Source organism: Aquisphaera insulae (genome assembly GCF_011064615.1).
GTDB lineage: Bacteria > Planctomycetota > Planctomycetia > Isosphaerales > Isosphaeraceae > Aquisphaera > Aquisphaera insulae.
The window spans coordinates 1-56,520 of the sequence record NZ_JAALJH010000037.1; the positions used below are offsets into that span (position 1 = coordinate 1).

General features: G+C 68.3%; 49 protein-coding genes, 1 tRNA gene, 1 pseudogene and 1 riboswitch (1 of these 52 only partly in view). Of the genes and pseudogenes, 29 read left to right on the forward strand and 22 right to left on the reverse strand.

Annotated features, from left to right (window positions below; all coding sequences use genetic code 11):
- The first annotated feature begins 81 nt into the window (after positions 1-81).
- Entirely contained in the window at positions 82-987 is a 906-nt protein-coding gene (locus G6O54_RS19225; protein ID WP_250846982.1) for a DMT family transporter, read from the forward strand.
- Here G6O54_RS19225 and G6O54_RS19230 read toward each other — a convergent pair.
- Entirely contained in the window at positions 941-2,284 is a 1,344-nt protein-coding gene (locus G6O54_RS19230; RefSeq protein ID WP_165227286.1) for a plasmid pRiA4b ORF-3 family protein, read from the reverse strand. The two genes, G6O54_RS19225 and G6O54_RS19230, sit on opposite strands and share 47 nt — an antisense overlap.
- Positions 2,285-2,569: 285 nt before the next feature.
- On the opposite strand from G6O54_RS19230, the gene G6O54_RS19235 reads away from it, so the two are divergent.
- Positions 2,570-4,333: a GxGYxYP domain-containing protein gene (locus tag G6O54_RS19235; RefSeq protein WP_165227287.1), complete on the forward strand. Its 1,764-nt coding sequence runs from the start codon at positions 2,570-2,572 to the stop codon at positions 4,331-4,333.
- A 19-nt stretch (positions 4,334-4,352) separates the two neighbouring features.
- Here G6O54_RS19235 and G6O54_RS19240 read toward each other — a convergent pair whose 3' ends face one another.
- Positions 4,353-5,330 (reverse strand): DUF1559 domain-containing protein, encoded by a 978-nt coding sequence (locus G6O54_RS19240; protein WP_165227288.1) that lies wholly within the window; start codon positions 5,328-5,330, stop codon positions 4,353-4,355.
- A 124-nt stretch (positions 5,331-5,454) separates the two neighbouring features.
- Positions 5,455-5,657: riboswitch (cobalamin riboswitch) on the reverse strand.
- Positions 5,658-5,769: 112 nt separating this feature from the next.
- Between G6O54_RS19240 and G6O54_RS19245 the strand changes: the two genes are divergently transcribed.
- The 3 genes from G6O54_RS19245 (at position 5,770) to G6O54_RS19255 (ending at position 8,320) form a co-directional block, all read left to right on the forward strand.
- Positions 5,770-6,423 carry an SGNH/GDSL hydrolase family protein gene (locus G6O54_RS19245; protein WP_165227289.1) on the forward strand — a complete coding sequence of 218 codons (654 nt, stop codon included), beginning with the start codon at positions 5,770-5,772 and terminating at the stop codon, positions 6,421-6,423.
- A 231-nt stretch (positions 6,424-6,654) separates the two neighbouring features.
- Positions 6,655-7,431, forward strand: coding sequence for a 4'-phosphopantetheinyl transferase family protein (locus G6O54_RS19250; RefSeq protein WP_165227290.1), 777 nt, complete (start codon positions 6,655-6,657; stop codon positions 7,429-7,431).
- Positions 7,432-7,474: 43 nt separating this feature from the next.
- Positions 7,475-8,320, forward strand: a complete 846-nt coding sequence (locus G6O54_RS19255; protein ID WP_165227291.1) for an RING finger protein — start codon at positions 7,475-7,477, stop codon at positions 8,318-8,320.
- On the opposite strand, the gene G6O54_RS19260 is transcribed toward G6O54_RS19255, so the two are convergent.
- On the reverse strand, positions 8,269-9,822 hold the full coding sequence (locus G6O54_RS19260; protein ID WP_165227292.1) for a phytoene desaturase family protein: 1,554 nt from the start codon (positions 9,820-9,822) through the stop codon (positions 8,269-8,271). The two genes, G6O54_RS19255 and G6O54_RS19260, sit on opposite strands and share 52 nt — an antisense overlap.
- A gap of 174 nt (positions 9,823-9,996) precedes the next feature.
- On the opposite strand from G6O54_RS19260, the gene G6O54_RS19265 reads away from it, so the two are divergent.
- The 3 genes from G6O54_RS19265 (at position 9,997) to G6O54_RS19275 (ending at position 11,815) form a co-directional block, all read left to right on the forward strand.
- Entirely contained in the window at positions 9,997-10,305 is a 309-nt protein-coding gene (locus G6O54_RS19265) for a Rieske (2Fe-2S) protein (protein WP_165227293.1), read from the forward strand.
- Positions 10,306-10,365: 60 nt separating this feature from the next.
- Positions 10,366-11,361, forward strand: coding sequence for a GNAT family N-acetyltransferase (locus G6O54_RS19270; RefSeq protein ID WP_165227294.1), 996 nt, complete (start codon positions 10,366-10,368; stop codon positions 11,359-11,361).
- Positions 11,362-11,482: 121 nt separating this feature from the next.
- Entirely contained in the window at positions 11,483-11,815 is a 333-nt protein-coding gene (locus G6O54_RS19275) for a hypothetical protein (RefSeq protein ID WP_165227295.1), read from the forward strand.
- 12 nt (positions 11,816-11,827) lie between these two features.
- Here G6O54_RS19275 and G6O54_RS19280 read toward each other — a convergent pair whose 3' ends face one another.
- Positions 11,828-12,916 (reverse strand): DUF2961 domain-containing protein, encoded by a 1,089-nt coding sequence (locus tag G6O54_RS19280; RefSeq protein ID WP_165227296.1) that lies wholly within the window; start codon positions 12,914-12,916, stop codon positions 11,828-11,830.
- A 34-nt stretch (positions 12,917-12,950) separates the two neighbouring features.
- Between G6O54_RS19280 and G6O54_RS19285 the strand changes: the two genes are divergently transcribed.
- The 4 genes from G6O54_RS19285 (at position 12,951) to scpC (ending at position 18,337) form a co-directional block, all read left to right on the forward strand.
- Positions 12,951-13,703, forward strand: coding sequence for a class I SAM-dependent methyltransferase (locus tag G6O54_RS19285; RefSeq protein ID WP_165227297.1), 753 nt, complete (start codon positions 12,951-12,953; stop codon positions 13,701-13,703).
- 223 nt (positions 13,704-13,926) lie between these two features.
- A complete protein-coding gene (locus tag G6O54_RS19290) occupies positions 13,927-14,511 on the forward strand; it encodes a hypothetical protein (RefSeq protein WP_165227298.1) in 585 nt (194 codons plus the stop codon).
- 130 nt (positions 14,512-14,641) lie between these two features.
- Entirely contained in the window at positions 14,642-16,432 is a 1,791-nt protein-coding gene (gene ilvB, locus G6O54_RS19295) for a biosynthetic-type acetolactate synthase large subunit (protein WP_439650261.1), read from the forward strand.
- 390 nt (positions 16,433-16,822) lie between these two features.
- Positions 16,823-18,337, forward strand: coding sequence for a succinyl-CoA:acetate CoA-transferase ScpC (gene scpC / locus G6O54_RS19300; RefSeq protein WP_165227300.1), 1,515 nt, complete (start codon positions 16,823-16,825; stop codon positions 18,335-18,337).
- A gap of 81 nt (positions 18,338-18,418) precedes the next feature.
- Here scpC and G6O54_RS19305 read toward each other — a convergent pair whose 3' ends face one another.
- On the reverse strand, positions 18,419-20,068 hold the full coding sequence (locus G6O54_RS19305; protein ID WP_165227301.1) for a sigma-54-dependent transcriptional regulator: 1,650 nt from the start codon (positions 20,066-20,068) through the stop codon (positions 18,419-18,421).
- Between the two features lie 474 nt (positions 20,069-20,542).
- Entirely contained in the window at positions 20,543-21,427 is an 885-nt protein-coding gene (locus G6O54_RS19310; protein ID WP_165227302.1) for a tyrosine recombinase XerC, read from the reverse strand.
- Between the two features lie 299 nt (positions 21,428-21,726).
- On the opposite strand from G6O54_RS19310, the gene G6O54_RS19315 reads away from it, so the two are divergent.
- From G6O54_RS19315 to G6O54_RS19325, 3 genes are all read left to right on the forward strand, one after another.
- A tRNA-Met gene (locus G6O54_RS19315) sits at positions 21,727-21,799 on the forward strand.
- A gap of 198 nt (positions 21,800-21,997) precedes the next feature.
- Positions 21,998-22,462, forward strand: coding sequence for an acyl-CoA thioesterase (locus G6O54_RS19320; RefSeq protein WP_165227303.1), 465 nt, complete (start codon positions 21,998-22,000; stop codon positions 22,460-22,462).
- A gap of 187 nt (positions 22,463-22,649) precedes the next feature.
- Positions 22,650-24,602, forward strand: a complete 1,953-nt coding sequence (locus G6O54_RS19325) for an RNA polymerase sigma factor (protein WP_165227304.1) — start codon at positions 22,650-22,652, stop codon at positions 24,600-24,602.
- A gap of 24 nt (positions 24,603-24,626) precedes the next feature.
- Here G6O54_RS19325 and G6O54_RS19330 read toward each other — a convergent pair whose 3' ends face one another.
- The 3 genes from G6O54_RS19330 to G6O54_RS19340 all read right to left on the reverse strand — a co-directional run bounded on the left by G6O54_RS19330 (position 24,627) and on the right by G6O54_RS19340 (position 28,413).
- Positions 24,627-26,330, reverse strand: a complete 1,704-nt coding sequence (locus G6O54_RS19330; RefSeq protein ID WP_165227305.1) for an ATP-binding protein — start codon at positions 26,328-26,330, stop codon at positions 24,627-24,629.
- A 147-nt stretch (positions 26,331-26,477) separates the two neighbouring features.
- Complete coding sequence (locus tag G6O54_RS19335) at positions 26,478-26,795, reverse strand: hypothetical protein (RefSeq protein ID WP_165227306.1); 318 nt, start codon at positions 26,793-26,795, stop codon at positions 26,478-26,480.
- Between the two features lie 142 nt (positions 26,796-26,937).
- Positions 26,938-28,413: a S8 family peptidase gene (locus G6O54_RS19340; protein ID WP_165227307.1), complete on the reverse strand. Its 1,476-nt coding sequence runs from the start codon at positions 28,411-28,413 to the stop codon at positions 26,938-26,940.
- A 214-nt stretch (positions 28,414-28,627) separates the two neighbouring features.
- On the opposite strand from G6O54_RS19340, the gene G6O54_RS19345 reads away from it, so the two are divergent.
- Positions 28,628-28,798 carry a VOC family protein gene (locus tag G6O54_RS19345; protein ID WP_205678919.1) on the forward strand — a complete coding sequence of 57 codons (171 nt, stop codon included), beginning with the start codon at positions 28,628-28,630 and terminating at the stop codon, positions 28,796-28,798.
- Positions 28,799-28,838: 40 nt separating this feature from the next.
- On the opposite strand, the gene G6O54_RS19350 is transcribed toward G6O54_RS19345, so the two are convergent.
- Together G6O54_RS19350 and G6O54_RS19355 are read right to left on the reverse strand one after the other, a co-directional pair.
- Positions 28,839-29,954: an OmpA family protein gene (locus tag G6O54_RS19350; RefSeq protein ID WP_165227308.1), complete on the reverse strand. Its 1,116-nt coding sequence runs from the start codon at positions 29,952-29,954 to the stop codon at positions 28,839-28,841.
- Positions 29,955-30,071: 117 nt separating this feature from the next.
- Positions 30,072-30,857, reverse strand: coding sequence for an MlaE family ABC transporter permease (locus tag G6O54_RS19355; RefSeq protein WP_165227309.1), 786 nt, complete (start codon positions 30,855-30,857; stop codon positions 30,072-30,074).
- A gap of 442 nt (positions 30,858-31,299) precedes the next feature.
- Here G6O54_RS19355 and G6O54_RS19360 point away from each other — a divergent pair, with 442 nt between their 5' ends.
- Positions 31,300-32,646, forward strand: coding sequence for a PhoPQ-activated pathogenicity-related family protein (locus tag G6O54_RS19360; RefSeq protein ID WP_165227310.1), 1,347 nt, complete (start codon positions 31,300-31,302; stop codon positions 32,644-32,646).
- Between the two features lie 361 nt (positions 32,647-33,007).
- Positions 33,008-33,670 carry a hypothetical protein gene (locus G6O54_RS19365; RefSeq protein ID WP_165227311.1) on the forward strand — a complete coding sequence of 221 codons (663 nt, stop codon included), beginning with the start codon at positions 33,008-33,010 and terminating at the stop codon, positions 33,668-33,670.
- A gap of 564 nt (positions 33,671-34,234) precedes the next feature.
- Here G6O54_RS19365 and G6O54_RS19370 read toward each other — a convergent pair.
- Complete coding sequence (locus G6O54_RS19370; protein ID WP_165227312.1) at positions 34,235-35,137, reverse strand: macro domain-containing protein; 903 nt, start codon at positions 35,135-35,137, stop codon at positions 34,235-34,237.
- Between the two features lie 285 nt (positions 35,138-35,422).
- Between G6O54_RS19370 and G6O54_RS19375 the strand changes: the two genes are divergently transcribed.
- A complete protein-coding gene (locus G6O54_RS19375; protein ID WP_165227313.1) occupies positions 35,423-35,962 on the forward strand; it encodes a hypothetical protein in 540 nt (179 codons plus the stop codon).
- A gap of 178 nt (positions 35,963-36,140) precedes the next feature.
- On the forward strand, positions 36,141-36,965 hold the full coding sequence (locus tag G6O54_RS19380; RefSeq protein ID WP_165227314.1) for a rhomboid family intramembrane serine protease: 825 nt from the start codon (positions 36,141-36,143) through the stop codon (positions 36,963-36,965).
- Positions 36,966-37,009: 44 nt separating this feature from the next.
- Here G6O54_RS19380 and G6O54_RS19385 read toward each other — a convergent pair whose 3' ends face one another.
- Both G6O54_RS19385 and G6O54_RS19390 read right to left on the reverse strand, forming a co-directional pair.
- A complete protein-coding gene (locus G6O54_RS19385; RefSeq protein ID WP_165227315.1) occupies positions 37,010-38,008 on the reverse strand; it encodes a hypothetical protein in 999 nt (332 codons plus the stop codon).
- Between the two features lie 337 nt (positions 38,009-38,345).
- A complete protein-coding gene (locus G6O54_RS19390) occupies positions 38,346-38,585 on the reverse strand; it encodes a hypothetical protein (RefSeq protein WP_165227316.1) in 240 nt (79 codons plus the stop codon).
- A 230-nt stretch (positions 38,586-38,815) separates the two neighbouring features.
- On the opposite strand from G6O54_RS19390, the gene asnB reads away from it, so the two are divergent.
- Complete coding sequence (gene asnB, locus G6O54_RS19395) at positions 38,816-40,828, forward strand: asparagine synthase (glutamine-hydrolyzing) (protein ID WP_165227317.1); 2,013 nt, start codon at positions 38,816-38,818, stop codon at positions 40,826-40,828.
- A 70-nt stretch (positions 40,829-40,898) separates the two neighbouring features.
- On the opposite strand, the pseudogene G6O54_RS38890 reads toward asnB, so the two are convergent.
- Positions 40,899-41,112, reverse strand: a pseudogene (locus G6O54_RS38890) (type II toxin-antitoxin system HicA family toxin).
- A gap of 2 nt (positions 41,113-41,114) precedes the next feature.
- Positions 41,115-41,315 carry a type II toxin-antitoxin system HicB family antitoxin gene (locus G6O54_RS19405; RefSeq protein ID WP_165227318.1) on the reverse strand — a complete coding sequence of 67 codons (201 nt, stop codon included), beginning with the start codon at positions 41,313-41,315 and terminating at the stop codon, positions 41,115-41,117.
- Positions 41,316-41,519: 204 nt separating this feature from the next.
- Here G6O54_RS19405 and G6O54_RS19410 point away from each other — a divergent pair, with 204 nt between their 5' ends.
- The 3 genes from G6O54_RS19410 (at position 41,520) to G6O54_RS19420 (ending at position 44,689) form a co-directional block, all read left to right on the forward strand.
- Complete coding sequence (locus G6O54_RS19410) at positions 41,520-41,831, forward strand: hypothetical protein (protein ID WP_165227319.1); 312 nt, start codon at positions 41,520-41,522, stop codon at positions 41,829-41,831.
- A gap of 49 nt (positions 41,832-41,880) precedes the next feature.
- Complete coding sequence (locus tag G6O54_RS19415; protein ID WP_165227320.1) at positions 41,881-42,900, forward strand: hypothetical protein; 1,020 nt, start codon at positions 41,881-41,883, stop codon at positions 42,898-42,900.
- A 73-nt stretch (positions 42,901-42,973) separates the two neighbouring features.
- Entirely contained in the window at positions 42,974-44,689 is a 1,716-nt protein-coding gene (locus tag G6O54_RS19420; protein ID WP_165227321.1) for a serine/threonine-protein kinase, read from the forward strand.
- Between the two features lie 192 nt (positions 44,690-44,881).
- Here the strand turns inward: G6O54_RS19420 and G6O54_RS19425 are convergent, their stop codons facing one another.
- Positions 44,882-45,559: a hypothetical protein gene (locus G6O54_RS19425; RefSeq protein ID WP_165227322.1), complete on the reverse strand. Its 678-nt coding sequence runs from the start codon at positions 45,557-45,559 to the stop codon at positions 44,882-44,884.
- Between the two features lie 191 nt (positions 45,560-45,750).
- Here G6O54_RS19425 and G6O54_RS19430 point away from each other — a divergent pair, with 191 nt between their 5' ends.
- The 4 genes from G6O54_RS19430 to G6O54_RS19445 all read left to right on the forward strand — a co-directional run bounded on the left by G6O54_RS19430 (position 45,751) and on the right by G6O54_RS19445 (position 50,471).
- A complete protein-coding gene (locus tag G6O54_RS19430; protein ID WP_165227323.1) occupies positions 45,751-46,818 on the forward strand; it encodes a fatty acid desaturase family protein in 1,068 nt (355 codons plus the stop codon).
- A 98-nt stretch (positions 46,819-46,916) separates the two neighbouring features.
- Positions 46,917-47,918, forward strand: a complete 1,002-nt coding sequence (locus G6O54_RS19435; protein ID WP_165227324.1) for an aldo/keto reductase — start codon at positions 46,917-46,919, stop codon at positions 47,916-47,918.
- Between the two features lie 24 nt (positions 47,919-47,942).
- The gene (locus tag G6O54_RS19440; RefSeq protein WP_205678923.1) at positions 47,943-48,524 is read left to right on the forward strand and encodes a hypothetical protein; all 582 of its coding nucleotides are present in this window, start codon (positions 47,943-47,945) and stop codon (positions 48,522-48,524) included.
- A 141-nt stretch (positions 48,525-48,665) separates the two neighbouring features.
- On the forward strand, positions 48,666-50,471 hold the full coding sequence (locus G6O54_RS19445) for a hypothetical protein (protein ID WP_165227325.1): 1,806 nt from the start codon (positions 48,666-48,668) through the stop codon (positions 50,469-50,471).
- Positions 50,472-50,865: 394 nt separating this feature from the next.
- Here G6O54_RS19445 and G6O54_RS19450 read toward each other — a convergent pair whose 3' ends face one another.
- Genes G6O54_RS19450 through G6O54_RS19465 form a run of 4 tightly spaced genes read right to left on the reverse strand, consistent with a single transcriptional unit; the run spans position 50,866 to position 54,288 of the window.
- Positions 50,866-53,241 (reverse strand): ATP-binding cassette domain-containing protein, encoded by a 2,376-nt coding sequence (locus G6O54_RS19450; protein WP_165227326.1) that lies wholly within the window; start codon positions 53,239-53,241, stop codon positions 50,866-50,868.
- Between the two features lie 13 nt (positions 53,242-53,254).
- Positions 53,255-53,488 (reverse strand): hypothetical protein, encoded by a 234-nt coding sequence (locus tag G6O54_RS19455; RefSeq protein ID WP_165227327.1) that lies wholly within the window; start codon positions 53,486-53,488, stop codon positions 53,255-53,257.
- Between the two features lie 33 nt (positions 53,489-53,521).
- Positions 53,522-53,968, reverse strand: coding sequence for an SRPBCC family protein (locus G6O54_RS19460; RefSeq protein WP_165227328.1), 447 nt, complete (start codon positions 53,966-53,968; stop codon positions 53,522-53,524).
- Positions 53,968-54,288, reverse strand: a complete 321-nt coding sequence (locus G6O54_RS19465; protein ID WP_165227329.1) for an ArsR/SmtB family transcription factor — start codon at positions 54,286-54,288, stop codon at positions 53,968-53,970. Before G6O54_RS19465 ends, G6O54_RS19460 begins: the two co-directional genes overlap by 1 nt.
- Before the next feature lie 221 nt (positions 54,289-54,509).
- On the opposite strand from G6O54_RS19465, the gene G6O54_RS19470 reads away from it, so the two are divergent.
- On the forward strand, positions 54,510-55,943 hold the full coding sequence (locus G6O54_RS19470) for a glycoside hydrolase family 140 protein (protein WP_165227330.1): 1,434 nt from the start codon (positions 54,510-54,512) through the stop codon (positions 55,941-55,943).
- 83 nt (positions 55,944-56,026) lie between these two features.
- Here the strand turns inward: G6O54_RS19470 and G6O54_RS19475 are convergent, their stop codons facing one another.
- Positions 56,027-56,520 carry the 3' portion of an SMP-30/gluconolactonase/LRE family protein gene (locus G6O54_RS19475; RefSeq protein WP_165227331.1) on the reverse strand. The gene runs 412 nt beyond the window's last position, so 494 of the gene's 906 nt are visible here — the last part of the coding sequence; the start codon falls outside the window, past its right edge; its stop codon occupies positions 56,027-56,029.

Here is a 56,520-nt window from a genome sequence, read left to right on the forward strand (position 1 = left end):
CTGACAACGGGGAGGTGACGGACTACCCTGGATGGCCCTCGCCCGCGGCGGACGCGGGCGGATCTGGCAGGGGGGGCTGAGGTGACATCGACGATTCGGGGGCGGAGCCTTGTGCTGGCCGCGGGGATCCTCTGGAGCCTGGGCGGGCTCATGGCCAAGTCGCTGGACCTGGACGCGGTCGGCATCGCCCTGTATCGCAGCCTCTTCGCGGGACTCGCGCTGCTGCCGCTGGTCTCGCCGCGACGTTGGACCTTCCGGCCGGCGATGATCCCGCTGGGGATCGCCTTCGGGACCATGACCGGGTTCTACCTCGCGGCGATCAAGCTGACGACGGCGGCCAATGCGATCTACCTCCAGTACACGGCCACGTTCTGGGTCATCCCCCTGGGGATGCTCTTTCTCGGCGAGAGGCCATCCCGGCGAGCGGTCGCGGGCGTGGGCCTGGCCATGGTGGGGATCGCCATCATCGTGGCGAGGGGCTATGACGGCCGGCCCGACGAATGGAAAGGAGTGGCCCTGGGACTGGCCAGCGGCGTGAGCTTCGCCATCATCGCCACCGGCATGCGAGGGCTTCGAGAGCACGACCCGAGGTGGCTGAGCATCGTGTATAACATCCTCGGGGCCACCACCCTGGGCGTCTGGATGATCCTCTCCGGGCGGGGGATCCCCGTGCCCACGTTGGGACAGGCCGGCTTCCTCGCCGTCTTCGGCGTCGTTCAGATGGCCGTCCCCTACGTCCTCTTCGCCAGCGGCCTCCGGGACATCGGCGCGGCGGAGGCCGCCCTCATCGCACTGATCGAGCCGATCCTCACGCCGATCTGGGTCGCGCTGGTCCTCGGCGAGATCCCGGCGCCGGCCACGATGGTCGGCGGCCTCTTCCTCCTGCTGGGCATCCTCTGCCGGTACTCGCCGGGATGGAGGCGGGGCCGGGCCGATCCGACTAACGGCGGCCCGCCTGCATCCGTCGGGTCACGTCCGTCGCGCTGAACTCCGTCGGGTCGAAGTCGTCACCCAGCCATTCGCGAATCTCGGCGCGGCGTGAGCCCGTTGCTTCGACGATCTCATAGTATCCCCAGACCCCGCCGCAGTCCTCCGGCGGGCCGGCGAGGGCACCGGCGACGCATCGCGGATAGGCGGCGCCCGGCTCGGCCGCGACGCGGCCCTCGAAGACGATCTCGTGGCCCCACGAGTCGCCGAAGTCGTAGAGATACGAGAATCGCTGGCCCTTCTGCGTCAGGATGTCGCTGAGCTTCGCCTTCGAGGCATCGTCCGCCTCCTCGAGGACGTCCGGTTCGCCATAGTGACGGTCCCCAACACGAAACTCGTACAGATGCGAATTATCCCAGCCCATCGCGGCCTGGATCTGGTAATGGAGGTCCACAAGATTGGTGTTCTTGGTCTGGATCCGCCGCCAGATCGGCGGCTTCGTCCCCTTGAGCGTGATCTTGAGCTGGTAGACCTCCGCGGCACCGGCGGGCTCTCCCTTCGTCGGTCCCGCCGCCGCTCGGGCCTGGATCGCGGCCGGGATCCTGGATCGGCCGCGCTGGATTGAGATCCCCAGCGCTTGGCGAATTCGGGAGAGCAACGAGGCGCTGATCACGCCGGGATGCCCTGCCTTCACCCACCGGCGATTGATCTCCTCGAGATCGAGCTTCGCCTCCTGGGCCAGGAGATCGAGGAGGAATCTGGTTTTGGTCACGGGTTGGGCCGGCTGCTTCCGGGCCGGCTTCTTCTTCGCCGGCGGCGCGGTCCGCTTCGGCGAAAGAGCCGGTGAGACCGCAAGGGCCATGACGACGTCGGCGACGACCTGCGCGGCCATGTTCCGGGGGAGCTTGCGAGTCTTCTGGACGTGGCGGATGGCACCCTCGATTTCGCCGAGGCGGATCAGCGCGTAGAGCTGCATCTCCAGTTCGGATTCCAAACCTGGTTGCGCCGCCTGGAGCCATTCGACGCGGACCTTCCCTTCGGGGATACCGCAGGTGAGGATGCGCCGGCCGTCATCGGGGAAATGGGCCCGCTTGTACCGCACGAGTGCGTCCACCATCGCGGGAACATCCCGGGACCTGAACTCGTCCCAGAGGTTGGGACTCTCCCTCTCGAATGTCGCCAGGAGATCGCGATAGGTGTCGTCGCCTGCCTCCAGACCGATCGCTCGGTTCCATGCGACGTTGGCGAGCAGGGTCGCCACCTCCAAGGCGCCAATCGAGGGATCTCGCTCCGGGGCCTTCATCAGCACCTTGGCCATCTCGACCAGGATTTCGGACAGCTTTCGTTCCTGGGCCATGACGGTTTCCTATTCTTGCTCGTGGGAGCCTGAAATCCCGGGCGATGACGTTCCAGGATAACGCGCGGATAGGGGCTCTGCGCGACCCGAGCGGACGGGACGGGACCGTCCCGCCGGGGCCGGTCCCTGTCCCATTTTCTCCGCCACAGACTTGATTCGGGTCGGCTCCGGCGTTCAGGTTGGGAGAAAGCGACGGCATCGGAGCCTCCCCGGACGGAGGCGACGAACGAGGGAGAATCTCGCGGGAGCAAGACCATGATGTCATACCCAAGGATCGCAGGGTGGATGGCCACGACGATGCTCGTCGCCGCAACGGCGGTTGCAGGTGAGCCCCATTGGTTCCCCGTGCAGGCACCGGCCGCGGGGGTGGTGCGCACGGTCCTGGAGGGGGAGTATCCGGAACCGAACCGGGCGTACGCGATGCTCGTCCAGTCGGTTGCCGGGCTCGCGGCCCAGGCCGTGAACGAGCATCGGGGGGATGAGCTCGTCTGGGTCTCGACGACGAATCGCGACCTGGAGGACTGGTACGCCCGGATCCTCCGGAGGCCCGGGGCGCCCGCGGCCCGCGCCGAGGCTCTCGATCCATGGACACTCGTCGACCGCTTTCGCAAGGCGGGCATCGTCCACGGCTACGTGCTCTACCGCGCGGACGCTTCGAAGGGGGAGATCAACGAGCATCGACCCGGCCTGGACAATTCGGTGAACGTGGCCACGAGCCTGGCGGGCGTCCTCGGCGGCGTCCTCGTGGAGGAAGCCCTGGAGCCGGAGGCCCGACGTCGTGGCCTGGAACGGCTGGCCGACGCCCGCGACAGGACGCTGTCCTGGTGCTTCGAGACGTATCGCGACCGGTTCAACCGTCGGCTCCTCGTCTGCCAGGATCCCCGCAAGCCGAATGTCCGGGACCTCGCCATCGCGCAGAAGTGCTTCACGGCCTACGGCCCGGATTCGTCCGTCGAGGCCGCGATGAAGTGGATGGAGCCCCTTTCCGGGGTCATCGGCTGGAACGGCGGCGACGAATTCGAGACGACGCGGCTTTCCACCGTCCACGGCCAGTTCCAGACCGCGACCGACTGGTGCATGAACCTCCCGGTCCTGATGGCCGGCTCGTCGGCGTCGCCTTCGCCCGGCGTGGAACCCTTCGACCCGTCGTCGATCGACTGGAAGGACGACCGGGGCGCGGTCAGCTTCGTCATGACCGACGGGGATAACGTGCAATGGTACGAAGGGGGCTTTTTCGGCGGCCCCTCTTACTGGTCGAGCCCCGCCCGCGGCAAGATCGCCTTCGGCTGGTCCTGCCCGTTCGCCCACCTCGCGCAGCTCGGCCCGGTGTTGATCGACCGCGCCCGCGAGCAACGCGGGCCGAACGACTCCTTCCTCGAATGGGGGGGAGGCTACTACTATCCCGACCTCTTCGCCCGGGATCGGCCCGACCGCTGGGGCCTGCTCGCCGAGCACGCCAGACGGACCACGCAGCTCATGCAACGGACCGGGACTCGCCTCATCGGGTTCAACGTCAGCGACATCGATTCGCCCGATGCCATCCGGTCGTACCAGGCCATCGCCGGTGCCTCGCGCGGCCTGGCCGCGATCCTGGCGTTCGAATACAACCCGTACGAAGGGGGCGCGGGCCGGGTCTGGTGGGTGAGGGATGCCGACGGGGTCGAGATCCCCGTCATCTCCACCCGCTATTCGATCTGGGAGCACTACCCGGCCGGCCGATCCGGCGGCACGCCCGCGAAGGTGGCCCGGCTGATCCGAGAGTCCGACGCCGCCGCGGCCGCGGCGAAGGAGGCCCCTCGCCTCGACTGGGTCATCGTCCACGCCTGGTCCTACTTCCGCCACGCCCCCGGATCGGATGAGTCCGCCGAGGAGATGCCCCAGGATGAGGGGCCCTCCCGCGGCGTCCGCGGGTATGTCCCCGCCACCTGGTGCGCCGAGCGGCTTCCGGAGTCGATCCGCGTCATCGCGCCGGAGGAGCTCGCCTGGCGGATCCGGATGCGACACGACCCGGCGGCGACCCGGAAGGCGATTCAGGCGTTCCGACACTGACCGGCGAGATCCGGTGTCCTTACTCCGCGTCGGCGCTGATGATCTCCCCGCCGCGTCGCGAGAGGTAAGCGGCGAACGTGTGAAGGTCCATGGTCTGCTTGAGGAACCGCACCGAGCCGTCGGCCATGCCGAAGTTCGCGCCGTTGGGGTGATAGGAGTGGAACTCCTGGCCGAAGTCGCAGCCGAGCAGGCCGTCGCGCGCGTCGCCCTTCACGACCTGGCAGGAGCCGAAGGTCCCGACCGCGGACGAGCTGTAGTGCGCGTTCAGCGGGGCGCTCTGGTCGAACAGGTTCTTGTGCCCCATCCAGAGCCCATGGAGGGCATTGGGGGCCTCGCCCAGGACGACGGTGTAGGAAAGCCCGTCGGTGACCTGGGTGAGCGGAATGTTCGGGTCGGTGAGCATCATGATGACCCCCCTCCCCTCGCCTCCGCTGTAGTAGTTGTTCTGGCAGTTCGTCTGGGGATAGCAACGGATCACGCGGTCGCCGTAATTGCCGCCGTAGTCGTTCCGGGCGAAGAGGACGGTGGAACCGGGCATGTCACCGTCGGGCCGGTCGTTGTCCGAATTCGGGTCGCTCGGGCAGAGGAAGGCCCTGATCCGCGTCTGGGCGGCGGTCGAATTCTCGGGCTCGATGTACCACTTCGACTGGTTGACGGCGTTGTAGACGGGCGACTCCTCCATGTAGGCCAGGATCGCCGTGCCCCAGCTCTGGATCCGCGTCTTGTTGGCGGCCGGCGTGTTCACCGTGGTCGTGGTGACCGAACCTCCGGTCCCCCCCTTGGGGAACACATTGTGGACGGCGATGTAGTTGTGCACCGCCAGGCCCATCTGCTTCAGGTTGTTGACGCACTGGATGCGTCGGGCGGCCTCGCGTGCGGCCTGGACGGCCGGGAGCAGGAGGGCGATGAGCACCGCGATGATCGCGATCACCACCAGCAGCTCGATCAGCGTGAACGCGCGGCGATGGGCACGACGAGGGGCGAAGGGCTGTGCCAAGGGAAGCTCCTGGATCGAGTCGGCTCGGACCGGGTGGGTCGGCGTCTCGGCCGCCCTCCGGCGCGCTCGATTCAGGCGTGACCTGACCTCGGAGCTCGCGCGGACGCTCGCGGCCGAGGCGTCTCGACGTGGCGCACAATGGGCAGGTCTTCTGGCTCTCGGCTCATCGCGGCACCCGGACGACCTTCCCGCCTGGCGGCAGTGGTATTCCTGTCCGTTGCCTGGCCGAATACAGCGGCGGCCCCGCGCCGGCTTCTCACCGGCTTCCCTATTCTCCCGCCGTCGGCCGCGAAGGCCGACGCGGGCACCCATCGTTCCATGTTATGTTAGCCCATCCTCGCGACGTTCCACAAGGAAGAATCCGGATGAGGCCGCGCCCGTGGATCGGCCGTCGGCCCTCTCCGTTCCTCCGGATCTCGCTCCAACGGAGGGACCCAGGATGCCGCCCGTCATCTATCTCGCCGACCGCCGAATGCCGTCGTTCGACGCGGATCGCCAGCTCGTGGACGTGGCCTGCGCCGGCGACAGCATCACCGGCTGGAACAACTTCGGGACGGCCGGGGTCTGGCCTTATCGCACTTACCCGGAGTTCCTCGGGCGGCTCTCCGAGCCGTTCGGGCTTACCGTCGGCAACGGCGGCATCGCCGGCGAGGTCAGCCCGAACGGCATCGGCCAGGTGAGAGATTACCTGCGGCTCTTCCCGAATGCCCGGTCGTTCGTGATCGGGTATGGTACGAACGACCTGGGGATGTGGCCCGACGTGGAGTCGACCAGCCCCGGGATCATCGAGAATCTCGGCCGCATGGTCGACTCGGTCCGCGAGGCCGGCAAGCGGCCGTTGCTCCTGAACGTGCCTCCCGCGAACGGGTCGATGTTCCCGCGGGCGGTCGCCGAGCGGTTGCGCGTCGACCGTGCTTACCACAACGCGCGTCTGGCGGCGTACTGCCACGAGCGGGGAATCCCGCTCGTGGACCTCACGTCGGCACTCCAGGACGAGCACTTCGGCGACGAGTTGCACCCGAACGATGACGGGGCGAGGATCATCGCCGCCGAGGTCTTCCGCGTCCTTCGGGCGGCCCCGGAGGGTGGGTGACCGGGGCACTCGATGAAGCCGCGGCGAGCGATGCCCGCGATGACCTGCGGGCGTGGGCACAAAGCGGACTCGAGGGGAAGCCCCCCGGGGCGGATAGGGCGACACGATGCCGCGGCGCGGATTCGGGAGGGCCCGGGAGCGATCGGACTTGCTATACTCGCCCCGGGCCGGCGTGCCGGATGTCCCCGCCCCCGCGCCGGCGTCTCTCAAGATTCTCGTGGATGAGCAAGCATGGATACGCGAGATGGATTCGACCCGCCCCGGTTCGACGAATGGCGGCCAGGTCATCCGGTCGGGCCGCTCGCTCAAGGGGAATTGCGGGTCCTCGTCGCGAGGCTGGCATGCGATGCGACCGACGACGAGAACTTCGAGCCGGAGCGGTTCCCGGACTGGGCGATCCTCGATGACATCGAGCGGGCACGAGCCCTGCGATTCGTGCGGCATCGAGACCGTCGCCGATTCGCGGCCTGCCGCGGGGCCCTCCGGAGGACCCTCGGGGAATGGCTCGAATTGCCGCCCGAAGATGTCGCCTTCGCCGCGGGGACGGGGGGGAAGCCGGTGCTGGCGGCGGGGCTGGACCCGATCCCGGGAAGGCCGCTGCATTTCAACGTCTCGCACTCGGGCGAGCTTGCCCTGATCGCGGCCTGCCGGGGGAGGGACCTCGGCGTGGACATCGAGCAGGAGCGACCGATCCGCGAGGCGAGGCGGATCGTCGAGTCGTACTTCACGCCCGCCGAGCTGGCAGAATTCGCGGCGCTCGACGATCCGGCCCTGGAACTCGCCTTCCTCCGCGGCTGGACCCGCAAGGAGGCCATCCTCAAGGCCATCGGCGTCGGGCTCGCGGGCCTGGCGACCGGCTACGAGACCATGTTCGGCGACGCCCCCCTGACCCCCGCCTTCCGCCCGGCCAGCCCCCGGCCCCGGGTGCACGGCTGGGACCTCTGGGAAGCGAGGCCCCGGCCCGGCTACATCGCGGCCCTGGCCGTGGGAGCGGGAATGACGGGCTAGGCACTCTGTGCCTCCGCGGTTGGTTCCTTTAGACTTGGATGCCATGGAGATCCTCTTCCTCGCCCTCATTGTCCTGTTCATCTACGCCCTGATCCGGCTGATGGTCTCGTTCGGATCGATCTGGCAGGGGGCGAGGTTCCGGGCCTATCGGCAGCTCGCCGCGAGGTATCAGGGGCGGTATGAGAGCCGGGGGCTCAGCGATCCGCCCACGGTCAGCTTCACGCATCATGGGACCCTGGTGCGCGTGGGGCTGGCGCCGACGATCCCCGGGCAGTCGAGCATCCCCCGGACGCGGGTCGTGGCCCGGTTCCCCCGGGGGATCCCGTTCCGGCTCGAGCTCGCGCCGGTCAGCCGCCCCGCGCCGGCCCAGGCTCCCAAGGGGACGCGGCTGGTCCGGTCGGGGAGCTCGCTCTTCGACCATGATTTCCTCGTCCAGGCGAACGACGCCGAGATGGCCCGGGACTTCCTGAACGAGGATGTGCGCGAGGCCATCGGCACGATTTCCAGGCTGGTCCACCAGGGGGGGATGCTCGTCTCGATCAACCCCGAGCGGCTGCTCGTCCAGGTGGATCGGAACCTCGGCCAGACGGGAGAGGCCCTGATCCGGGCGGTCCGCGAGGCACTCGTGATCCACGACGGGCTCCAGCAGGGGGTCCGCCGGAGGATGTCCGAGGGGATCTCGATCGTGAACGCCGGGACGGACGAGCAGGCGGACGGCCCGCCGCTGTGCAAGGTCTGCGGCGAGCCCATCGAGGAGGACGCCGGGGCCGTGGCCTGCACCAAGTGCGAGACCCCCCATCATCGCGATTGCTGGGAATATGTCGGCTCCTGCTCGATCTACGGCTGCGGCTGCAAGTTCGCCCGCCCCGTGGGCGGGGCCAGGCGCTGAGCGTCCGCCAGGGGCCACCACGGCCGGCCCGTGATCCGCTCGACGACCCGGATCGCGGAGATCGCCACGGCCATCGTCCCCTGGCCCGGGAAGACCGAATCGCCCACGACCCACAGGCCCGGCCCCAGGACGTCGGATCCGACCGCCAGCGCGTTGCTGTTCCATCGAGAGACCGGCGCCCCGCCGACGGCCCCGCCGGTCCGCCGCGTGTAGCGCCGGAAGCTCCGGGGCGAGGCGAACTCCTCGTGGATCAGGGCACCCGGTGCATCCGGGAGGGCCCGCGCCAGGGCGGCCAGGAGCCGGTCACGGAACTGCGACTTCCTGGCGGCGTAGGCGGCACCATCCAGGTCCTTCCATCCCGCCAGCTCGGTGTGCGTGGACATCGTGACGATGCGCGCCCTGGGCGGGCCGTAGCCCTCGTCGCCCGCCGGCGAGAGCGAGACCAGGATGTTGTTGCCGTCGTGGATCGGCGCGTCGTAGTCGCGGAGGACCTGGTGGAAGAGGGGCGAATCGTCGGGGATCGCCGCGCGGTCGATGGCCAGATACCCCGTGAAGGCACCCCAGACCGCCCGCGATTTCCGCTCGGCGCGGGCCAGCGGCCCCTCCAGATCACGGCCGAGCAGTCGGGCTGCCAGGTCGAGCGGCAAGTTGAACACGACCTCCCTCGCGGTCAGGCGATGGCGCCGACGGGTCACGACGACGAACTCCCGAGAGCCGTCACGGGACTCGACCCGATCCACGAGCGTGCCCGTGTGCAACACTCCCCCCTGCTCCGCGAATCGTCGGCCCAGGCCCTCGGCCAGCGCCCGCATGCCGCCGCGCGGCCGTCGCATGCCCAGGCGATAGGCGTGCAGGCAGGCCGCGGCATTGGCGAACGGCACGGTCTCCGGGCCGGCCTGGGCGGTGTCCTGGAGGAGCATCGCCAGGAACGATCGGAACGGGAGATCCGCTTCCAGGCCGAGAATCCGCAGCATCTGCCGGACCGTGATCGCGGCGGTCGAGGCCGCGGTGACGCCCGAGAGGCCCAGGATCTTCAGGTCGTGCCAGAGATCCCCCGCCGATCGCGCAGGCAGCCTCGGCACCCGGCCCGCGGCCCGGAAGAGCCGGCCGCCGACGAACGCCTGGAGATCCCAGAAGATCCTCCGCCTGTCTGCCCGGGTCGGCCCGAAGGCCGCGGCGTCGCGGGCGAGGAACTCGGCGGCGTCCGGGACGATCTCGATCGACCGGTCGGGGAGATGGACGCGATAGCCCGACGCGGGGACCGTCTCGAAATCGAGGCCGACCCTCGCCAGCAGGTCGCCCAGCGGCTCGCCCGGCCCCAGCCCCATGAGCGCCGTGGCCCCGGCGTCGAAGGTGAACGGCCCGCGGCCAAAATACCCCGCGCAGCCACCGAGCTTCGTATGGGCCTCGAGCAGCGCGGTCGTCAGCCCCATCCTCTGGGCCAGGGCGGCCGTCGCCAGCCCGCCGACCCCGCCGCCGATGACCAGCAGGTCGTAGATCACGCGGCCGCCTCCCGCTTCTTCAACGCGTGCGCTCCCTTCTCCTGGTTGTTGTAGGCGCCGGCCGGCAGGTCGCGGCGGTCCCGTCGGATTCTCGTCACGCTCGGTATCTGATAGACTCAATCCGATCGAAACGCGACGTCCACTCTGCCGGCGAGCGATCTTGGAGAAGACAGGATGGCGAAGTTCGTGAAGATGGCGACCCTGGAAGAGCTGCCGGTCGGAGGAGCGAAGGAGGTCGAGTTCGAGGGTCGCATCTATGCCCTCTTCAACGTGGACGGTGAGATCAAGGCGATCGACGGGATCTGCCCTCACCAGGGGGGGCCGCTCGCCGATGGTCCCTTGCAGGGTACGAAGGTCGGTTGTCCCTGGCATGGCTGGCAGTTCGACGTCTGCACGGGGCAGAGCCCCCTGGGCCCCAAGATCAAGATCCCGGTCTTCGGGGTGAAGGTGGATGGGGAGGATGTCTACGTCGACGTTCCGTGAGCCGGCGCCCTCGGCTCCCCGGATTGACCCGCCCGATGGAGGTCGTCGCGAGCGAGAGACGTGATCCGCTACCGAACCTTCCGCAACGGTGATCCGCCGGCCCTGGTCCGGCTCTGGAACGCGACGGTTCCGGAACGGGGGGCCGTGCGTCCGCTCAAGGTGCACGAGCTCGACGATCGCGCCTTCAACCCCCCGGTCTTCGAACGGTCGGGCCTCATTGTGGCGGAGGAGGACGACCGGGTCGTCGGATTCGTCCATGCGGGATTCGGCCCGGGGTTGCCCATCGACTCGGCGCGTCCGCTGGGGCTCGATCGGGAGATGGGGATGATCGCCATGCTGGCCGTGGAGCCGGGCCTCCCGGCGGAGCTTGACGTGGCCCGGGCGCTGGTGCTCGAGGGGGAGCGTTATCTCCGATCGCGGGGGGCGATGGTCCTCTACGCGGGGGGGCAGTTCCCGCTCAATCCGTTCTACTGGGGGATCTACGGCGGCTCGGAAGGCTCCGGATTTCTGGCCTCTCATCCGATGGTCCCGCAGGTCCTGGCCGGGATGGGGTACGAGCCGATCGGAGTGACCGCCTGCCTGGAATACGACGTGGGCGCGGCGGCCCGCCGTGACCCGCGGGGTGTCTTGATTCGGCGTCAGGCCGAGCTCGAGATCATCGAGGACGTCCCGGCCGCCGAATGGTGGTCGGAGCTGGCGATCGGCGAGTTCCACCTCGCAAGGGTCTCGCTGCGGTCGCGAGCCGACGGGGCGATCCTGGCCCGTGCTTCCACCTGGGACATGAGCCTGTTCGGCCGCGGGGACGGCCGCGGTCGACTTGGACTCCTTGACGTTTTCGTCCCGGAGCCGCATCGCCGCAAGGGATTCGGCCGGCACCTCGTTTCCGAGATCCTCCGCTGGGCGCAGGAGATCGGCGTCCAGGCCGTGGAGGTCCAGACGCCGTCCACCAACGAATCGGCCCTGGAGCTCTACCAGTCGCTCGGATTCATCCCCGTGGACCAGTCCGTCGTCTACCGGCTGCCGGCTCGGTTGCTGGAGCGGTCGGCCCTTCCCTGACGGGCTAGAATACCAGCAGGACAGCCTGACCTTGCGAGGACCGGCCGTTCTGGTATCCATCCGATGTGGCTCGGACCGGTCCGGTCCGGAGGCCCGCGGCTGACAGCACGAGGTGAGTCTCATGGGACGTCCCCGCAATCGGCTGGAACTTCGCGCGGAGGCCGAGGCGGCCGAGGCACTCGGTCTGAACTCGGGAGACGACAAAGGCCGCAGGCGCCCCGGTCGGTCGGCCGACGAGCCCCCCCAGCTTCGCTCCAAGCCGATCGCCGGCCCGAAGATGCGCGTGGTCTGGGCCGTCTGCGACATGGGGGGGCGGACCGTCGCCACCTTCGATTACGTCGACAAGGCCGATGCCGAGGCGAAGGCCGCGGAGCTCAAGGCCCGCGGCAAGGGGGCGCACTTCGTCCGGTCCGTCAAGGAGCCGATGGGGAGTGGCGGCGGCGGCAATCGCTGAGGTCAGCCGGCCTCAGCGGACTCGCGACGGTCCCGGCTCCTGCCACTGGTAGACCCAGGTATATGTGGTGTACTCGGTCTCCGGCGGCTCGCCGACGATCTTGCCATTCTTCGATCCATCCTCGGATTCGCCGCAGCGGCAGGTCAGCCGCAGCCCGGAGTGGAAGAAGACGGGGTCGTCGTCGTGGAATCGGTAAGCCGAGAGTGTCCGGGCCTTCGGGTCCAGGTGAGTCATCCCGGCCAGGTCGTTGGCGTACCGGCCGCGATTGAAGTAATAGGTGCCCAGGAAATAGTCCTCCAGGCCCGAGGAGAGGAGCATCGGCTCCTCGGCGTGATCGACGTAGGCCCGCATGCAGGCTTCCATGAAGCTCAGGTTCTTCCAGTCCCCGGTCTCGCGAAGTCCCCGCGCGGCGATCGTGACCTGATACAGAGCCCCGGCCCCCTCGATCTTGCAGAGGCTGAACTCCTCGATGGGCTTCGCCACGTACCTCTCGAGCTTGTGGAGCTTCAACCGGGCATCGTCCGGGAGGCGGACGCCGGCGATCGTCGCCGGGAGGTTCTCGGTGCCGCGGACGATCCACCAGAAGGCGGACGACGTGGGCGAGCCCCTGTCGCGCTGGGCCGTCACCCGGACCGACTTGCCGAAGGGGATTCGGTACGTGTTGTAGACCCCGCTGGGATGGCCCGTCTTGCCCAGCTTCCGGCCTCCCCAGGGTGCTGCGGGCTCGCCGAACGCATAGCCGTGGCCCAGCCCGAGCTCCATGTCGATCGAGGCAGCCTGTTCGCCATCGACGTAGACGCGAATCCGAGTCTTCTCGTAGCCGGGCCAGTCGCCGCCGAACCACATGTGGGTCAGGCAGCCCTTGCCCTCGTGCCGGAGCAACTCCGCCTCCTTGTAGCCGTCCAGGGCCGGCGAGCCCTTGCCGATGGAGGAAAATGTCTTCAGGGCCGCCGTGTCGTCGGCGACGGCCGCGATGGGAGCGGCCAGGATGGCCAGGGCCAGGAGTGGCAGGCGGGCGAGCCGCGGACGAGTCATGGCGCGAACCTCGAGGCGGGTCTTGGAGTCGGCGGGAAGGATCTCCGGCGGGACCGAAGCATGCATCGTTCTCCATCCGCGGGATGAAATCAAGGGCCTCATGAATCCGACCTTCCCCGACCTGTTCTCGGGTCATGCCAGCCTCTACGAGGCGCATCGCCCGACGTACCCACCGGAGCTCTTCGGGTTTCTGGCGGAGATCGTCTCTTCTCATGATCTGGCCTGGGATTGCGCCACGGGGAACGGGCAGGCGGCGATTGACCTGGCGGGTTATTTCGACCGGGTCATCGCCACCGACGCGAGCGACCGCCAGCTTTCGGCGGCCCCTGCCCATCCGAGGGTCGATTACCTGAAGGCTCGGGCCGAGGTAACTCCCCTGCGAGACGCCTCGGTCGACCTGGTGACGGTGGCCCTGGCGCTCCACTGGTTCGACGTCGACCGGTTCTACGAGGAAGTGCGCCGGGTCGTCCGACTCGGCGGTGTGCTGGCCTGCTGGACGTACAGCTTGCAGCGGGTGAGCCCGGCCGTGGATGCGGTCCTGAGGCGATTCTATGCCGAGGTGCTGGGGCCGTACTGGGCTCCCCAGATCCGCCACGTCGATTCCGGCTATCAGACGCTGCCATTCCCTTTCGAGGGGATTGACGCGCCTCGGTTCCAGATCGTCCGCCAATGGGAACTGGAGCGGTATCTGGCCTGCGTGGACACCTGGTCGGCTTCTCAGGCCTATCGTCGTGCCAACGGCCGCGACCCCCGCGACGAGATCGGCGACGAGCTGAAAGCCGCCTGGGGCATCGCCGACGCGATGCGAGAAGTCACCTGGGATCTGAACTTGCTGGTCGGCCGGCTGAGCTGACCGGGCCTTCGTCTTGACGCTTCCGCTCCGTTTGGTAGGTTTTGGTTGCATGGAATTGTCTTGTGCTCTGGAATCATCATGGATGTTGAGGTGGCCAATGAGTGGGGCATCAACGCGTTCCTGGTCGTGCATGGCGTCCGTCGCCATCGCGGTTGCCTTCTGGTGCGTTCCAGCTTCCCTGGCGAGCTCGAAGACGGCCACGATCACTTATGAGACATCGGGTGTGATCGACCCATTCAATGGGACGGGCAATCCGGTCGTCAGCTTCCGCGGGGTGGACGGCGGCACGCTAACGACGCCCACGCCGACCGAGAGGGGGAAGTTCTCGTTCCCGGTCCCCGATGGGCACGGCACGGACGTCCGGCTGGGCGAGTTCGTGGTCACCTTGCCCACGACGGGTACGACGGAATTCAAGAGCACGCCATTCACCATCACCTTCAAGGTCGATTCCGTGGACGGGCAGGCCCCCGGGGCGGAGACGAAGGACATGGTGCTACAGGGCTTCCTGAGCGGTTTCGTCAATGGCTCGGGAGATTCCAATCTCAGGGCTATCTTCGGGGTCATGGACATCGGCGAGGGTTACTTTCCCCGCTTTTCGGCGGGCGGATTCATCACCGACGGGCTTGTCCACGGGATGACAATCCCGGATTACACGGTCCAGATCGCCCCCGCCAATTCCAGGAATGGAGTCACCCCCGTCAGCGGCGTGCTCGTGAGCGCGGAGTCGGTTGCCGAGCCGTCCACGATGGCGGCCTTCGTGGCCGTCGCTGGCTTCCTCTGGGGTCGATCCCGCTGGAAGCGGGCTTGAACTTGCGCGAACCCGGCGGCCCGGTCGCCGGTCTGAATGGCCTCGGTGCGGGTTGTCCCGGGCGTAAGCCTTTTGGTACAATCCTCTGCTTCCGACGCTCTTTCCCGGACCCCACGCCCCTCGGGGCGGAATGACGAGGACGAACGTGTCTGCCATCGACGATCGCCAGGCTGCGGCTCAGGTGAAAGCGAGACCCACGACGGGGGCCGATGTCCTGGTCGAATCGCTGGTACGGCATGGCGTTGAGGTCATCTTCGCCTATCCCGGCGGGGCGAGCATCCCGTTGCATCAGGCCCTGACCCGATATCGGGACCGGATCCGGACGATCCTCCCGCGGCACGAGCAGGGGGGCATCTTCGCCGCCGAGGGTTACGCGCGGGTGACCGGCAAGCCGGGCGTCGTGATGGCCACCTCCGGGCCGGGCGCGCTCAACCTGGTGACCGGACTGGCCGACGCGAAGCTCGACTCGATCCCCCTGGTCGCGATCACCGGCCAGGTCCCGACCCACGTCATCGGCACCGACGCCTTCCAGGAAACGCCGATGATCGAGGTCTGCCGGGCCATCACCAAGCACCATTACCTGGTGCAGAGCGCGAAGGACGTCGCCCGGATCGTGAAGGAGGCGTTCCACATCGCCAACACGGGCCGGCCCGGCCCGGTGCTGATCGACATCCCCAAGGATATTCAGAACACCCTGGTGCCCAGGCCGGACTACGACCCGCCGATGGACCTGCCCGGCTACCGCCTGCCGCCGGCCCCCTCGCCCGAGAAGATCCGCGACGTGCTCGCGATGATCAAGGCGAGTCAGAGGCCGGTGATCTACTGCGGCGGCGGGATCCTGGCGTCGAACGCGTACGAGTCGCTCCGCGAATTCGCGGAGAAGGCCGGGATCCCGGTGGCCATGACCGTGCACGGCCTGGGGGCGATGCCCAGCGAGCATTACCTGTCGCTGGGGATGCTCGGCATGCACGGGACCGTCTACGCGAATTACGCGGTGAACGAGGCCGACCTGCTGCTGGCCGTCGGCGTCCGGTTCGACGACCGCGTGACGGGCAAACTCGCGGAGTTCGCCAAGCACGGCAAGATCGTCCACGTGGACATCGACGCCTCGGAGATCAACAAGAACAAGACCGCCCAGATCGCCCTGAATACCGACGCCAAGGCGTTCCTCGACGCCATCACCCCGCTGGCGACCGCCGGCGATTTCCGGGCCTGGCACAAGCAGATCGACGAGTGGAAGGCCACCGAGCCGATGGCCTACGACCAGCGCGACGACGTGATCCTGCCGCAGTACGTGATCGAGCAGTTCTCCGCCCTGACCAGGGGCGAGTTCCTGATGGCGACGGGCGTGGGCCAGCACCAGATGTGGGCCGCCCAGTGGACCCGGTTCAACAGGCCCCGGACCTGGATCACCTCCGGGGGGCTGGGGTCGATGGGCTACGGCCTGCCGGCCGCGATGGGGGCGCAGGCCGCGTTCCCGGACGCCCTGGTGGTGGACATCGATGGCGACGGCAGCTTCCTGATGAATATCCAGGAGCTGGCGACGGTCTACTGCGAGAAGCTGCCGGTGAAGGTCATCGTCCTGAACAACCAGCACCTCGGGATGGTCGTCCAGTGGGAGGACCGATTCCACGAGGGGAATCGGGCCCACACCTACCTCGGCCCGGTCCATCTCCCGGAGGCGATCGGCCAGGGGGAAGGCGAGCTGCCGGAGTACATCTATCCGGATTTCGTCGAGATCGCCCGCGGGTTCGGCATCGCCTCGCGCCAGGTCCGGCAGAAGTCCGAGGTGGTCGACGCCCTCAAGGAGATGATCGCCCACCCCGGGCCGTACGTCCTGGACGTCCTGATCCCTTACCAGGAGCACGTCCTGCCGATGATCCCCGCGGGGGGGACGGTTCGGGACATCATCAAGAGCTGAGGCCCGCTCGACGCCTCGGTTTGCCGGAATCGCGGATGGCCCACGGGGCCGGCCCGTGGTAGAATACGGCCTGTCCCGGGGGACGTGCGGGGAAGACTCGCACGGACCCCGGCCCGGCTTGCTTCGCCCCGGCCGTTCCGGCCGGCTCTCCGACGAATAGATCGGCCCTTGCGGCACCCCGCGACGGCCGCCGTGCCGGGTCCCAGAACAACCGCTCGCGCCCGGTTGGACCCTCCGAAAAGCCACAGGGCGATCGAGCGACGGAGTCACGGCCGCCCCTCGACGAGGCACGTCGATCGATCCGGCCGGGCGACGGTAGCCCTGGCGAGCCGTTCCCGGGAGGGAACTCGGTCTCGAGCGGCCGCCCGCGAGTCGAGGTGAATTCCAGCCATGGCGACGGGTTATTCCTATCCGACCCTTACTTCCGAAGAGGCCGCCGAGCTGATCCCGCACGGGGCGATGGTGGGCGTCAGCGGGTTCACCCCCGCCGGATCGCCGAAGGCGGTCCCGACCGCCCTGGCGGCACGAGCCTCCGAGCTGCACCGGGCCGGGCAGCCGTTCCAGATCCGCCTCCTCAGCGGCGCCAGCACCGGCGCGTCGTGCGACGACCAGCTCGGCTTGGCGGAGGCCGTGAGCTGGCGTGCCCCCTACATGACATCCGCCCCGCTCCGCAAGCTGGCCAACACCGGGCGGCTCGACTTCGTGGACATGCACCTCTCGCATGTCTCCCAGATGATCATGGAGGGATTCCTCGGGGATGTCGACTTCGCCATCGTGGAGGCGACCGACATCACGCCGGACGGCCGGGTCTACCTGACCACCGGGATCGGCAACTCCCCCGCGATCCTGAAGAAGGCCGGGAAGGTCATCATCGAGCTCAACTCGTACCACTCGCCGCGGATCCGCGAGATGGCGGACATCATCGTCCTGCCCCCGCCCCCCAACCGGATCGCCATCCAGCTCCACGACCCGCTCGATCGGATCGGCCGCCGCTACGCCGAGGTCGACCCGTCCCGCGTCGTGGGGATCGTCCACACCAACCAGTCGGACGGCGGCCGGTCCTTCTCGAAGCCGGATGCGACCAGCGGCCGGATCGCCGCCCACGTCTCCCGGTTCTTCCTCGAGGAGATGGCGGCCGGGCGGATCCCGCAACGGTTCCTGCCGCTGCAGAGCGGCGTCGGGAATGTCTGCAATGCGGTGATCGGCGGCATCGCCGCGAACGAGGACTTCCCCCAGTTCAAGGTCTTCACCGAGGTCCTCCAGGATTCGATGCTGGACCTGATCGCCTCCGGGCGGGTCATCGGCGCGAGCACCTGCTCGCTCTCCCTGACCGACGAGAAGCTGAAGTTCCTCTACGACGAGTTCGACGAGTTCGCGGATCGCGTCATCCTGCGGCCGCAGGAGATCTCCAACAACCCGGGGGTCGCCCGCCGGCTGGGCGTGATCGCCACCAACACGGCCATCGAGGTGGACATCTACGGGCATGCCAATTCGACCCATTTCTTCGGCACCCAGATCATGAACGGCCTGGGAGGCAGCGGCGACTTCGAGCGGAACGCCTACCTGTCCGTGCTGATGTGCCCGTCCACCGCCAAGGGCGGGAAGATCTCCACGATCGTCCCCATGTGCTCGCATGTGGACCACAGCGAGCACTCCGTGCAGGTCATCGTCACCGAGCAGGGGCTGGCGGACCTCCGCGGCCTCTCGCCGATCGCCCGGGCCCGGAAGATCATCGACAACTGTGCCCATCCCGCCTACCGGGACTACCTTCACCGCTACGTGGAGTCGGCCCCGATGGGCCACATTCGCCACGACCTGAGGCGCTGCTTCGAGCTCTACATCAACTTCCAGGAGCAGGGGGCGATGCTGCCGGACCTGGACTTCTCGCAGTTCGGCGAGGACTGACGGCGGGGGGAAATGACCGCGGCCGGACACCCGGGTCCGGCCGCTCGACGAGAGGCGGAGGCCGCTTACGCGGCGGTCACTTCAGCTCGCCCAGATGGGCTCGTCCACCAGGAGCCCGTACTTCTTCATCTTCTTGTAGAGCGTGGTCCGGTTGATGTCGAGGACCCTGGCGGTCTCCTGGCGGTTCCAGTTGAAGGCCTGCAGGGCCTGGATGATGATCCGCTTCTCCGGCTCCTCGAGGGCCTCCTTGAGGGGCCGAATCCCCATCGGGAGATGCGGCCGCGGGGCGCCGGCGGCGGCCCTCGATTGCCGCTGCAGATTGAGGATCGGCATCAGGTGATTGGAGGTGATCCGGGGGCTCGTGCAGCGCGAGACGGCCCGCTGGATGACCCCCTGGAGCTCGCGGACATTGCCGGGCCAGTCGTGCTTCTGGAGCGCCTCCAGGGCGTCGCGGGCGAGGCCGACGACATCCTTGTGGAACTCGTGGGCGAAGCGGGCTCGGAAATGGTCGGCGAGGAGCTCGATGTCGGTCCCGCGGAGCCGGAGCGGAGGGACCATCAGGCAGAGCGAGCTGATCCGGTGGTAGAGCTCGGGCCGGAATCTCCCCTGCTCCACGGCGGCCGGGAGGTTCTCGCTGGAGGAGACGATGAAGCGGACCGCCGGGTTGCCGCGATGGCGGCCGTGGCCGGCGGCGGCCTCGATGTCGCGGTACTGGAGCTCGCGCTGGAGCTGGAGCTGGATCTCGGGCGGGAGGGCGCCGACCTCCTCGATGAAGAGGGTGCCGCCCCGGGCCGCGTCGAGCTTCCGGGCCCATTCGGTGATCGCGGGGACGGCCCTGCGGGCGACCGGCTCCTCGCCGTCGGTCTCCATGTCGGGCTCTTCCAGGTCGCTGGCGCGGAGGACGATGAAGGGCCGGTCGGCCGGGCCGCCGCCGTCGTGGAGCACCTGGGCGATCAGGGACTTGCCGGTCCCGGGCTCGCCGGCGATCAGGACCGGCGCCGACACGGACGCGAGGGTCGCGGCCAGCTCGATGACCTGGCAGAGGGCCGGGTCGGTGGTGATCAGCTCGGGGTTCCGGGGCGCGACCGAGGCGAGTGAGGGGGCGCCCGCCGTCCCGAGCAGGGGAGACGGCGCGTCGCCGATCTCCGGGGCGGGCTGCGAGAGCCCGCCCGAATAGCCGGGGCTCGCCAGCGACGCCGGCAGGGGCATCGGCATCGCCAGCAGGCCCGACGCGGAGCCGGCCTGGGGCTGCGGCGCCGGGTGCTGGACATGGGCCGTGGCCACCAGGGCCTGGGGACGGAGGCCGTAGCCGGCGGCGTGCGCCCCGAAGTTCGCCCCGGCCGCGTCGGCCGTCGGCCTGGGCTCGCACTGCTCCAGCGCCTGCAGCACCGCCGCACGCAGCTCGGCCGCCGGCACCGGATACTTCAGGACCGCCATCGCCCCCAGCCGCAGGGCCTCCTTCGCACGATCCGGATGGGCCCGCGGGAACATCAGGATCACCGGCACGTCGGAATACTTGCGGCGGACGTGCGAGAGCAGCTCGAGCGCCTCGCTCTCGCCCGGGTCCACGCTCGCGAGGACCAAATCCATCGGGCTTCGCTCCATCAGCCGTACGGCGCCGCGATCCGTCGAGGCCTCCTCGATCATGTGGCCCAACGACTTCAACATCGAGGTCAGCAGGGCGAGCCCTTGAGGATCGGGGCAGACGATGAGGATCCGGAACTTTCGCATGGTTTCCTTCTCTCCGCTCATCGCTCGATCGCGAGAGAGCACGAGGCCGGGTGCATCTTCCATGAAGTTCGGCTGGGGCGCCATGTTTCGCTGGGCAGGCCCCGGAACGCTGGAACCAGGCGAGGTGCAACCAACGCAGTTGACTCGCAAGGTCGCTTCCCTGGACGTTTCGCGAACTCCTCGACCCGCAGGGTCAAGTCTCCTCGATCCACGGGGCGTCGTTCTGAATAAACACCTATGTCATGGATGCACCCTCGTCAAACTCGTGCTCGAGCTGCTCTGCCGACCTCACTAGCTCAGGAACCATGCCGATACGATCCTGCGGAGACAAGACTTCACCGATCACAGCGAAGGCTGTTTTACAAAGCGAACTTGCTGGCATGGATGAGCGATTCGCGTTTCAGGCTCTTGATTGATTGATTTCAGGAAGGCAAGCGAGGATCTGACGGCTGGACGACGCGAGAGCGATCGATATCAGGCTCGGGGATGCGCTTCATGGTATATATCGAGCAATCGGTCCCGCGTGACGTGCGTATAGATTTGCGTTGTCGTGAGATTGCGATGGCCCAGCAATTCCTGGACACTCCGAAGGTCCGCGCCGCGGTCGAGTAAGTGGGTCGCGAAGCTGTGCCGGAGGGTATGCGGGCTGGCGGCGTTGGCCAGCCCGGCCGCGAGCAGGTGCTCATCCAGGAGCCGGCCGACGCTGCGGGTGGTGAGTCGGGTCCCGTAGCGGTTCAGGAAGACGGCGGGCTCGTCGGCTCGCCGTGGACTCCGGATAGCAAGATACCGTTCGATCCAGAGAAAAGCCATGGGACCGGTCGGGCAGAGCCGCTCTCGCCGTCCCTTGCCACGTACCCGGAGGAGCTGGGACTCGAAGTCCAGGTCGTCGCGATTCAGCCCGACGAGCTCGCTGACCCGCAGGCCGCCGCCGTAGAGGGTCTCCAGCATGGCTCGATCGCGGACCCCCGCGGCCGTGTCCACGGCGATCGATTCCAGCAGTCGGATGGCGTCCTCCACCCGGAGCAGTCGGGGTAATCGCTTGGGTTGCTTGGGATTGCGGAGCCCCGCCGTGGGATCGCCGGGGACCGCGCCTCGTCGCCTCAGGAACCGGAAGTACGATCGCAGGCTGGCGAGCCGCCGGGCGATCGTCGTCGCCGCATAGCCCTGGGAATTCAACCAGGCGGAATAGCGACGCAACCGCTGCGGATCGAGCGTGGCGGGATCCTCTCCCTCCAGCCCGTTCTCCGCCAGATAGCGATTGAAGAGGGCGAGATCGTCCTGATAGGACCGCAGCGTGTGGGTCGATGCTTGTCGTTCGTGCTCCAGGTGCTTGAGGAAGAGGGGAATCGAAGCGTGCATGCGGTTGTCCTTGTGGGGCGGGCGGCTCCCGAACGATTCGACGCGACACCATTCCTATCCTTCGGCGTTTTCCCCGTTCCATCGCAGCGGGACGGACTCCCTTCGGCCCGCCCCAAGTATCATCGAAATCAACGACGAATTCCGTCCCGAAGCCCGCCGCCGCGAGTCTTTTCGAGGGCCCGCAATTGTACCTCAAGTTCCTGGCAACGAAGGATTTAGTAACTGGCATCGGGTCGTGGTTCCGCAAATTCCGACCGCCGTCCTCTTCCCTTATAGGCATCTCCGGCGTAATATCATCTTGCGCCGTGGAGCAGCGGCTAGCTCGCCAGGCTCATAACCTGGAGGTCGTAGGTTCGATTCCTACCGGCGCAACTGAAGATGAAGAAGAGCCCCGTTTCACGGGGTTTCTTTTTGCGCGACGATCCGGTCTTCGTCTCACCGGGTTGTTGTCCTCATCGCTCCCCTTGCCATTCCGATGCGCGATTGCGACGGCTCCCCGCGCATGCTAGATTCCCGGGTGTCGGCGCCGATCCCACTTCCCTGTCTCTCCCGCGGAGGGACCCGAAGCGAATGCCGGACTCGCGGGCCCAGGTCATAGAGACCCTCACGCATCGCCTCGTCCTCCCCCGGGATGCCAATCATCACGGCACCCTCTACGCCGGGACGCTCCTCTCCCTGGCGCTCGAAGCGGGCTATTCCACCGCCTTTCGCGCCGCCGGGCTGAACGCAAACCTCGTCCTCAAGCGGGTCCTCGACCTTCGCTGCTATACTCCCGTCCCGGTCGGCCAGGTCGTCCAGATTCGCGGGAAGCAGATCCATCGCGGCACCGCCCAGATCGTCGTGGCCCTCTGGGGAACGCCCATCGACCGGTCGCAGGCCCCGTGGATGGACGGCCTGATGCAGTTCGTTCACGTCGACGACCGGGGCCGCCCGGAGCCCCTCGATGACCCCCCCGACGAGACCCCGCCGAGCCTGGAACCGCCGTGGCTGACCCTCCTGGATCGTACTCGCAAGCTCCTCCGGGTACGCCCCTAGACCGGCTCGATGTCGGGCGGCGGGTATTCCAGGTCAGATTAAGCCATTTTGATCGATTCCTAGAGACTCCGCTCCGGCTCCCCGTCGTGCCCGAAAAGTTGTATCGCGAGCGGTCAGAGCGCGCAGTACCTGGTGTCAGCGATCCGAGGCGGCCTTGCCGCCGGGTGTCCATCCGGAGCCTTCGGCCATGGGGGTCATGCAGGGCCGCGTCGATCTGGAGATGGAGCGGCTCTTTCGCGAGGGCACGCTCGCGGGCTTTGACGAGGGCCAGTTGCTTGCTCGGTTCGCCTGCGACCGGGATCAACGGGCATTCGCCGCGCTGGTGGAGCGTCACGGGCCGATGGTCCTGGGCGTCTGCCGCCAGCTCCTGCGCGATCCCAACGACGTGGACGACGCGTTTCAGGCGACGTTCCTCGTCCTGGTGAGGAAGGCGGGGAGCCTGCGGCGGACCGACTTGCTGGGGAACTGGCTTTACGGGGTGGCCTACCGGGTTGCCCTGCGGGCCCGGTCCGTCCGTCATCGGGGGGAGACGCGGGGGACGGCCAGTCGCGGGGGGGAAGCCTGCTCGATCGACGAGCAGACGCCCGACCGCGCCGAGCCGGTCGCCGACGCCCTCCTGCGGGCCGAGGAACGGCCGCTCATTCATGACGAGATCCATCGGTTGCCCCGCAAGTACCAGGACCCGGTCGTCCTCTGCTACCTCGAGGGCCTGACGCACGAGGAGGCGGCAGCTCGCCTCGGCTGGCCGGTCGGCTCCGTGAAGGGCCGGCTGTCCCGGGCGCGAGACCTCCTCCGCAATCGGCTGGTCCGGCGGGGCGTGGCGGTCTCGTCCGCGGCGATGGCCGCCGAGCTCGTCACGCCCGACCTCAGGGCCGCCGTCCCCGGATCGCTGACGCAGTCGACGCTCAAGGCCGCGCTGGCCGTCGCCGCGGGAGCCGCCGGGAAGGGGCTCCCGCTCGCCGGCCCGGCCCTTTCGCCATCCGTCACCGCGCTGTCTGAAGGAGTGATCCACGCCATGAACCTCACGCTGGTCCGATCGATCGTCGTTCCCATACTGGTCGCCGGGGCCGTCACCACCGGCGGGACCGTTGCGGCCTACCAGCTCGGCGGCGGCTTTGGTGGGGGGCTGCCGACGTCACCACCGGCCGAGAAGGCCGCCGTGAAGAAGCCTGCAGAAGGAGTCTCGCCGCCGGGCAAGTCGTCGGCCGCTATGGTCAAGGAGATCCTTGCGGACCTGGAGGAAGCAGTCGGAAAGAGGGATATCCCGCCCAAGGAATACGCCCTGTGGTCCCAGCGACTCCGCGAGGTCGAACTGGAAGGGGCACGCGCCCAGGACGCCAGGATCGCTACCGCGAAAAGGCACCTCGATCGGCTCCGTCACATGCTCGACTTGCTGGTGAAATCGGACGAAAGCCGGGCAGCCTGGCTCAAGCAACAATGGTGGGAGACGATTTCTCGAGCGGAAGACGCCGTCAGGATGGCAGCGAATCCTCTCCCTGAGGATGCGAATACGGTCGCGGCCCCAGGAACCGGAACTCCAGCCAATCATCCGACCCCAGCCCCGACGACAGCCACGCCCGCCGCCACACCCGCCGCGGTGGGCGGCTTCGGGGGCGGGGGCGGAGCGGCCCCGAACGACGGCCGGGACGAGCAGCAGGGGCGTGTCATGATCGCGGGCCTTTCGTCTCACATCACGGTCAAGGACAAGAATCCGCGGAATGCGGCCTGGATCGAGAAGCTGGACAAGCCGGTCACGCTTCAGTTCCCGAATGAGACTCCGCTCGAGGAGGTCCTCGGGAAAATCAAGGAGACGACGGCCTCCGGGGACGGCAAGCCGATGCCGATCTACGTCGATCCGCTCGGACTCCAGGAAGCGGACAGGACCATGACCTCACCGGTGTGCATCGAGCTCCAGGACGTCCCGCTCAAGGTCAGCCTCCGTCTCCTGCTCAAACAACTCGGTCTGGCGTACTGCGTCCGCGACGGCGTCCTCGTCATCAGTTCGGTCAACGGCATCTTGCAGGAGCTGGACGAGATGCGGGCCGAACAGGCGGGCTCGGATCCGAATGACCCGTTCGGCAAGGCGGGGGGGATGATGCAAGGGTTCATGAGCATTCGAGGCGGCGGCGGGATGATGTGATCGCCGGTCATTCACCCCGGCTCATCATCCCATCAAGGTCTGCCCGTCGGTCACGTCCGCCGGGCCGGATTTGCGGGTCATGGGGAGGTCGATCACGAACGTGGCTCCCCGGCCGGGCTGGGAAGTCACGGTGATGTTGCCGCCGTGCTCGGCGATGATCTTGCGAGAGACCGGCAGGCCCAGGCCCGTCCCCCGCGAGCCCTTCGTCGAGGCGAAGATCTGGAAGATCGAGGCGAGGTCCGCCTCGTCGATGCCGACGCCGTTGTCGGCGACCTGGATCCGCGCGATGGACGTCTCCGCGACCCATTCGGTGGAGATCGTCACGGCCCCCTCGGGCTGCCCCTCGCTGGCGTCGATGGCGTTGGTCACGATGTTCAGCAGGGCGCGATGGATCCCCTCCTCGTCGATCATCACCCGGGGCATCCCCGCGCAGGGCTTCGCCACGAGCTTGACGCCGAGCTCCTCGGCGCGGGACTGCATCAATTCGGCGACGTCGGCGACGACCTCGTTCAGGTCCGCCGGCTCGAGCACCGGCTCGCGTTCCTTCGAGAACGAGAGCATGTCCATGACGAGGTTGTAGATCTTGGTCTGGTTCTTCTCGACGATCGTCCAGCCGCGGCGGACGATGGCGTCGTCCTTGTCATTCAATCCCATGTCGATGAGATACGACCCGCCGCGGATGCCCTGGAGGATGTTCTTGATGTGGTGCGAGAGCGTGGCGATCGTCTGGCCGACGGCCGCCAGCCGCTCCGCCTGGATCTTGGCGTTGTAGAAGTCGGTGTTCTCGATGGCGAGCCCGGCCTGGTGCCCGATCGCGACCATCAGCATCAGATGGTCCTGGCTGAACTTCCCGCGCGGGCCGTCCTTGCCCCCCCCCGCCAGGATCATGGCCCCGGACTGGATGTCGGCGTAGAGGACGCCCAGGGTCGTGTGCCGGCCCTGGATCGGGACGCAGATGGCCTCCCGGATGTGGTAGTCCACGATCGACTGGGCGGGGCTGAACCGCTTGTCGGCGGGGGCGTCGGTGGTGATCACCCCCTGGCCCTGCTCCAGGACGTAGTCGATGATCGTCCGCGAGATGGTCATCCGCTCGTCGGGGCCCTCGGGGTCGGCCAGCCGCACGGCCTTGGGCGCGAGGTTCCCCTCCTCGTCCTTCAGGAGGATGGCCCCGCGGTCGGCGTTGATCGATTCGAACACGAGTTCCAGCACCTGCGGCAGGAGTGCGTCGATGTCGAGGACGTGGCTGATGGCCTGGGTGGCCCGGTACATGACCGAGAGGCTGGCCAGCCGCTCCTTGAGCCAGCCGGCGGCCGCCTCCGGCTGCCGGAGGACCCGCGAGCCCTCGCCGGAGGGGATGCTCTTGAGGATGGCGGACCGGTCCTCGGGGCTGCTCTTGCTCAGCAGGTCGACGCGGGCCGTGAGGTCCCGGGCCGGCCGCGTCACCCCCTCGTTGTAGAGGAGCACCGACTGGCCGAGCTGGATCCGGTCCCCCGAGTGCAGCGGCGCCTGGGTGACCGGCTGGCCGTTGATGTAGGTTCCGTTCGCCGATCCGAGATCGACGAGGCGATAGGAGTCCTCCTCCTGCCGCAGCTCGGCGTGGCGGCGGGAGATCTCGGTGTCATGGAGCCGGATCGCGTTCGAGTTGTCCCGGCCCAGGGCCACGGTGGTCGACTTGAACTCGAATCGCTTCCCCTGGTCGGCCCCTTGGATCACGAACAAGGAGGCCACGGAACTGTCTCTCCTCGGCCCGTCGAGAGTTGCCCATCCGACGCGATCGATCGGGTCTCACCCTAGCGGATGCAAGGGTGTGCGTCAACGGTCGGGATGCTCGCCCGCCCTCGCCATGGACGCCGGCCATCGACGGGATTCGCCCCGCTACTGGACGTCGGAGTCGGGCGGGGGCAGCTCGTAGCCCGCGGGGGCTTCCACGGCTTCCACGCCCTCGATGCCGCGGATCTGCCGCTTGTTGGCCTCCGGGTCGCCGGATCCCTTGAGGGTGATGCCGCCGGTGATCTTCATCACCTGGCCGACCTTGTAACCTTCGTTCTTCAACTTCTGGGCGATCTGGTCGATCTGGTCGAGGTGGTCGTCCTTCACCGAGACGACCAGCGAATGCTCCGGCCCGTCGGCCTTGCGGGACGAGGACCTGGATGCGGATTTCCCGGAGCCGGATTTCCTGGCCTGGCCGCTCATCGCTGACCTCCTTCCGCCTGGATCGCCCGCGAGCGTGTTTCGCCCGCGAGCCCGCTTCTTCAACTCTATACCCGGCCAGGTCGAGACGCCAAGAGGACGCGGGGCGGCCCGCCCCATCCGCGGGCCGCCCCGGATGATGGCCTCAGGGGGCCTGGACCAGCCCGGAGCCGACGTCGCGGGCCGAGAGGCGGAGGCGGCGGGCCGAGCCGGTCATCAACTGCCAGAGGGCCGCGCCGGTGGCGCCCTGGGCCTCCGACCACATGGCCGCGATGCCGGCCACGTGGGGGGTGGCCATGCTCGTGCCGCTGATCGTCCGGTAGCGCGTCGGCATCGGCCACGAGGAGAAGACGTCCACGCCCGGCCCGGCGATGTCCACGCCCCCGCCGTTCGGGTTGAGGCCGCCATTGGAGAAAGAGCCAACCGCCAGGACCCGATCGAGCGCCCCGACGGCCATGATCGAGGGGCAATTCGCGGGCCGGCCGACCGGCCGCGGGGGCTCGAGGCGGACGCCCGTGGCGGGATTGCGGCTGTCGTTGCCCGCCGCGGCGACGATCAACGCCCCGGCCCGCAACGCGCGGCGGCCGACATTCTCGTAAATCGGCGAGAACGGCTCGTCGGGCTGGACCGGCGCGCCCAGGGACATGGAGATCACGCGGCAGCCATTGGTGAGCGCCCACTCGATCCCCGCCAGGATGCCCGTGTCGGCGCCGCTGCCGGCGTTGCTGAGCACCTTGCCGGCGAAGATCTCGGCCCGGAAGGCGCAGCCGTACCGCCGGACCTGGCCGGGCCGCTCCGGGCCCGTGGACGTGCCGATGCAGTGGGTGCCGTGGCCGTGCCCATCCTGCACCTGCTGGCCGGCCACGAACGACCTCGAGCTGATCGTTCGGCCCGAGAAATCGGGGTGCCGCAGGTCGAGGCCCGTGTCCAGGACCGCCACCCGGATCCCCCGGCCGCTGAACCGCGAGTTGGTGACCCGCGTGGCCTTCAGGCCCCAGGTCGAGACGGCGTCGTCCACGAACCTCTCTCGCGACGCCTCCAGGCCGGCGATCGCCGCCTCGCTCTCTCCACCGCCCAGGAGCTGGTCCACCAGGGCGACGACCGCGTCGCGGTAGCCCCGAAGGTACTGCGCGGTCGCCGTCCCGACCTCCAGCGGGAGCGTGCCCCCGCCCGCGTTCCGCGCCAGGTCCGGATCCGCGGGGGGCGCGGGGAGGATCAGGCCGGGGGCCTCCGCCAGCGCGTACATGATCCGCTCGGGCTCGATCGCCAGGATCCCCTGGTCCTCGTTCGACTCGACGGCGAGGGCGCCGATCTGGTCCGGATCGCCCGTCACGACCGCGACCCCGAGCCTGGGGAAGACGCAGCCGCCGGCGCCCTCGGCGGCCTCGGCGTCGAACGACCCGTTGGTGTCGAAGGCGCTCACGCTCTCCACGTTCTTGAGCCCGGCGACGTCGTTGAGCACCGCCGCGGCCCGGGGGATTTCCTCCTCCCTCATCAGCACGAGGTATCGCCCCGTGCGGTCGCCCTGCATCTCGGACGCCTCGGTGAAATCCGGCGGCGGATTGTCCCGCTCGTGCGATGCCGCCGCGGGCCGCCTCGACGATTTCGGTCGCTTCGCCATTTTCGTGGTCCTTTCCACCTGGTGAGGTGTTGACCTCGCTCATCATCCTTCGAGCCGAATCGGGGGGAGAGGTCCCCGGTCGGATGAGCCCCGGCCGATCGGCCCGACGCACGACTCCCATCCGCAGTCTCCGCCGCAAGGACTTATCAGGCGCACTCGCGAGGAGCCGAAGATTTCTTGCATAATTGTGCTGCGTCCGTCGCGAGTTCCACCGATGGGGACTCGCCGTCCCGCCTCAGGCCCAGGCCGATTCCATTGCCTGGCCCGGGGACTCGAGGTCACGACCCCGCCGACCGACGAGCCCTGGGGCGTCCGCGAGATGCACGTCCGCCATCCCGACGGCCACGACTTCCGGATCAGCAAGGGGCTCGGCGGCGAGGGCTGAGGCCGCGAGCGGCCGCGCCTCGGACGGAGGCCCGGCCCCCTCACGTCTGGGGCGTGAACAGGATCACGTCCACTCGCCTCTCGGGGAGCGGCTCGGCGGCCGGCTCCAGGCCGCGGGGGACCTGGGTGCCGAAGCCGACGGCGGTGACCTTGCGGGAGCGGAACCAGCCGGCGGAGTCGAGCCCGTGCTTCTCCACCAGATACCTGCGCACCGAGTCGGCCTGCTCCTGGGTCAGGACCTCGGCCAGGTCCGGATCTTGCCCCGGCCCGGTGAAGGCGGCGATCACCACCTCGGCCCTCGCCCGGTTGGCCGCCTTGCACCAGGTGCCCAGCTCGTTGAGCCGGACTCGCCCGGTCGGGGTCAGGATCGCCCGGCCGGGCTCGAAGAGGTCGTCCGCGGCCAGGGTCCGGCTCTCCTTGAGGGCGCCGGGCTGGTAGAGGATCTTCTCGCGCTCGTAGTAGGAACGGCCCTCGAAGTAGCGGGAGAGCGGCCAGGTCCGCTTGAGGGCGTCGAGGTTGTCCTCCATCGCGGCGAAGGTCTTCTCGCCCCGCCTGGTCACCGACATCAGGCTCTGATAGGCGTCGTCGTCCTGCACGAGCTTCCCCAGCGACCCCCTCCCCGCGCGGACGGTCGCGGCGATGGCGTTGATCTCCTCCAGGCCGGTCCGGGCGGTCTTCGCCAGCTCGTCGAGCTTCCGGAGCGAGTCGCCCGTCTGCTTCATCAGGTCGCCCAGCTCGATCGGGGCCTCGGAGCGGATCAGGCCGCCGTCGGCGACGGCCGCCGCGTCGGGCTTGCCCGGCGTGATCTCCACCACCCGCGCACCGACCATCCCCTCGGAGAGGATCCGCGCCACCGCGTCCTCGCGGACGAGCGAGTGCAGCCGCTCGTCCAGGCGGAGGATCAGCTCCACCGGCTGGCCGGGCAGCCGGGGCGGGATCACCCGCTCCACCACCCCGGCATCCATCCCCTGCAGCCGCGCGCGGTGGCCCGCCTCCAGGCCGGTCACGGTGGCGAACGCCGCCCGGACGCGGAAGACCGGCTGGACGTTCCAGCGCCGGTCGGCCACCTGGTAGAGCCCGAAGCCCCCCAGCGCCAGCACCAGCACGACGAACCCCGCGTTCGCCAGCGCCCGCCACCGCCCGATGTCGCGATTCATGGGATCGCCCCCGGTCGCGGCCTCCTGCCTGGAACCACTCCCCCGCGATGCCCCCAGCCCTTCCTGCGTACTGTAGGAATTCGCCGGCCGGAATCAACGGCCCCCTCGATGGCGCCCTCAGGGCCCGCCCAGGCCGAACGCCTGGTTGGCGAGCTGGAGGCACGGCACGAGCACGACGTTGGCCGCGAAGACGGCGAGCGTGGCGAGCACCACGCCCCGGGTGGCCGACCGGCCGACGGCCTCCGCGGATCGGTCCGAATTGAGGCCGACCCAGCAGCCGATCACCCCCACGAGCAGGCCGAAGACCGCCGTCTTGAGCGTGGCCTCGATCACGTCCGTCATCCGCAGGAACATCAGCGAGTCCCGCCAGAACCGCAGGGGCGTGAGCTTGCCGCCGGTCAGCTCGCCGACGAGCGCACCCGCCAGCGCCGAGCCGTCGATCATCACCGTCAATAATGGGACCGCCAGCGCGCAGGCGATCGCCCGCGGGGCGACGAGCCCGGCGATCGGGTCGGTCCCCATCGCCAGGCGGGCCTCGATCTCCTCGTTGAGCGTCATCGTCCCGAGCTCGGCGGCGAGCCCCGCGCCCATCCGGCTGGCCACGAGCACCCCGGCCAGCACCGGGCCGATCTCCACCACCACGGCGACGCTCAGGAAGCTCGGCAGGGCCGACTCCGCGCCGTTGGCGACCAGCAGCCGATGGGTCTGGAGCCAGGTGACCAGGCCGACGCTCAGGCCCGCCCCCACCACGATCGGCAGGCTCATCACCGCGACCCGCTCGAACTGGAAGACCACCTCCCCGAACGACCGGACGATCGCCCGGGGGGCCGCGGCGAGCGTCCGCAGGGCGAAGTCGATGAACCGGCCGAAGTGCTCGAGCCGAGTCAGGCCGCCGGAGATCATCGTCCGATCCTCCGATCGACATTGTCCCAAGCGGCCTGGCTTCGGAACATCGAGTGATCGACAGATGGCACAGGGTGGCCGTGGTGGAACACCACGGCGAGCGGGCTGAGTGGGGGGACAGGCTCTTCTTCTCCGCCGAGGCGGTCCCGCGGTGTTCCACCACGGCCACCCGGAAGGGCAGAGTGGGTGCAGGATGTGTCAGCATCCTCCCTCGCGATTCGAGACACTCGCCCTCCAACTTGCCCTGTCGACCCGACCTCGAGCCGGCGCCCGATGAGTCATTCGGCGGCCGCCGTGAAGATTGGCGGTGATTCATTGCCAGGGGACTTTTCTGCATGATAGGGTGTGGCTCGGCCGGGGTCAAAAGAGGTCCGCGTGCGACCTTCCCGCTGCGACGATCCCGGCGCTCGACGACCGCCCGAGTCCAGGGAGAAGCCGCCCGATGACCCCGCGATTGACGCCGACGCTCCCCCTCCGCTTCATGGCCTTCATGGCCCTCATCGCCGCGACCGCCACGGCCCACGGCCAGTCTCCCCCCGCCGAGCTCGACGAGTACGTCAAGGCGCCCGACCCGGCCTTCGCCTGGAAGGAGCTGGGCACCAAGACCACCCCGCAGGGGACCGTCCACCTCCTGGAGCTGACGTCCCAGGTCTGGCACGACATCACCTGGAAGCACGACCTGACCATCATCGAGCCCGCCAACCTCGCCCACCGCGGCGCCGCGCTCCTGTTCATCTCCGGCGGCTCGACCACCAGCCACCCCGACGACAAGGACTTCGCCCAGGGCTTCGCCATCGCCAGGGCCACCGGCGGCCGGGTGGCCATGCTCCGCCAGGTCCCCAACCAGCCGCTCCTGGGCAACCGCACCGAGGACGACCTCATCTCCGAGACCTTCCTCCGCTACCTCGCCACCAAGGACAAGACGTGGCCGCTGCTCTTCCCCATGGTCAAGAGCGCCGTGCGGGCCATGGACGCCGTCCAGGCCTGGTCGGAGAAGCAGGGGAAGGACCGGATCGAGCGGTTCGTCGTCACCGGCGCCTCCAAGCGGGGCTGGACCACCTGGCTGACCGGCGCGTCGGACAGCCGGGTCATCGCGATCGCCCCGATGGTCATCGTCATGCTCAACCTCGGCCCGCAGGGCCCCAACCAGCTCGACGTCTGGGGCAAGTACAGCGAGCAGATCGACGACTACGTCAGCAAGGGGCTGATGGAGAAGGCCCAGACCGGAGAGGGCCGGCTCCTCTGGCGGATGGTGGACCCGTTCACGTTCCGCGACCGCCTGACCATGCCCAAGCTCCTGATCAACGGCGCCAATGATCGCTACTGGACCCTCAACGCGCTGGACCTCTACTGGGACGGCCTGGCCGCCCCCAAGTACGTCGTCGAGCTCCCCAACGCGGGCCACGGCCTGGAGCAGAACCGGGACTGGGCGATCAACGGCCTGGGTGCCTTCTTCCGCCACGCGGTCACCGTCCGGCCGATGCCCGCCCTCTCCTGGGCGATGACCGAGTCCGACGGGTCCGCGACCCTGAAGATCGAGTCCCGCCCCCTGCCCAAGTCCGCACGCCTCTGGACCGCGACGGCCCCCACCCGCGACTTCCGCGAGGCGAAGTGGACCTCCAGCCCGCTGCCCGCCGGCAACACCATCACCGCCCCCCTGCCGAAGCCCGCGACCGGCCGGGCCGCCTACTTCGCCGACCTCGAATTCGAGATCGACGACCTGCCCTACCACCTGACCACCTCGTTCTTCGAGCCCGGCGTCCCCCGCAAGACCGCCGAGTCCCACTGAGCCGGAACAAGGACCCGGGCTGATCGATGCCTCCAATCCCCTCGGCTCGCCGTCGCACGCACCCGATTGCGTCGCGAGCCGAGGGCTGCCGGCCTTCCACTCACCGCCCTCCCCGACGGTCGCAAATTGGGTTCGATTGTCTCCCGGGCTTCCCGTCGCGGTGATCGAAAGTGATTGGGGTGTTTCGGTTTGCGTCAAAGCTAAAATTGGCTTTGCCCCCGCGATTTCGTGCGGTGTGGGAACCGGCTCGGGTTCGGTGGCCAGCTCGCCCGGGCCGGCCGCCGGGTCGTGAGGATGCCCGTCTAACCCGGTCTCCGCGTCCGCGTCCGCATCCTCGCGGACCTGGCAGAGCTCGTGGAGGATGTCCATCAGCTCCCGGCTCATCGCCTCGATCTGGCGGCGGGGGCCATCCAGCGCGGCGCCCGCGGAGAGGACCTCGCAACCGTCGTCGCCGGCATCCTCCGCGTTCTCTTCCATGGCCTCGAGCCGCGCCTTCTCGTGGTCGATCACGCGGAGCAGGAACGCCCAGGCCAGGTCCGACGATTTCGGCGGCGGGCCGATCTCGCGCCAGCGGATCGATTCGATCAGGAAGTCCTCGGTCCCGCACCGTCGGGCTGCGTCACGGGCCTGGACGAAATACTCGTCGCAGCCGGCCCTGCCCTTCTCGTTCAACATGTTGCAGGCGATGAAGACGGCGTTGATCCGCGGGTCGATGGTGATGTCCCAGGCGTCGCCGCCGAGCATCCGGACGAGCTGGTGGCGCTGCCAGGTGCCGACCTCGCCCCCCGCCCAGATCCAGTCCCGGAGGAACTGCCAGGACCCGCGGAGCCAGGCACGGCCGGCCGCCATGCCCTCCAGCTCGGCGAGGATCCCCCGGGCCCGCTCCGCCGGGTCGTCGACCCAGCCCGTCCACGCCTGGAGCTTCTTCACGAGGCGATCAACCCGTTCCTGGTCGCGTTCGGCGGCCGTCGGCTCCTTCGCCTTGCGGCCTCCCGGCCCCTCGCTGGCCGCCTCCGCCAGATAGGCCGATTCGGCCTTCTCGGCCTGTTCGATGTCCCAGGACAGCTCGGCGGCCCGGGTCATCAGGGCCCTGTCCCGTTCGCTCGCCCCGGGGGCCAGGTCCCCGAGGAACTCCTCGACCCGCCGCGCCTTCCCCCGCGGGTCCTCCCCGGGCGCCTTCGGCAGCTCGACGACCTGGAGCTTCTGCCCCTCCCTGAGCCCGTTGAGCCGGACCCGGTCCTTCCCTTGCTGCGTTCGCGGTCCCGTCGAGAGCCGTGCATTCCGCCTGTTCGCCAGTCTCTGGGCCTCGGTCGCCATCGTCGGAAGCCTCCGCCTCGGGATGTTTGGTTCAGGAGGGCGATTGATCGACGGCGCGCGCAGTCGCTTTCGCGCCCGCGCCGCGTCTATCCAAGTACAATCCCGAAATCGGGCCGGCCAGTTTCACCAATCTTCCGGGAAGCCGAAAAAGTCGGGTGAAACAGGGTGCCGGCGCCGACCCGGTCGCCTGCCCCCGCAGCCCGGCGGCCACCATGCAGCCCGCCGAAGGAGCGGACGAGTGCCCCTTCCTGGAGACGGCGCGGCCGAGGCGTCAGGTTTCTGATCGCTCCCAGACTTCGATCACCAGGCCGTCCGGGTCGGCGATGGTCAGGAATTGCCCGTCGCCCGCGTCGACGATCTCGACGGCATGGGCCGCCAGGTGCTCCGCCGCTCGGGCGAGGTCATCCACCTCGATCCAGAGCAGGAGCTGGGCGTGCTCGGGGAAGCTCGCCGGGCTGCTCGCCTCCGCATTGGGGAGCAGGTTGAGCCGCAGGCTCCCGAGCCGATAGTGGCGCCCGATCCCGTTGTCGGTCGGGATCGGGACGGCCCCGAGGACGGTCTCGTAGAAGGCGGCCGTTCGGTCCTGGTCGCGGCAGGCGATCGTCACGGCCATCCCTCGGAACCGCGGCGGCCGTTTCCCCCGAATGGATCGCCGGGGGCCGGGGAGGACGGCGGGTCGATCGCCGGGCGATGGATCCGGGGAGGGTTCCGCCGCCACGTAGGTCTCGTAGACGATGGCCCGGCCGGGCCACTCGCCCAGGACGCGGCCGAGGATCTCCTCGACCTTCTTCCAGGAGAGCCCGCCGTAACCCACGCCGATGCGGGGCATGGCGATGCTGTCGATCCCCTCGGCATCGGCGATCACCCTCATTTGCCCCAGGGCCGTCTCGATGGCCTCGTAGCTGGCCCGGGCGTGCCAGAAGGCCTCCTGGGTGCCGAGGTTGAAGACCCAGGGCCGACGATCATCCTTCCAGAGCCAGGCGTCACCGAGGTTGAACTGCCGCGGCACCGCCTTGCAGCGGGCGCGGAATTGCTCGTACATCTCCGGATATCGCTCGCGGAATCCCCGGGCGACCCCCGCCCCCATGGACCCCTGGCAGTTGCAGCCGTGCGCCAGGGCCCGCGCGTTGGCGGCGTTCGCGAAGAGATCGCCCGCGACGAACTCGATGGGCATTTCACCGCTCCGCGGGGCCAGGATGATCGCCCCGGTGATCCTGCCTCCGGCCGAAATGGCGAGAGGCCAGCCGGCGGATCCATGGTAATGCCCGGGGGGAGATTCTCCCATGCGTGGGCCGAGCGAGCCGGACGCAACCCCGCCACCGATCGGCCTTCCTCGATGGCCCGGCATTTGCTATGCCTTCCCGTTGGAGGGCGTCGCGGATCCGCACGATGCGGGGCGGGCGCCTCGTCCGGTCGGTCGTCTTGACCCATGTCGTTTCCCTGGGTGAGGAGCGCCTGGATGGATACTGCATGCCCGATCGCCGAATCCCATCCCCTGCATCGCCTCTTCCGAGGCCTGACCGAATCCACCTTCATGACCGACCTGGGGATCGGCGATCCCTCGCTGGTCGGCTATGTCTCGCAATTGCTGGCGCGGTTCGTCTCCAGCCAGAACGTCTGGCAGGTCCGGGACGGCCGGGGGCGTCGCGTCGGCCGTGTCGCGGAGATGCTGGCCGAGGCCGAGGCGGCCCCCAGCGACGAACGCCGACGCGAGTGCCTCCGCCACGTCGGGGACTTCACGCTCTTCTGGACCGGCGTCTACCCCGAGGCCCTGCCGAAGCTCCAGGCCGCCCCGCTGGCCGACTCCCTGATCAGCTACCAGGAGCAGGGCAAGCGATCCTACTACCGGGCCAGTACCCTCGGCCCCTCCGAGCTCGGCGGCGTCTTCCGCCGGCTCAGCGAGGAGTTCGAGCTCTGCGCCTTCGGCCTCTCCCGCGTCCGTCAGGAATGGGAGAGGCTCGAAGCGGCCCATCCGCAACCGCGTCGGATGCTGGCCTGACCGCCTGCCCGCGATTGCCGCAGGATGCCCACGACCTCGGCAACGGGCCCGCGGCGGGAGTACCCGCGCGCGGCGGCCGTGCTACAATGCCGGCTCGAATCGGCCGGCCGTCGGCGACTCCTCGGGGATGGTGCGAGGGGGCCCGGGCCGCGGCGATCGCTTCGCGGGGGCTTCGGACATGGTCTTGCCGCTCGGTGACCTGGAACGCACGCGGATCACGCCCTTCGTGACCTATGCCCTGATCGCGGCCAACGTCGCGATGTTCCTGCTCCAGGAAAACCGGGGCGAAAAGTTCACGATGGCTTATGCGTGTACCCCCTGGGAGGTCACCCACGCGGACGACCTCGACCAGCCGATCGTGGTGCGTCCGGCCGAGGACGTACGCGTCCGCGACCCGAGGGACCCGACGGGGCGGCGGATCGTGATCGTCGAGCGCCCGGCGCAGGTGATCCCGCACGCCCCCGCCGCGATTCCGCCATGGATGACGCTCCTGACCTGCATGTTCCTGCACGGCGGCTGGATGCACCTGCTGGGGAACATGCTCTACCTCTGGATCGTCGGCGATAATGTGGAGGAAGTCCTCGGGCCGGTCCTCTACGTCGTCGCCTACCTCGCCTGCGGGCTCGCCGGCTCGCTGGCGCAGATCGCCGCGGCGCCGAACTCGCAGATCCCCACCCTGGGGGCCTCCGGGGCCATCGCCGGGATCATGGGGGCGTACGTCGTCTGGTTCCCCCACAACCAGATGAGGGTGCTGGTCTTCCGCGTGATCACCGTGCTCCCGGCGATCATCGTGATCGGCGGCTGGATCGCCCTCCAGGTGATCTCCGGCGCGGGGGCCTTCGGCTCGATCGGCGAGACCGGTGGGGTGGCCTATCTCGCCCACATCGGCGGGGCCCTCGCGGGGATCGTCGTCGCCTTCCTGTTCATGGACCGGGCCCGATACGTCAAGGCCCGCAACGAGCACGAGCGGGGCTGGTCGTCGTACGCGCCGCCGGGGTACTGAGGCCGCGCATCGGGCGACAGACGCCGTGGCCGTGGCTGCGAATGCTATCGCCTGTTCGGACTATCGATCTTCTTCCCGATCCGTTCAACAACCTGAGGCAGCGTCAGGGACGATGGCGTCGGCGACAAGGCCACCTCACCTCCGATCGAAGCGATCACTCTCACGTCGTCCAGGTGGTCGAGGCAGACCTGTCCTCGCAGGTCTGTCTGGGCGACGACCTTGCATCGACCGATGACGACCTTGTCCATGGGCCGGAGTGGGGTGTCATCGCCATGGTTGGGCGAATCGGGATCGAAATCCGCCACGCCGAAGAACGTGTCCACCCATTCCGTCGGCAGGACGCCTCCGGCGGCACATCGCCGCTCGTCGACGATGTAGCACTCCCGGAAATTCGACCTCTTCGATCCCGACCTGGAATTGAATGAGAACGCTCTCATATAAAATGGCATAACTCCAATCGATGGCTCCCGGCTGATGGAAAGCTGAATGAAGCCGGAGCCGACCGTTCTCCGATGGACCTCTCGATCGATCTGACGTCCGAAGAAGCGTCGGGACTTCCGCGTGACGGTGGAATTCGCAAACGAGTCGTTCAACAAATAGGGGAAGGAACTGTTCCACCAGGCGAATGGACCGTAGGCGTTGAAAATCGGCTTGTCCGTCCGCCGGACTTCCAATAGGAATTTCGGCTTATCGAGAGAATGATGGGCCACGACCTTCCCGTCACTGATCACTTCCCTGGGATCTGTGTCGATCCTCTGCTCCGGTGCAACCGGGCCATGCTTGATGCCATCCGGCAGAATAACGAGATGCTCCGTCGTCCCATCAAACTCCCACTTGCCGGCGATCGACAACTTGGGCATCAACGCAGGCTTCCATCCGCGTGGTAGGACGTGTGCCGCATCGCTTGGCGGAAGATCGTCCGAGACATACAGGTCATACTCGAACCGCGTCGAGACCCTGACTTTTCCGTAGTTGAGCCGGAACATCTCGGCGGGGCCTGGGGTTTCCGCAAGGAAGAGGATCGCGATCAGAGCAGCGAGCACGATGTTGGACCTCCTGCAGCCCACGAGAGAGTCGAGGGATGGCCGCGATCCTACGAACGTCGTCCCTTCCGGATGTGTCCCGAGGTCATATCCGGTAAGGAGACCAGAGCGCCATATTCTCGGGCCAGGTCCCGAGGTATTACCTCGGCAAGGAAGAATATCACCGTAATAGGGCTCTTACCGCCGACAGGGAAGCCGGCCCGCATTCATTTCCCCCCTTACGAAGGGGGGATTCAGGGGGGTGAATTCGATCGCCCTGGTCGGCACAAAGCACCCCCTCCAACTCCCCCTTCGTAAGGGGGAGAGCCGGATTTCGCGTCCCGGAGCGTGGGGGGATTCAGGAGGCCGTTCGATATCCGTGAGCTTGATCAACTTCCTTGCCGGGGTAATAACGAACGGCGAAACGCCCCGGCCGAAGCTCACGCGCCTTGCGGTAAACTTCGTCCCGATCCGGGCTGTGGAAGAGCACCACGCCGGCCTGCACGTTGAGCTGCTCATCGGTCTGAGGATCGCCGATTAGCACCCAATCCGGCGCGAAGCGGGCGCCGATTTGCTCTGCCGTGAGAATGTCACCCATGGCTCCCCCTTGACTCCGCTTCTCCCGACTCATCATCCCGACCGGGCACTCGGCCGTCAATCTAAGGACGCCTGCCTCAGTCCGCAAAATCGTCCCATCTTCCGCCGATCGACGCCTTCTCGACTCGCGTGATATAGTTACGTGGTCCAGGGGCCGGGAGGGTGCGGGCGGGGCCTGCCACCCTGCACGCATCAGGGACGGTGATCCGCGACGCTGGGAGTGCTCGTATCATGTGCGGAATTGCGGGTGCGATCGATCTGAGGGGGCGGCGCGAGTTCCCGGCGGCACGGCTCCTGGCGATGACCGGGGCGATCCCCCATCGCGGGCCCGATGACGAGCAGATCCACATCGAGCCGGGCGTGGCCCTGGCCGCCACGCGGCTGTCGATCGTGGACCTGGCGGGGGGGCGGCAGCCGCTCTGCAACGAGGACGGCTCGGTCTGGGTCGCCCAGAACGGCGAGATCTTCGACTATCCCGAGCTCCAGCAGGAGCTCCTGACGCGCGGGCACACGCTGTCCACCCGCTGCGACACCGAGCTCTGGGTCCACCTCTACGAGGACCTGGGCCGGGGGATGTTCGAGAAGACCCGCGGCCAGTTCGCGGTCTCGCTCTGGGACCGCAAGGACCGGACGCTGATCCTCGGCCGCGACCGCGTCGGGATCTGCCCGCTGCACTATGCGGAGGTCGACGGCTGGCTCCTCTGGGGCTCGGAGATCAAGTCGATCCTGGCCTCCGGCATGATCGCGGCGAAGGCGGACCGCAGGACGATCGACCTCTTCTTCAACACCTTCTGCGCGGGGACCTCGCGGACGTTCTTCGAGGGGATCCGGATGATCCCGCCGGGGCACTTCCTGGAGATCCGCGACGGCCGAGTTGAGCAGAAGCAGTACTGGGATCTCGACTTCCCCGACGCGGGTGCGGAGCGTCGCCTCGACGACCCGACCCCCCTGATCGACGAGCTCGAGCACCTGCTGCGGGCCTCGGTGGAGAAGCGACTCCGGGGCGACGTGCCGGTGGTCAGCTACATCAGCGGCGGGCTCGACTCGACCGTGGTCCTCGGGCTCAGCTCCCGCGAGCGCGGGTACGCCGTGCCGTCGTTCACGATCGGCCTGGATCGGGCCGGGCCCGACGAGCGGTCGCACGCCGCCGAATCCGCCGCGGCGCTCGGCTCGCGGCTGACGACCGTGACCCTGACCCGGCGCGACATCACCGACGCCTACCCGCGGCTCATCCGCGCCGCCGAGGGGCCCGTGATGGACTCCGCCTGCGCCTGCCTGATGCGGCTGGCCGGGGCCGTGCACGACCAGGGCTACAAGGTCACGCTCACCGGCGAGGGGGCCGACGAGGCGCTCGCCGGCTACGCCTGGTTCAAGACCCAGAAGATCCGCGACCGGCTCCGCAAGAAGTTCGGCGACGGCATCCCGACCGCGATTCGCGCGTCGGTCCTGGGCCTGATGGGGGGCAGCCGGGCTCACATGCCCGACCGATTCCCCTTGCAGGGGGTCCGGACGGCCCAGCAGGACCTCCAGGACCTGCTGGCGCTCGGGCGTGAGGGCCTCTACTCGGGCGACATGTGGCGCCAGCTCGACGGCCACTCGGCCTACGACGACATGGGCATCAATCACCCTCGGTTCCGCAACTGGGCGCCGCTGAACCAGTCGCTCTACGTCGGCTACAAGGTGATGCTCGCCGGGCTCCTGCTCAACGCCAAGGGGGACCGGGTGGCGATGAACTCGTCCGTCGAGGGCCGCTATCCGCTGCTCGACGACGACGTCATCAAGTTCTGTGCGTCGATCTCGCCCGAGTACAAGCTGCACGGGTTCACGGACAAGTGGATCCTCCGCCAGGTCGCCGCCCGGACCTTGCCGCAGAAGATCGCCAACCGGCCCAAGACCATGTTCCGGGCGAGCCGCTCCGAGGCGTTCCTCGACGCCAGCCGGCCCGCCTGGGTGGACCAGCTCCTCAGCCGCGAGGCGCTCGAGGCGACCGGCTACTTCGACCCGGCCGGCGTCGCCCGCCAGCGCGCCTGGCAGACCCGGATCCCGCGGATCACGGTGCGGCGGGGGATCATGGACCTGTCCCTGACCTGCGTGGTCGCCACCCAGCTCTGGCACCACACCTTCCTCGGCGGCGGCCTCTGCGACCTGCCGACGTGGACGCCGGAGCCCCTGCGTCAAGCCGACGTGCCGACCCTCGATGTGATTTCATCGGGCGTGAGCGCGGGATGTGCGGCACCGGCGTGAGCACGGCGCTGCCTGATGCCGGGAGTGCGAGTATTTGTCCGCATCTCTGCTCGTACTCCCGGACGCCTCGTCATCGATATTGACGGATCTGATCGACCGTCAGTCCGGCATCACGGATGATGCCGCCCATCGTGAAGGATTTGATGGGGTTGTGTCCGGGTATCGTCAGAAGGCGGTTCCCGTCGCTCATGACGACGTGTTTACCCTGGCGAACGACTCGAAATCCGGCCTTCCCACAGGGCTCGGATCGCATCCAGATGATTCACGCCCGGCAGCTTCGCCACGATCACACCGCCACTTCCACCTCGCGAACTTCGGCGTCGCGTAGTTGCTCATCGAGGGCAGCCAGGTAATCCTCGATCGCGTCCCGGATGTTCGCCAGCGCCTCGTCTTCGGTATCACCCTCCGACCAGCAGCCTGGCAGGCTCGGGACGGAGACGCTGATCCCCTCGTCCGTACGATGGAGCACGACCTTGAAGCGACGCATGACGACCTCCTACCCATAGAGACTATCCATTCAAGCCCGACTCGACCATCGATTCCGATCCTACTCGGGTCCACGTCACGTCTTCCTGATCCACCCACGTCCCCATGGACGTAACTACTCACCTCGCGTATCTTCATGGGGCCGGCCGTATCATTCGATTGCTCGCCACGATAGCCGACGTCGGCCCCGAGGAAATGATCAGCGATGATGATGTTCGACGTCTACTATGTCGCGATCAAGGCGATGTTCTTCTACGGCCTGGTGTCGTCGATCGTCAAGTTCGACAATCTCCAGAAGGGATGGCTCGCGATCGCGCTGCTGTACGCGGCCGGCGTGGCGTTCCTGAGCTACATCTGGTTCGTGAAGACGGGGCGAATCCCGCAGCCGGCCTGGCAACAGTGGGCGCTCATCACGGCCGGCATCTCGCTCGTCTATTTCCGGCTGATCACCTGGTTCGACGAGGGGGTGATCTTCTGGACGCTGCTGCTGCTGGGCATGGCCGTGGTCTGGTATTGACCCGGGGATTGGGCGAGCTCGATCGATCGAGGTTCAGGGGGCCGGTCCGATGATCCACTTCGCGTGTCCCGCGTGCGCCGCGACCTTCGACCTCGACGAGCGGCTTGCCGGCCGCACCGGCCGGTGCAAGGCTTGCGGGGAGAAGATGAAGGTCCCGGCGAAGGGGACGATCGGCACGGCGAAGCCGAAGCGGCCCGCCGGGCCGAGGCAGCCTTCGCTGGCGGCGATCGCGGCCTCGGTGAGCGGGCTCGGCGCGGGGCCGAAGCTGACGCCGGTCGGGACCGGGGCGGGCTCGCCGCGACCGGGGCTCTCGATGTCGGGCGGCCGGCCGCTCAACTGGCTGGAGGCCGTGAATAGCCAGGTCGCCCTGGCGCCCCTCTCGGTGGACAACTTCAGGTCGCTGCGATCGAAGCCGTCGCCCATGGATGAGCCGTCGATCCCCGGCCCCTACGCCATGGCGAGCGCCCCGAGCCTGCCGGCCATGCGCGCGGCCGTCGCGGCGAGCAGGCCCGCGGGCTCGGTGACCCGCGGCTATCGGCAGGGCATGGGCTCGGTCCAGAAGCTCTTCCGCTGGCTCAACGAGGGGGCCTATTTCCTGTCCATCCCCTTCGTGATGTGCGCCATCCTCGGCCTGGCGCTGCGGAACCACTCGCTGATGGTCTTCGGTGGCACGTTCGTGATCCTGCTGAACCTCAGCCGGGTCGTCACGGGCGTCTTCAACCTCGCGGTCATCCCCTTCCGCGAGAGCCCCCTGCAGGGCGTGCTCTTCCTGATCCCGCCGATCACCTTCGTCTACCTGGCGAAGAACTGGCACAAGGTCCACAAGCCGGTCAAGCGGATCCTCGGGCCGATCCTGACCATCGGGCTGGTCGCCCTGGCGTTCCTCGCCGAGCCCTGGCTGCAAGGGGGCAAGAAGCCCGAGGGCTCCTTGAAGGAGGAGGCCGCCCGGGGGATCGGCCAGATGACGGAGAAGGTCCAGCAGCAGATCGGGGACCTCCCCGGCCTGAAGAAGCAGGGGATGGAGGCCCTCCGGGAGGCCGCCGACGCCCTGAAGTCCCGAACGCCCTGAAAGGTCCGCGGCGAGGCCACGAGACCCGAAGTCCGAGATCCGGCATCCGTAGACAGGACCCGAGAGCGCTAACATGTCCGACACCGCAGAACCCCAGATCCCTGGCGCTCGGCCGGCCGACGAGGGCGACGACGACGAGATCCTGCTGGAGCCGACCGTCCAGCACGCGGTGACGACCTGGGGGGGATCGCCCGCCCCGGCCTCGCCACCGTCCCAGTCGTTCCACATGGCCCTGGCGACGAACTCGCTCCCGAGCATCACCACCGAGACCGGCGAGCTGCTCCGCACCCGGCTCAAGGCCGCGGCGCTCTTCCTGGCGCTGGGATACTCCGCCTTCTTCCTCTTCGGGCTCCTCGAGCCGAGCTCGGTGCAGCATCGGTCCGCCGTCACCCTGGGCCTGAGGCTGATCCTCTGCGCCTCGCTGGTCGGGCTGCTCTCCGCCCGCGCGGACCTCGGCTATCGCGAGCTGCGGCTGCTGGAATACGGCTTCTTCGCCGCCATGATCCTGCTGATGATGTTCGGCCAGTTCTCCACCGGGTCACGGCTCATCGACGATGGCGACCTCCCCCGGCTGGTGGCCATGGAGAAGAACGGCATCATCAACCTGCTCGTCCTCATGACGCTCTATGCCGTGTTCATCCCCAACGATCCGAGGACCACCGCCAGGGTCGTCATGACCATGGCGCTGGGCCCGTTCCTGGTCCTCGCCGCGCTCCAGTGGAAGTCGGCCGAGGCGCCGGCGATGGTCGACCAGCTCGCCCGCACCGAGTTCGCCATCGGCAACATGCTCTTCGTCCTGCTCAGCGCCGCGCTGGCGATCTACACGTCGCATACCCTCAACCACCTTCGCCGCGACCTCCACCAGGCCCGGAAGCTCGGCCAGTACCGCCTGGGCGAGAAGCTCGGCGAGGGGGGCATGGGCGAGGTCTACCTGGCCGAGCACCAGCTCCTGAAGCGCCCCTGCGCCCTCAAGCTGATCAAGCCCGATGTGAACACCAACCCGATCGCCCTGGCCCGATTCGAGCGCGAGGTCCAGACCGCGGCCACCCTCTCGCATCCCAACACGATCGAGATCTTCGACTACGGCCACGCCGACGACGGCACGTTCTACTACGTGATGGAGTACCTGCCCGGCCTGAGCGTCTCGGACCTGGTCCACCAGTTCGGCCCGCTCCCGCCCGGCCGCGCCATCTTCCTGACCCGCCAGGTCTGCGGGGCCCTCTCCGAGGCCCACCGGATGGGCGTCGTCCACCGCGACCTGAAGCCGGCCAACATCATCGTGGCGATCCTGGGCGGCAAGTGCGACGTGCCCAAGGTGCTGGATTTCGGCCTCGTCAAGCTGACCGCCGACCACCCGGAGGCCGTCCGGCTGACCGCCGACTACACCGTCAGCGGCACGCCCCAGTACATGTCCCCGGAACAGGCCATGGCCGCCGACCTGGACGGCCGGTCGGACATCTACTCGCTGGGGGCGATCCTCTACTTCATGCTCACCGGCCAGCCCCCGTTCCAGGGCGGCACCCCCACGGAGCTGATGATCGCCCACGCCCGCGACCCGGTCACGCCCCCCTCGAAGCACCGCCCGGAGATCCCGGCCGACCTCGAAGCGGTCGTCATGAAGTGCCTCGAGAAGAAGGCCGACGATCGCTACCCGGACACCCGGGCCCTGGCCGCGGCCCTCGCCGCCTGCGCCTCCGCGGCGGACTGGGACGAGGCCCACGCCGAACAGTGGTGGGCCGACCAGGCGGCCGCCCTGGCCGACTCCGAGGCGAGCCTCCAGCCGGCATGAGACGGGGGGAGGACGAACCACAGAGGCACAGAGGCACAGAGAAGATCAAGCCGAAGAAGAACGGGAGGGGGAAAGACGGGAGAGGGAAAGACGGGAGAGGGAAAGACGGGAGAGGGAAAGACGGGAGAGGGAGGAAAACTCGGCGAGGAAAGGCCAGGCGGCTCCTCGCCGGGAGATACGAGACCGCTCAGTTCAGTCTGCGGGAGCGAGGAGGGCCTGGCGGTCTCGGCGTTGCATCCAGGCGGCGACCCCCACCAGGGCGATCCACCACGAGACGCCGTAGATCAGGAAGGCGTGATCGGGCAGGTTGACCATTAGCGTCCCCGTCAGGCCCATCTGGACGGCCGGGATGAAGAACAAAGGGGTGAACAACCAGGCCATCGACGCGAACAGGAACGTGCTCAGGGTGCCCCAGACGGGCTTGTACCAGGCCAGCTCGTAACCCGTGAACCAGTTCGACGTGACCACGGTGAACGAGAGGATCAGGAACGTCGTCCAGAACTTCACGACGAGGTTGATCGCCACCGAGGTCCGCGCCCAGTTTCGCCCCATCAGTCGCCGCCAGTAGGCCAGCACGGCGATCAGCTCCGCCAGCCAGAGGACCGGGTGCCAGAGGTTCGCCTTGCCGTCCGGGACATAGCTCGCCTGGCAGAGCAGGAAGCCGGCCAGATGGATGAAGGCCAGGCCCACGAGGGCCCCGGGGATCTGGGGGCGAACGGCCGATCGTTCGAACCCCTCGATCAGCCGCGATCTCCAGAGCCTGAAATCGGCCCAGTCCGCCTCGTCCCTTCGCGCCGGGACGGACGTCGAAGGGAACGCCACGGCCTGGGCCACCGCCCGCCCGGTCCTCTCTTCCGCGAGCTCAATCATCTCAACCTCCGCCCGATCATGCGACGACCGGCCGACCCGTTCCCATCTCCAGGATCGTCTCTCCATCCTACACCATCGATTGGTAAGATAGATAATCAAGATAAAGAATCCGATCCGAGCCCGTCGATCTTACCCGCATGGCCCGTCCCCACGGATTCGGCCCGCCCCCGTCGCCCCCGTGAGGCCTTTTCATGTCGGCCGCGTTCTCGACCTCGCTCAAGAATCCGCAACCGGATGCCGGGGACCTGACCTGGGACGAGGTCCACCACCGACTGATCCCGCTCCTCCGGGCGGACGACATCACGAACGTCCCCTACATCCTGGGCGAATACCTGGGCCTGGCGGCGACCCTGGCCGCGTGCGGCTGGCTCTACCGGTCCTGGTCGGCGGGCGCGATCCCGACGGCGGCGTTCGGGCCCCTTTGCGCCCTCGGGATGGCGGTCGTGGCGGCCTTCCAGCACAGGCTCTCCGGACTCGGGCATGAAGGGAGCCATTACGCCCTCTTCCGCAATCGGCTGGCCAACGAGCTCGCGTCGGACCTGTTCTGCATGTTCCCGATCATGGGGATGACCCAGCGGTTCCGGGTGACGCACTTGGCCCATCACCAGTTCCTCAACGACCCGGCGAAGGATCCGGACATCTCCCGGCTCCATTTCGACGAGGACCGCTATCCGTTCCCGATGAGCAAGCGGACGTTCTGGTATCGGTACGTGCTGGGCTCGTTCTGGCTGCCGTCGCTCTGGACCTACCTCGCCGGGCAGGCGAAGAACGCCAACGTCACCGCCGGCTTCAAGGAGCCCCGGGGCGTCTACCGGTTCCGCGTCGGCCGCTGCCTGCGGGGCTCGTTCTGGCTCCCCGTGCTGACCGCGGTGCACCTGACCGGCTCGTGGCCGATCTTCCTCCTCTTCTGGGTCGCTCCCCTGGTCACGTTTTATGCGACGTTCATGCAGCTCCGGGAGATAGCCCACCACAGCAACGCGCCCGAGGGCGGCGAGTTCCGCCACTCCCGGAACTTCTTCTGCGCGCCGATCGTCCGCTGGGCGATCTTCCCGTACGGCCAGGACTACCACCTGACCCACCACGTCTTCGGCCTGATGCCGCACTACAACCTGAAAGCGGCCCACGAGGTCCTGCTCCGGTATCCGCCCTATCGCGAGCAGGCGATCGCCTGCCACGGCTACTTCTTCCGCCGCCCGGGCATGCCCGGGCCGACGATCCTGGACGTACTGTCGGGGTCCGCAGAGGCCGCCCCCGCCTGATCGCGACGCCGCGGACCCGGTATCGCGGCCGCGGCCGATCTTGCTATGGTGGGGAGATCTCCCGGCCCGCGCCGGGGCGACCCGGGAGCAAGCCAGCCATGCAGCAGCGACGACTCGGACGGACGGGATTGAAGGTCTCGAACATCTGCCTGGGGACGATGACCTTCGCCGGCCAGTGTGACGAGCCGACGTCGTTCCGGATCCTCGAGAAGGCGTACGGAGCCGGCGTGACCTTCCTGGACACGGCGGACTGCTATCCGCTCCCCGTCGCGCCGGAGACTGCCGGGCTCACGGAGGAGGTCGTCGGCCGCTGGCTGGCCGCTTCGCCGGGGCGTCGCGACGAGCTCGTCGTCGCGACCAAGTGCCGGATCCGCGTCGGCCACGGCCCCAATGATCAGGGGCTTTCGCGGCGGCACATCGTCGCCTCCTGCGAGAAGAGCCTGAGGCGCCTCGGGACCGACCGCATCGACCTCTACCAGGCCCATTCCCCCGACCCCGAGACCCCCATCGAGGAGACCCTGCGGGCCTTCGACGACCTGGTCCGGGCCGGCAAGGTGCTCTACGTCGGCTGCTCGAACTATCCGGCCTGGCAGCTCGCCCTGGCGCTCGGCGTCAGCGAGCGGGACGGCCTGGCGCGATACGACTGCGTGCAGCCGAGGTACAACGCCCTCGTCCGCGACATCGAGCCGGAGCTGCTCCCGCTCTGCCGCGACCAGGGCCTGGGCGTGATCGGCTACAACCCGCTCGCCGGCGGCCTGCTCACCGGCAAGCATCGGGCCGACGCCCCGCCGGAGCCCGGCACGCGATTCACCATGGGCTCCGCCGGCGAGCTCTACCGCGAGCGGTACTGGCACGCCGCCCAGTTCAAGGCCGTCGCCGAGCTCAAGGCGTCCTGCGACGCCCGCGGCCTCGACGTCGCGACGGCGAGCGTCGCCTGGGTCCTCGCCCAGCCCGGCATCACCTCGGCCATCGTCGGCGCCAGCCGCCCGGAGCAGCTCGACGCCACCCTCCCCGCCGCCGACCTGATCCTCGACGACGAGACGAAGGCCGCCTTCGACGCCGCCTTGTGGAGCCTGCCCCGCCGGCCGGTCGGACGATAACTCCCGGAGAAAGGAACGTGCTCGATGGCGAAGAAGAACCTCAGCCGCGACCAGAAGCGCAAGGCGAAGCTCAAGAAGCGGGCCGAGCGATCCCGCCCGCAGGAGTCGCTCGCCTACTCCGGCAACAAGTACCGGACCGCCGAGCTGGTGCCGGTGATGCTCCGCACCGAGGTCGGCATCTACGAGTCGTACGTGATGCTCGACCCCGACCTGACCGACAACGACGTCCAGTCGGCGATCGAGCGCATGATCATCCAGTTGCGCGATGGCACGCTGTCGCCGCTCCCCGATCCCGAGGATCCGGACGAGGACGAAGTGGATGCGGAGGACTTCATCCGCGAGAGAATCCGCCGAAACTGGCAGGTCTACTCCGAGACGAAGGCCCTGCCCCCGAAGGACGACCTGATCGGGATCCTGCGGACGATCCTCAATTCACTCGACATCTGGCGATGGAAGGAGATGTCTCCGCAGGGCTACTACAAGTTCCTGAAGGGGTTCATGAAGGATGCCGGGGTGACCATCCACCGCCTCGAGTCCGATACGCTCACGCGCGAGCGGCCGGCGGTTGGCGAACTGCCCGCGCCCGAGGGCCGGGGGACGGCTTGAACGGTCGCGGCGGACTTATCCATTGTTTATGAACGTCGACACTTGTCAAATTGAACCGTCGAAGGTGAATCCCCCGGGGCGACGAGATCGCCCCGTCGACGCATCCGCCCGGGATGAATCCCCGATACGGAGTCCGTGACGATGCGACTCGCGCGAGGCTTGCTGATCCTGATCCTCTTCCCGATGATCGCCTCCCAAGCCTCGGCCGATGATCCATTCGCGATCCGCGTCGTCTACGCCGGCAACCCGGGCAGCGACCGCGAGAAGGACTTCGCCGCCTTCCTCCGCCAGACCTTCCGCGAGGTGAAAACCGTCGATTACCGGACCTTCGAGCCGAAGATGGCCGACGGATTCGATGTGGTCATCTTCGACTGGACCAGCCTCTATCGCACCGATGCATCCGGCAAGCTCGACCCGAACCCACCGAGCCTGCCCAACCCGGCCGTTCCGAAGCTCCCGGACGACTACGCAAGGCCGACGATCCTGATCGGCGGCGCGGGGCAGCGGGTCATCAAGTCGCGGAAGCTCAAGATCGACTGGCATTGCCTCTGCCTCTTCGAGGCCGCCCACGGCCTGGCCCTGGGGCACGAGATCTTCCACACGCCCCTGGACGTGAACCCGACCTTCACGGCGTTTCCCACCCCCGCACAGTATCCTTCGCTCAGCCTGGGCGAGCCGATCGGCGCGACGATTCGGGCGTGGAAGGTCCAGACTCGAACCTTCCCCGCGATCGACGCCGGGCTGATCGCCGAGGGGCTTACGTTCGCCGATTCGCCCGACGCCGAGGTGATCTCCGCCGGCCTCAGCTCGAAGGGCCCCGACTCGGCCGCGATCGCCCGCCAGGGGAACTTCCTCCTCTGGGGATTCTATGCGGCGCCCGCCGATCTGACCCCGGAGGCCAGGCGCTGCTTCCTCAACGCCGTCTGCTACATCCGCAAGTTTGAGGGACAGAAGCCCTTCGTCCGCAAGGTCGAGACGGCCTTCAGCAGGGCATGGACCCTGATGCTCGCTCAGCACGTCGCCACGGCCATGGATCGAGACGCCTACCGACGGTCCAATCCGGCACTCGCCGCCCACTCCGAGGAGCGACTGGAGGAGCAGAGGCGATTCGACGTCGTGATCACCGGCAGGGCCTTCCCCCAGGCGGTGTCGAAGCAGGCCGAATCCGACCCGAAGGCCCCCGCCGCCTGGGTTCGCGAGAACTACGAGTGGCTCATGCCCGGTCCCGACCACGACGGGATCATCGAGGCGGCCATCGACGAGGACGTGAAGGCCCTGGGGCTCTCGAACCACGACGTCGGCCTGCTGGAAGCCTGCGTCGCCCGCCTCGAGCGCGGGGACCAGGCCGACCGCGCCCGGCGGATCCTCGAACGCTACACGAACGATCGGTTTCCGGACCCGAAGGGCTGGCGGTCCTGGCTCGACGCCGGCCGGCCGCGGATCTTCTTCACCGAGGCGGGCGGATACAAATTCCTGGTCGCCCCCGAGGGACTGACGCCGCCCAGACGTTTCGAGCAGTCGCCCCTGACCGTGCCGCCGCCGAAGCCCGCCCGGGTCGCGGCCCGCGCCGAGTGCTCGCCCGCGAAGCTCCGGCCCGGCGAGGAGTTCACGCTGACGGTCCGCGTCGAGATCAAGGACGGCTGGCACATCGCGGCCATGAAGGGCTCGCGAGGCCCCGAGGTCGCCACGAGCCTGGCCATCTCCATGCCTTTCGACGTTGAGCCGGCCGGCGAATGGACCGGCCCGGAGCCGATCCCCGGCAACGAGGGTCGGCTCACCTATACAGGCACGATCGAGTTCCGCCGCCGCCTCCGCGTCGGCAAGAACAGATATTCCGGCCCTCTCGACGGGGCCTGCACCCTGGGCTTCCAGGCGTGCGACCCGTTTTCCTGCATGCCGCCCGCGGAGCTCGACATGGCCTGGCACGCCACCTTCGTCGAGCGGTGAGTGAGGTCGCCCTTCGTATCGCCGGGCAGCTCTTCCGGGATGGAATGTCCGGAAGGACGGCGAAGGCCCCGACGATCCAAGAGTGATCTGGAGCACCGCCATGCCACTCCGCGACCATTTTCGTCCCCCCCTCGACGATGAGCGATCCTGGGATGAAATGCACGGGGCGTGGCCGGCCATCATCGTCAAGTAGGAATCTACGACACGAGATACGGACGTCGCCTGGTGGCCGCCATCGAGATCATCAGCCCCTTTCCGCTCCCGACGCTCCCCCTCTGGCTGGCAGACGACCTTGCGGTCCCTCTGGATCTCGATGCGGTCTACGAGGAGAGTTGCCGCGTCCTTCGAATGCCCTGATTCGACGAGCGATCGCGTCGAGCGTGTCCTCCACGGCTCATCTGGATTCAGCCGCCCCCACGAACTCCGCCAGGTGCCGGCCGGTCAGGGTGGATTTCGCCGCGACGAGATCCGCGGGCGTGCCCTCGAAGACGATCCGGCCGCCGTCGTGGCCGGCGCCGGGGCCGAGGTCGATGATCCAGTCGGCGTGCGCCATCACCGCCTGGTGATGCTCGATCACGATCACCGACTTGCCCGCATCCACCAGCCGGTCGAGGAGCCCGAGCAACTGCGCGAGGTCCGCCAGGTGGAGGCCGATCGTTGGCTCGTCGAGGACATAGATCCCCCCCTCGGCCCCCATCTCGGTCGCCAGCTTGAGGCGCTGCCGCTCGCCCCCGGAGAGCGTCGTCAGCGGCTGGCCGAGGCGGACGTAGCCGAGCCCCACGTCGGCCAGCCGCTTGAGGATCGCGTGCGCGGCCGGCGTCTTCGCCGCGCCGGCCCCGAAGAAGCCGACCGCGGGCTCGACCGGCATGTCGAGCACCTCCGCGATGTTCAGCCCGCCGAGGCGGTACTCCAGCACCGCGGCCTGGAACCGCCGGCCCTCGCAGTCCTCGCAGGGGCTGGCCACGCCGGCCATCATGCCGAGGTCCGTGTAGATCACCCCCGCGCCGTTGCAGGTCGGGCAGGCCCCCTCGGAGTTGGCGCTGAAGAGGGCGGGCTTCACGCCGTTGGCCTTGGCGAACGCCTTGCGGATCGGCTCCAGCAGGTCGGTGTACGTCGCCGGGTTGCTCCGCCGCGAGCCCCGGATCGGCGCCTGATCGACCGAGACCACCCCGGGCCGTCCGCTCACCGATCCGTGGATCAGCGAACTCTTGCCCGAGCCGGCCACGCCGGTCACCACCACGAGGACCCCGAGCGGGATGTCCACGTCCACGCCCTGCAGGTTGTGGGACCGCGCCCCGCGCACCTCCATCACGCCGGTGGATTTCCTCACCGCGGGCTTGAGCGCGGCCCGGTCGCTCAGGTGCCGCCCCGTGAGCGTGCCGCTGGCCCGCAGCCCCTGCACCGTCCCTTCGAAGACCACCTCGCCGCCGGCGGTCCCGGCCCCCGGGCCCAGGTCCACGACGTGGTCGGCGATCGCGATCATCTCCGGCTTGTGCTCGACCACCAGGACCGTGTTCCCCTTGTCGCGGAGCCGCAGCAGCAGCTCGTTCATCCTCCGGATGTCGTGCGGATGCAGCCCGATCGTCGGCTCGTCGAAGACGTACGTCGCATCGGTGAGCGACGACCCGAGATGGCGGACCATCTTCGTCCGCTGGGCCTCGCCCCCCGAGAGCGTCCCGGACGGCCGGTCCAGGCTCAGGTATCCCAGGCCGATCTCCACGAACGAGTCCAGCGTGTGCCCCAGCGCCTTCAGCAACGGCGCGACCGATGGCTCGTCGAGCCCGCGGACCCAGCCGGCCAGGTCGTTGATCTGCATCGCGCAGGCCTCGGCGATGTGGATCCCCTTGATCTTCGAGGACCGCGCCGCCTCGCTGAGCCGCGTGCCGCCGCAGTCGGGGCAGGCCGTGAACGTGACCGCCCGCTCCACGAACGCCCGGACGTGCGGCTGCATCGCATCCACGTCCTTGGACAGGAACGATTTCTGGATCTTCGAGATCAGGCCCTCGTAGCTCAGGTTGATGTTCTCGAACTTGACCTTGGTGGGCTCCTGGTAGAGGAACCTCTGCCGCTCCTGCTTGGTGTACTTGCGGATCGGCTTGTTCGGGTCCAGGCCGGCGGCCGCGAAGATGCGGACCTGCCAGCCGTCGGGTGTGTAGCCGGGGATCGTGAGCGCGCCTTCGTTGAGCGACTTGCCGTCGTCGAACAGTTGGGACAGGTCGATGTCATTGACCATGCCCATGCCCTCGCATCGCGGGCACATGCCGCCGTTGACGGTGAAGGACTTCTTCTCGACCTTCTTGCCGTCGGCCTTCTCGATCGTCACCGCCCCGACGCCGCGGACCGACGGGACGTTGAAGGAGAAGGCATTGGACGGGCCGATGTGCGGCACGCCGAGACGGCTGAACAGGACCCGGAGCATCGCGTTGGCGTCCGTGACCGTGCCGACCGTCGATCGGGCGTTGGCCCCCATCCGCTCCTGATCGACGAGGATCGCGGTTGTCAGCCCTTCGAGGACGTCCACCTCCGGCCGGGCCAGCGTCGGCATGAACCCCTGCACGAACGCGCTGTAGGTCTCGTTGATCAATCGCTGCGACTCCGCCGCGATCGTCCCGAAGACCAGCGAGGACTTGCCCGATCCCGACACGCCCGTGAACACGGTGAGCCGGCGCTTGGGGATCTCGACGCTGACGTCCTTGAGGTTGTTCTCCCGCGCGCCGCGGACGCGGATCATGTCGTGGCTGTCCGCGGGGTGCGGCCCTTTGGTTGCCATGTTCGTGTCCCTCTCAGCGAGCGCGTGTGGAGTCTGCCCGTCCGACGCTGCGCCTCCGGGCGGTATAGGGCAGCACGAACAGGTACAGGCCGGTGATCAGCAGCAGCAAGAGCGGGATCAGCGCCATGAGGCCGACCCAGGGCGGCGGCGGCCCCTTCGCCATGACGACGATGTTCAGGATGACTCCCGCCGTGAAGGCGATGGACACCCAGCGGTGGGCCTGCCGAATCCATTCGTTTATGTTCAAGACATCCTCCCTGAAAGGAATGTTCTCGCCGGATCACGACATCCGGGCCAGCAGATCGACGAGCCTTCTCCCCATCATCTGCCACCCGTAGCGGGCACCGCCGAGGTTCTGCTTCTGGTCCGGGCCGAAGCCCGAATGCACCACCGACAGCCGCGTGCCGGACGCGCTGGGCGCCAGCGTGAAGGTCACGACCGTGTCGAGCTCCATGTCGCCCACGACCCATCCGTAGCGGAGGGTCCTGGGCTCATCGACCTCGAGCACCCGGCAACTCACGATGCCGTCCCACCCGGGCTGCGGCGGCGCCTGCAGCGAGAACGCCGCCCCCGGCTCGAGCCGGAAGCCGATGGCGGGCAGGAGCCACTCCGCCAGCAAGGCGGGGTCGGTGAGGGCCCGCCACACCTTCTCCGGCGGATGAACAAGGTCGAACTCGAGCGACAAGGATCCCGTGCCCGATCGTGCTCCCTCGTGGGCGGAGGCCATCAGTCCATCTCCTCCAGCAACTTCCCCAGCCGATCGATGCGGCCCTTCCAGAAGGACGCGTAATGATCGATCCAGTCGATCAAGGGCGCCAGCCCTTCCCGATCCGCCCGATAGTACGTCTGCCGTCCCTCCGGCCGGTCGCGGACCAGCCGGACCTGCTTCAGGACCACCAGGTGCTTCGAGACCGCCGGCTGCGACACCCCGGCCCGCTCCGTCAGCGCGCGGACCGTCTGCTCCCCTTCGCTCATCAGATGTTCGAAGATCGAGCGCCGGGTCGGATCCGCGAGGGCCCGGAAGAGATCGTCAGCAACGACTTGCATCGCAGAATCATAGCCGGCGGGCTATGAATTGTCAAGCGGCCTCTCAACGTGGAGCGGCTCCGTCGAGCATGGCCGCGAGTCCGCGATGATCCGCGGTCGCCTCAGGTGAGCGGGGAGGCCGGCGGCTTGCATTCCCGTCCCGCCAAGACCAACATGCCGGAAGACGCGGCCGGCCCAGTTACGGTGCGGTCGCCGCATGCGTTCGAGGTGGAGTCGTGAACGTGAGACGCGCGTACCCTAAGGCGGCGATGGTCGTGGCACTGGGGGCGATGCTGGCCGCGTCGAGGTCCGAGGCCATCGGGGATGAGGCCGTGGCGTGGCCGGGGCGGTCGTTCCCGATCCGGATCAGCGACGATCGACGGCACCTCGTGGACGGGCACGGGAAGCCGTTCTTCTACCAGGCGGATACGCCGTGGATGATCTTCCTGAAGCTCAACCAGGCCGAAGCGAAGGAGTACATGGCGAGGCGACAGGAGCAAGGGTTCACCGCGCTCCAGGTCATGCTCACGGGATTCCTGGGCATGACCAATCGCGACGGGGAACTCCCCTTCGAGGGCCGGCCGCCGGAGCAGGATCTCGGCCGGCCGAATGAGCGGTACTTCGCGCACGTGGATCGGGTCGTGGAGGAGGCGCGGGAGCTGGGGATGCTGCTGGCCATCGCACCGGCGTGGTCGGACTGCTGCGGGGTGGGATGGGCCGGCAAGGAGAAGGACGGGACGCCCAAGCCGCTCAACGCCAACGGGCCGACGAAGTGCCGAGAATACGGCCGCTGGCTGGGCCGGCGTTACGGCAGATTCCCGAACGTGGCGTGGATCCTCGGGGGCGACATCGACCCGGACAACGCCCGTGCGGAGATCCGCCAGATCGGCCTGGGCTTGAAGGAGGCGGCGCCCTATCAGCTCATCACCTATCACGCCTCGTCGTCGCACTCCAGCACCGACGTCTGGCCGGCGGACGAGCGCTGGCTGGACGTGTCGATGGTCTACACCTATTTCCGCGGCTTCAACAAGGCGTGGAACAAGAACCAACCGGATGTTTACGAGGTCAGCCACGCGGAGTACACAAAGCGTCCCGTCCGCCCGTTCCTCCTAGGAGAGTCGACCTACGAGGGAGAGCACAGCGACTGGGGCAGCGCGCTCCAGGCCAGGAAGCAGGCCTGGTGGTGCGTGCTCGGTGGCGGCTGCGGCCATGCGTACGGCTCGCCGAACTGGAACATGCCTCCCACCTGGCGGAGGGTGCTGGAGCAGCCCGGCGCGATCTCGCTGGGGCACCTCCGCCGGTTCGTCGAATCGCGGCCCTGGTGGAAGCTCGTCCCCGACGCCCGCAATGCCGTCGCCGTCGCCGGCCGAGGCCCCTTCGCGACCAATGACTACGCGGTCACCGCGATCGCCTCCGATCGCTCGTTCTCCGTGACCTATCTCCCCACCAGGCGGAAGATCACCCTCGACGTCGGCACGATCTCCGGCCCGCGCGCGATCGCCTGGTGGTTCAACCCCCGCACGGGCGAATCGACCCGCATCGGCGCGATCGCCGACAAGCGTCCCCGCGACTTCGAGCCGAGCGCCGACGGCGACTGGGTCCTCATCCTCGACGACGCGGCGAACGGACTCCCCGCGGGTGTCGATGACGGCCGCGGCCCCGCCCCGAAGCGATGACGCTCCTGGCCGGCATCAGGACCTTCCACCAGGCCGGCGTGGGGCTCGAGAAGGTCTCGAACGTCCGGCGGCTCGAGCCTTCGTCATCGACGCTCGACGGTCGCGAGGAGCGTCACCTTGCCGTCGCCGGAGAGCTTCCGCACGCGCGGGATCCAGGCCTGGCGCGTCGTCGCCTTGACGGACCAGTACTCCAGAACGAGGAGGTCTTCGCCCGCCAGGACGACGGCCGTGGGGCTCCACACGCCCTCGGTGCGGAGGGCCACGGAAGTTGTCCCGTCCGGCGCGATCCGGAGCACGGTCCCGCAGGCCGATGCGGCGACGAAGACGGTCCCGTCGGGCCGCACGTCGAGCCCACGCAGGGCGGGGCCAAGGTGTTCATCCTTGGCGGCGGGCGGGCGATCGCAGCTCGGGACCTTGACCTTGTCGGCCACGACGGCAATCTTGCCATCCGGCGCGATCCTCCTGACCGCGGCCAGCTCCGAGTAGTACAGCGACCCGTCGGCCGCCGCGGCCAGTCCATGGATCCAGGGGACCGCCTTCTCCCTCCCGGACGAATCGACCTCGAGCACGGGAGGGA

Coding starts and splice junctions, on each gene's coding strand:
- G6O54_RS19390 (WP_165227316.1), bottom strand. CDS start 38,585: ATGGGTGACATTCTCACGGCAGAGCAAATCGGCGCCCGCTTCGCGCCG.
- G6O54_RS19255 (WP_165227291.1), top strand. CDS start 7,475: ATGGAGATCCTCTTCCTCGCCCTCATTGTCCTGTTCATCTACGCCCTG.
- G6O54_RS19345 (WP_205678919.1), top strand. CDS start 28,628: ATGGGGACTCGCCGTCCCGCCTCAGGCCCAGGCCGATTCCATTGCCTG.
- G6O54_RS19410 (WP_165227319.1), top strand. CDS start 41,520: ATGATGATGTTCGACGTCTACTATGTCGCGATCAAGGCGATGTTCTTC.
- G6O54_RS19440 (WP_205678923.1), top strand. CDS start 47,943: ATGGCGAAGAAGAACCTCAGCCGCGACCAGAAGCGCAAGGCGAAGCTC.
- G6O54_RS19355 (WP_165227309.1), bottom strand. CDS start 30,857: ATGATCTCCGGCGGCCTGACTCGGCTCGAGCACTTCGGCCGGTTCATC.
- G6O54_RS19370 (WP_165227312.1), bottom strand. CDS start 35,137: ATGCCCATCGAGTTCGTCGCGGGCGATCTCTTCGCGAACGCCGCCAAC.
- G6O54_RS19250 (WP_165227290.1), top strand. CDS start 6,655: ATGGATACGCGAGATGGATTCGACCCGCCCCGGTTCGACGAATGGCGG.
- G6O54_RS19350 (WP_165227308.1), bottom strand. CDS start 29,954: ATGAATCGCGACATCGGGCGGTGGCGGGCGCTGGCGAACGCGGGGTTC.
- G6O54_RS19465 (WP_165227329.1), bottom strand. CDS start 54,288: ATGCAAGTCGTTGCTGACGATCTCTTCCGGGCCCTCGCGGATCCGACC.
- G6O54_RS19265 (WP_165227293.1), top strand. CDS start 9,997: ATGGCGAAGTTCGTGAAGATGGCGACCCTGGAAGAGCTGCCGGTCGGA.
- G6O54_RS19430 (WP_165227323.1), top strand. CDS start 45,751: ATGTCGGCCGCGTTCTCGACCTCGCTCAAGAATCCGCAACCGGATGCC.
- G6O54_RS19340 (WP_165227307.1), bottom strand. CDS start 28,413: ATGGCGAAGCGACCGAAATCGTCGAGGCGGCCCGCGGCGGCATCGCAC.
- ilvB (WP_439650261.1), top strand. CDS start 14,642: ATGACGAGGACGAACGTGTCTGCCATCGACGATCGCCAGGCTGCGGCT.
- G6O54_RS19275 (WP_165227295.1), top strand. CDS start 11,483: ATGGGACGTCCCCGCAATCGGCTGGAACTTCGCGCGGAGGCCGAGGCG.
- G6O54_RS19420 (WP_165227321.1), top strand. CDS start 42,974: ATGTCCGACACCGCAGAACCCCAGATCCCTGGCGCTCGGCCGGCCGAC.
- G6O54_RS19450 (WP_165227326.1), bottom strand. CDS start 53,241: ATGGCAACCAAAGGGCCGCACCCCGCGGACAGCCACGACATGATCCGC.
- G6O54_RS19280 (WP_165227296.1), bottom strand. CDS start 12,916: ATGCATGCTTCGGTCCCGCCGGAGATCCTTCCCGCCGACTCCAAGACC.
- G6O54_RS19425 (WP_165227322.1), bottom strand. CDS start 45,559: ATGATTGAGCTCGCGGAAGAGAGGACCGGGCGGGCGGTGGCCCAGGCC.
- G6O54_RS19320 (WP_165227303.1), top strand. CDS start 21,998: ATGCCGGACTCGCGGGCCCAGGTCATAGAGACCCTCACGCATCGCCTC.
- G6O54_RS19375 (WP_165227313.1), top strand. CDS start 35,423: ATGGATACTGCATGCCCGATCGCCGAATCCCATCCCCTGCATCGCCTC.
- G6O54_RS19285 (WP_165227297.1), top strand. CDS start 12,951: ATGAATCCGACCTTCCCCGACCTGTTCTCGGGTCATGCCAGCCTCTAC.
- G6O54_RS19415 (WP_165227320.1), top strand. CDS start 41,881: ATGATCCACTTCGCGTGTCCCGCGTGCGCCGCGACCTTCGACCTCGAC.
- G6O54_RS19235 (WP_165227287.1), top strand. CDS start 2,570: ATGGCCACGACGATGCTCGTCGCCGCAACGGCGGTTGCAGGTGAGCCC.
- G6O54_RS19435 (WP_165227324.1), top strand. CDS start 46,917: ATGCAGCAGCGACGACTCGGACGGACGGGATTGAAGGTCTCGAACATC.
- G6O54_RS19380 (WP_165227314.1), top strand. CDS start 36,141: ATGGTCTTGCCGCTCGGTGACCTGGAACGCACGCGGATCACGCCCTTC.
- G6O54_RS19365 (WP_165227311.1), top strand. CDS start 33,008: ATGTCCATCAGCTCCCGGCTCATCGCCTCGATCTGGCGGCGGGGGCCA.
- G6O54_RS19325 (WP_165227304.1), top strand. CDS start 22,650: ATGGGGGTCATGCAGGGCCGCGTCGATCTGGAGATGGAGCGGCTCTTT.
- scpC (WP_165227300.1), top strand. CDS start 16,823: ATGGCGACGGGTTATTCCTATCCGACCCTTACTTCCGAAGAGGCCGCC.
- G6O54_RS19310 (WP_165227302.1), bottom strand. CDS start 21,427: ATGCACGCTTCGATTCCCCTCTTCCTCAAGCACCTGGAGCACGAACGA.
- G6O54_RS19335 (WP_165227306.1), bottom strand. CDS start 26,795: ATGAGCGGCCAGGCCAGGAAATCCGGCTCCGGGAAATCCGCATCCAGG.
- G6O54_RS19360 (WP_165227310.1), top strand. CDS start 31,300: ATGACCCCGCGATTGACGCCGACGCTCCCCCTCCGCTTCATGGCCTTC.
- G6O54_RS19445 (WP_165227325.1), top strand. CDS start 48,666: ATGCGACTCGCGCGAGGCTTGCTGATCCTGATCCTCTTCCCGATGATC.
- asnB (WP_165227317.1), top strand. CDS start 38,816: ATGTGCGGAATTGCGGGTGCGATCGATCTGAGGGGGCGGCGCGAGTTC.
- G6O54_RS19305 (WP_165227301.1), bottom strand. CDS start 20,068: ATGCGAAAGTTCCGGATCCTCATCGTCTGCCCCGATCCTCAAGGGCTC.
- G6O54_RS19405 (WP_165227318.1), bottom strand. CDS start 41,315: ATGCGTCGCTTCAAGGTCGTGCTCCATCGTACGGACGAGGGGATCAGC.
- G6O54_RS19230 (WP_165227286.1), bottom strand. CDS start 2,284: ATGGCCCAGGAACGAAAGCTGTCCGAAATCCTGGTCGAGATGGCCAAG.
- G6O54_RS19245 (WP_165227289.1), top strand. CDS start 5,770: ATGCCGCCCGTCATCTATCTCGCCGACCGCCGAATGCCGTCGTTCGAC.
- G6O54_RS19460 (WP_165227328.1), bottom strand. CDS start 53,968: ATGGCCTCCGCCCACGAGGGAGCACGATCGGGCACGGGATCCTTGTCG.